This is a genomic window from Pseudomonas sp. MDT1-16 (genome assembly GCF_054898115.1).
Map to the genome: position 1 here is coordinate 4,944,925 of NZ_CM142717.1, position 56,709 is coordinate 5,001,633.

Annotated in this window: 50 protein-coding genes and 4 pseudogenes; 29 read left to right on the top strand and 25 right to left on the bottom strand. The window is 59.3% G+C overall.

What is annotated here, in order from left to right; genetic code table 11:
* Positions 1-162: 162 nt before the first annotated feature.
* The 3 genes from ACYZT3_RS22730 to ACYZT3_RS22740 all read right to left on the bottom strand — a co-directional run bounded on the left by ACYZT3_RS22730 (position 163) and on the right by ACYZT3_RS22740 (position 2,553).
* Positions 163-492, bottom strand: a complete 330-nt coding sequence (locus ACYZT3_RS22730; protein WP_462030818.1) for an amidase — start codon at positions 490-492, stop codon at positions 163-165.
* Positions 489-1,583: a serine hydrolase domain-containing protein gene (locus ACYZT3_RS22735; protein ID WP_282381670.1), complete on the bottom strand. Its 1,095-nt coding sequence runs from the start codon at positions 1,581-1,583 to the stop codon at positions 489-491. The genes ACYZT3_RS22730 and ACYZT3_RS22735 overlap by 4 nt, the downstream gene beginning before the upstream one ends.
* An 82-nt stretch (positions 1,584-1,665) precedes the next feature.
* Entirely contained in the window at positions 1,666-2,553 is an 888-nt protein-coding gene (locus ACYZT3_RS22740) for an acyl-CoA dehydrogenase middle domain-containing protein (RefSeq protein WP_282381672.1), read from the bottom strand.
* Between the two features lie 154 nt (positions 2,554-2,707).
* On the opposite strand from ACYZT3_RS22740, the gene olsB reads away from it, so the two are divergent.
* Both olsB and ACYZT3_RS22750 read left to right on the top strand, forming a co-directional pair.
* Complete coding sequence (gene olsB, locus ACYZT3_RS22745; protein WP_282381674.1) at positions 2,708-3,463, top strand: L-ornithine N(alpha)-acyltransferase; 756 nt, start codon at positions 2,708-2,710, stop codon at positions 3,461-3,463.
* Positions 3,463-4,257: a lysophospholipid acyltransferase family protein gene (locus ACYZT3_RS22750; protein WP_282381677.1), complete on the top strand. Its 795-nt coding sequence runs from the start codon at positions 3,463-3,465 to the stop codon at positions 4,255-4,257. Before olsB ends, ACYZT3_RS22750 begins: the two co-directional genes overlap by 1 nt.
* Positions 4,258-4,362: 105 nt before the next feature.
* Here the strand turns inward: ACYZT3_RS22750 and ACYZT3_RS22755 are convergent, their stop codons facing one another.
* A complete protein-coding gene (locus tag ACYZT3_RS22755) occupies positions 4,363-4,932 on the bottom strand; it encodes an acyl carrier protein phosphodiesterase (protein WP_282381679.1) in 570 nt (189 codons plus the stop codon).
* 170 nt (positions 4,933-5,102) lie between these two features.
* On the opposite strand from ACYZT3_RS22755, the gene ACYZT3_RS22760 reads away from it, so the two are divergent.
* From ACYZT3_RS22760 to ACYZT3_RS22770, 3 genes are read left to right on the top strand one after another with little or no spacing between them, the layout of a single operon-like run.
* Complete coding sequence (locus ACYZT3_RS22760; RefSeq protein WP_282381682.1) at positions 5,103-5,405, top strand: ArsR/SmtB family transcription factor; 303 nt, start codon at positions 5,103-5,105, stop codon at positions 5,403-5,405.
* A 34-nt stretch (positions 5,406-5,439) separates the two neighbouring features.
* Positions 5,440-6,606 (top strand): MFS transporter, encoded by a 1,167-nt coding sequence (locus ACYZT3_RS22765; RefSeq protein WP_462030819.1) that lies wholly within the window; start codon positions 5,440-5,442, stop codon positions 6,604-6,606.
* A 21-nt stretch (positions 6,607-6,627) separates the two neighbouring features.
* A complete protein-coding gene (locus ACYZT3_RS22770) occupies positions 6,628-7,677 on the top strand; it encodes an alkene reductase (protein WP_282381687.1) in 1,050 nt (349 codons plus the stop codon).
* 217 nt (positions 7,678-7,894) lie between these two features.
* Here ACYZT3_RS22770 and emhR read toward each other — a convergent pair whose 3' ends face one another.
* Positions 7,895-8,527 carry an efflux system transcriptional repressor EmhR gene (gene emhR, locus ACYZT3_RS22775; RefSeq protein WP_282381689.1) on the bottom strand — a complete coding sequence of 211 codons (633 nt, stop codon included), beginning with the start codon at positions 8,525-8,527 and terminating at the stop codon, positions 7,895-7,897.
* A 265-nt stretch (positions 8,528-8,792) separates the two neighbouring features.
* Here emhR and ACYZT3_RS22780 point away from each other — a divergent pair, with 265 nt between their 5' ends.
* The 7 genes and pseudogenes from ACYZT3_RS22780 (at position 8,793) to ACYZT3_RS22810 (ending at position 17,741) form a co-directional block, all read left to right on the top strand.
* A complete protein-coding gene (locus ACYZT3_RS22780; RefSeq protein ID WP_282381691.1) occupies positions 8,793-9,950 on the top strand; it encodes an efflux RND transporter periplasmic adaptor subunit in 1,158 nt (385 codons plus the stop codon).
* Between the two features lie 3 nt (positions 9,951-9,953).
* Entirely contained in the window at positions 9,954-13,115 is a 3,162-nt protein-coding gene (emhB, locus tag ACYZT3_RS22785; protein WP_462030820.1) for an efflux RND transporter permease subunit EmhB, read from the top strand.
* The gene (emhC, locus tag ACYZT3_RS22790; RefSeq protein WP_282381696.1) at positions 13,115-14,575 is read left to right on the top strand and encodes an efflux RND transporter outer membrane subunit EmhC; all 1,461 of its coding nucleotides are present in this window, start codon (positions 13,115-13,117) and stop codon (positions 14,573-14,575) included. The genes emhB and emhC overlap by 1 nt, the downstream gene beginning before the upstream one ends.
* A gap of 178 nt (positions 14,576-14,753) precedes the next feature.
* A pseudogene (locus tag ACYZT3_RS22795) lies at positions 14,754-15,217 on the top strand (OprD family outer membrane porin); the annotation flags it as partial.
* Between the two features lie 205 nt (positions 15,218-15,422).
* Positions 15,423-16,070, top strand: coding sequence for a hypothetical protein (locus tag ACYZT3_RS22800; RefSeq protein WP_282381698.1), 648 nt, complete (start codon positions 15,423-15,425; stop codon positions 16,068-16,070).
* 42 nt (positions 16,071-16,112) lie between these two features.
* The gene (locus ACYZT3_RS22805) at positions 16,113-16,874 is read left to right on the top strand and encodes a DUF3050 domain-containing protein (protein WP_282381700.1); all 762 of its coding nucleotides are present in this window, start codon (positions 16,113-16,115) and stop codon (positions 16,872-16,874) included.
* A 48-nt stretch (positions 16,875-16,922) separates the two neighbouring features.
* Positions 16,923-17,741: a methyltransferase domain-containing protein gene (locus ACYZT3_RS22810; protein WP_282381702.1), complete on the top strand. Its 819-nt coding sequence runs from the start codon at positions 16,923-16,925 to the stop codon at positions 17,739-17,741.
* Positions 17,742-17,873: 132 nt separating this feature from the next.
* Here ACYZT3_RS22810 and ACYZT3_RS22815 read toward each other — a convergent pair.
* From ACYZT3_RS22815 to pcaR, 9 genes and pseudogenes are all read right to left on the bottom strand, one after another.
* Positions 17,874-18,029 (bottom strand): annotated as a pseudogene (locus tag ACYZT3_RS22815) (carboxymuconolactone decarboxylase family protein); the annotation flags it as partial.
* Positions 18,030-18,039: 10 nt separating this feature from the next.
* Positions 18,040-18,831: a 3-oxoadipate enol-lactonase gene (pcaD, locus tag ACYZT3_RS22820; protein ID WP_462030821.1), complete on the bottom strand. Its 792-nt coding sequence runs from the start codon at positions 18,829-18,831 to the stop codon at positions 18,040-18,042.
* A gap of 149 nt (positions 18,832-18,980) precedes the next feature.
* Positions 18,981-19,563, bottom strand: a pseudogene (locus ACYZT3_RS22825) (lyase family protein); the annotation flags it as partial.
* 147 nt (positions 19,564-19,710) lie between these two features.
* Positions 19,711-20,295, bottom strand: a complete 585-nt coding sequence (locus ACYZT3_RS22830) for a dioxygenase family protein (protein WP_462030822.1) — start codon at positions 20,293-20,295, stop codon at positions 19,711-19,713.
* 54 nt (positions 20,296-20,349) lie between these two features.
* Positions 20,350-21,555, bottom strand: a complete 1,206-nt coding sequence (gene pcaF, locus ACYZT3_RS22835) for a 3-oxoadipyl-CoA thiolase (protein ID WP_462032414.1) — start codon at positions 21,553-21,555, stop codon at positions 20,350-20,352.
* Positions 21,552-22,331 carry a CoA-transferase subunit beta gene (locus ACYZT3_RS22840; RefSeq protein WP_282381708.1) on the bottom strand — a complete coding sequence of 260 codons (780 nt, stop codon included), beginning with the start codon at positions 22,329-22,331 and terminating at the stop codon, positions 21,552-21,554. The genes pcaF and ACYZT3_RS22840 overlap by 4 nt, the downstream gene beginning before the upstream one ends.
* On the bottom strand, positions 22,331-23,188 hold the full coding sequence (locus tag ACYZT3_RS22845) for a CoA transferase subunit A (RefSeq protein ID WP_462030823.1): 858 nt from the start codon (positions 23,186-23,188) through the stop codon (positions 22,331-22,333). Before ACYZT3_RS22845 ends, ACYZT3_RS22840 begins: the two co-directional genes overlap by 1 nt.
* 173 nt (positions 23,189-23,361) lie before the next feature.
* Positions 23,362-24,652, bottom strand: a pseudogene (locus ACYZT3_RS22850) (aromatic acid/H+ symport family MFS transporter).
* Between the two features lie 67 nt (positions 24,653-24,719).
* On the bottom strand, positions 24,720-25,562 hold the full coding sequence (gene pcaR, locus ACYZT3_RS22855) for a pca regulon transcriptional regulator PcaR (RefSeq protein WP_282381711.1): 843 nt from the start codon (positions 25,560-25,562) through the stop codon (positions 24,720-24,722).
* A 685-nt stretch (positions 25,563-26,247) separates the two neighbouring features.
* Between pcaR and ACYZT3_RS22860 the strand changes: the two genes are divergently transcribed.
* Together ACYZT3_RS22860 and ACYZT3_RS22865 are read left to right on the top strand one after the other, a co-directional pair.
* Entirely contained in the window at positions 26,248-26,448 is a 201-nt protein-coding gene (locus ACYZT3_RS22860; RefSeq protein WP_007935837.1) for a hypothetical protein, read from the top strand.
* A 376-nt stretch (positions 26,449-26,824) separates the two neighbouring features.
* Complete coding sequence (locus ACYZT3_RS22865) at positions 26,825-28,300, top strand: inorganic phosphate transporter (RefSeq protein ID WP_282381712.1); 1,476 nt, start codon at positions 26,825-26,827, stop codon at positions 28,298-28,300.
* A 170-nt stretch (positions 28,301-28,470) separates the two neighbouring features.
* Here ACYZT3_RS22865 and ccoM read toward each other — a convergent pair whose 3' ends face one another.
* From ccoM to ACYZT3_RS22880, 3 genes are all read right to left on the bottom strand, one after another.
* Positions 28,471-28,584 (bottom strand): cytochrome c oxidase subunit CcoM, encoded by a 114-nt coding sequence (ccoM, locus tag ACYZT3_RS22870; RefSeq protein ID WP_282381713.1) that lies wholly within the window; start codon positions 28,582-28,584, stop codon positions 28,471-28,473.
* Positions 28,585-28,728: 144 nt separating this feature from the next.
* Positions 28,729-28,890 carry a hypothetical protein gene (locus tag ACYZT3_RS22875; protein WP_262162692.1) on the bottom strand — a complete coding sequence of 54 codons (162 nt, stop codon included), beginning with the start codon at positions 28,888-28,890 and terminating at the stop codon, positions 28,729-28,731.
* Between the two features lie 100 nt (positions 28,891-28,990).
* Positions 28,991-29,332 (bottom strand): aspartate-semialdehyde dehydrogenase, encoded by a 342-nt coding sequence (locus tag ACYZT3_RS22880; protein WP_462030824.1) that lies wholly within the window; start codon positions 29,330-29,332, stop codon positions 28,991-28,993.
* Positions 29,333-29,585: 253 nt separating this feature from the next.
* Here ACYZT3_RS22880 and rapA point away from each other — a divergent pair, with 253 nt between their 5' ends.
* Complete coding sequence (gene rapA, locus ACYZT3_RS22885; protein WP_462030825.1) at positions 29,586-32,432, top strand: RNA polymerase-associated protein RapA; 2,847 nt, start codon at positions 29,586-29,588, stop codon at positions 32,430-32,432.
* A 92-nt stretch (positions 32,433-32,524) separates the two neighbouring features.
* Here the strand turns inward: rapA and ACYZT3_RS22890 are convergent, their stop codons facing one another.
* Complete coding sequence (locus ACYZT3_RS22890) at positions 32,525-33,874, bottom strand: spinster family MFS transporter (RefSeq protein WP_282381720.1); 1,350 nt, start codon at positions 33,872-33,874, stop codon at positions 32,525-32,527.
* A 291-nt stretch (positions 33,875-34,165) separates the two neighbouring features.
* Between ACYZT3_RS22890 and ACYZT3_RS22895 the strand changes: the two genes are divergently transcribed.
* Positions 34,166-36,448: a putative bifunctional diguanylate cyclase/phosphodiesterase gene (locus ACYZT3_RS22895; protein WP_282381722.1), complete on the top strand. Its 2,283-nt coding sequence runs from the start codon at positions 34,166-34,168 to the stop codon at positions 36,446-36,448.
* Here the strand turns inward: ACYZT3_RS22895 and ACYZT3_RS22900 are convergent.
* A complete protein-coding gene (locus ACYZT3_RS22900; protein ID WP_462030826.1) occupies positions 36,339-37,235 on the bottom strand; it encodes an NAD(P)-dependent oxidoreductase in 897 nt (298 codons plus the stop codon). The genes ACYZT3_RS22895 and ACYZT3_RS22900 overlap by 110 nt on opposite strands.
* A gap of 197 nt (positions 37,236-37,432) precedes the next feature.
* On the opposite strand from ACYZT3_RS22900, the gene ACYZT3_RS22905 reads away from it, so the two are divergent.
* Entirely contained in the window at positions 37,433-39,628 is a 2,196-nt protein-coding gene (locus ACYZT3_RS22905) for a hypothetical protein (protein WP_282381727.1), read from the top strand.
* A 214-nt stretch (positions 39,629-39,842) separates the two neighbouring features.
* On the opposite strand, the gene ACYZT3_RS22910 is transcribed toward ACYZT3_RS22905, so the two are convergent.
* A complete protein-coding gene (locus ACYZT3_RS22910) occupies positions 39,843-40,148 on the bottom strand; it encodes a DUF2288 domain-containing protein (protein WP_462030827.1) in 306 nt (101 codons plus the stop codon).
* A 338-nt stretch (positions 40,149-40,486) separates the two neighbouring features.
* Here ACYZT3_RS22910 and ACYZT3_RS22915 point away from each other — a divergent pair, with 338 nt between their 5' ends.
* From ACYZT3_RS22915 to ACYZT3_RS22935, 5 genes are all read left to right on the top strand, one after another.
* The gene (locus ACYZT3_RS22915) at positions 40,487-41,614 is read left to right on the top strand and encodes a branched-chain amino acid ABC transporter substrate-binding protein (protein ID WP_282381732.1); all 1,128 of its coding nucleotides are present in this window, start codon (positions 40,487-40,489) and stop codon (positions 41,612-41,614) included.
* A gap of 232 nt (positions 41,615-41,846) precedes the next feature.
* Positions 41,847-42,770: a high-affinity branched-chain amino acid ABC transporter permease LivH gene (gene livH / locus ACYZT3_RS22920; RefSeq protein WP_282381734.1), complete on the top strand. Its 924-nt coding sequence runs from the start codon at positions 41,847-41,849 to the stop codon at positions 42,768-42,770.
* Positions 42,767-44,023: a high-affinity branched-chain amino acid ABC transporter permease LivM gene (locus tag ACYZT3_RS22925; protein WP_282381736.1), complete on the top strand. Its 1,257-nt coding sequence runs from the start codon at positions 42,767-42,769 to the stop codon at positions 44,021-44,023. The genes livH and ACYZT3_RS22925 overlap by 4 nt, the downstream gene beginning before the upstream one ends.
* Positions 44,020-44,787, top strand: a complete 768-nt coding sequence (livG, locus tag ACYZT3_RS22930) for a high-affinity branched-chain amino acid ABC transporter ATP-binding protein LivG (RefSeq protein ID WP_282381738.1) — start codon at positions 44,020-44,022, stop codon at positions 44,785-44,787. Before ACYZT3_RS22925 ends, livG begins: the two co-directional genes overlap by 4 nt.
* A complete protein-coding gene (locus tag ACYZT3_RS22935; protein ID WP_201114164.1) occupies positions 44,788-45,489 on the top strand; it encodes an ABC transporter ATP-binding protein in 702 nt (233 codons plus the stop codon).
* A 69-nt stretch (positions 45,490-45,558) separates the two neighbouring features.
* On the opposite strand, the gene ACYZT3_RS22940 is transcribed toward ACYZT3_RS22935, so the two are convergent.
* Positions 45,559-46,470, bottom strand: a complete 912-nt coding sequence (locus ACYZT3_RS22940; protein WP_282381746.1) for a LysR family transcriptional regulator — start codon at positions 46,468-46,470, stop codon at positions 45,559-45,561.
* 105 nt (positions 46,471-46,575) lie between these two features.
* Here ACYZT3_RS22940 and ACYZT3_RS22945 point away from each other — a divergent pair, with 105 nt between their 5' ends.
* The 3 genes from ACYZT3_RS22945 (at position 46,576) to ACYZT3_RS22955 (ending at position 49,609) form a co-directional block, all read left to right on the top strand.
* A complete protein-coding gene (locus tag ACYZT3_RS22945; protein ID WP_462032415.1) occupies positions 46,576-47,175 on the top strand; it encodes a short chain dehydrogenase in 600 nt (199 codons plus the stop codon).
* A gap of 59 nt (positions 47,176-47,234) precedes the next feature.
* Positions 47,235-47,900: a COG3650 family protein gene (locus ACYZT3_RS22950; protein WP_462030828.1), complete on the top strand. Its 666-nt coding sequence runs from the start codon at positions 47,235-47,237 to the stop codon at positions 47,898-47,900.
* Positions 47,901-47,995: 95 nt separating this feature from the next.
* The gene (locus tag ACYZT3_RS22955; protein ID WP_282381753.1) at positions 47,996-49,609 is read left to right on the top strand and encodes an NAD(P)/FAD-dependent oxidoreductase; all 1,614 of its coding nucleotides are present in this window, start codon (positions 47,996-47,998) and stop codon (positions 49,607-49,609) included.
* Positions 49,610-49,738: 129 nt separating this feature from the next.
* On the opposite strand, the gene ACYZT3_RS22960 is transcribed toward ACYZT3_RS22955, so the two are convergent.
* A complete protein-coding gene (locus ACYZT3_RS22960; protein WP_462030829.1) occupies positions 49,739-50,833 on the bottom strand; it encodes a PLP-dependent cysteine synthase family protein in 1,095 nt (364 codons plus the stop codon).
* 249 nt (positions 50,834-51,082) lie between these two features.
* Between ACYZT3_RS22960 and nhaA the strand changes: the two genes are divergently transcribed.
* From nhaA to ACYZT3_RS22975, 3 genes are all read left to right on the top strand, one after another.
* Positions 51,083-52,270, top strand: coding sequence for a Na+/H+ antiporter NhaA (gene nhaA / locus ACYZT3_RS22965; protein ID WP_282376863.1), 1,188 nt, complete (start codon positions 51,083-51,085; stop codon positions 52,268-52,270).
* A 121-nt stretch (positions 52,271-52,391) separates the two neighbouring features.
* Positions 52,392-53,615 (top strand): colicin E3/pyocin S6 family cytotoxin, encoded by a 1,224-nt coding sequence (locus tag ACYZT3_RS22970; RefSeq protein ID WP_462030830.1) that lies wholly within the window; start codon positions 52,392-52,394, stop codon positions 53,613-53,615.
* A 7-nt stretch (positions 53,616-53,622) separates the two neighbouring features.
* Positions 53,623-53,877: a colicin E3-like toxin immunity protein gene (locus ACYZT3_RS22975; protein WP_282376866.1), complete on the top strand. Its 255-nt coding sequence runs from the start codon at positions 53,623-53,625 to the stop codon at positions 53,875-53,877.
* Positions 53,878-53,950: 73 nt separating this feature from the next.
* Here ACYZT3_RS22975 and ACYZT3_RS22980 read toward each other — a convergent pair whose 3' ends face one another.
* On the bottom strand, positions 53,951-54,415 hold the full coding sequence (locus ACYZT3_RS22980) for an outer membrane lipoprotein (RefSeq protein ID WP_017336812.1): 465 nt from the start codon (positions 54,413-54,415) through the stop codon (positions 53,951-53,953).
* Positions 54,416-54,584: 169 nt separating this feature from the next.
* Between ACYZT3_RS22980 and ACYZT3_RS22985 the strand changes: the two genes are divergently transcribed.
* Positions 54,585-54,821 carry a hypothetical protein gene (locus ACYZT3_RS22985; RefSeq protein ID WP_282376867.1) on the top strand — a complete coding sequence of 79 codons (237 nt, stop codon included), beginning with the start codon at positions 54,585-54,587 and terminating at the stop codon, positions 54,819-54,821.
* Positions 54,822-54,826: 5 nt separating this feature from the next.
* On the opposite strand, the gene pdxH is transcribed toward ACYZT3_RS22985, so the two are convergent.
* A complete protein-coding gene (pdxH, locus tag ACYZT3_RS22990; protein ID WP_462030831.1) occupies positions 54,827-55,474 on the bottom strand; it encodes a pyridoxamine 5'-phosphate oxidase in 648 nt (215 codons plus the stop codon).
* A gap of 24 nt (positions 55,475-55,498) precedes the next feature.
* Positions 55,499-56,626, bottom strand: a complete 1,128-nt coding sequence (locus tag ACYZT3_RS22995) for an OmpA family protein (protein WP_462030832.1) — start codon at positions 56,624-56,626, stop codon at positions 55,499-55,501.
* Positions 56,627-56,709: the final 83 nt, after the last annotated feature.

The following is a 56,709-nucleotide window of genomic DNA, read 5'->3' on the forward strand; positions in this document are numbered from 1 at the left end:
GAGCAAGATGCAAACCTGTAGCAGCTGGCGAAGCCTGCGTTCGGCGGCGAAGCCGACGTGAAATCAGGCACCACGGTGTGTCTGGAGAATCTTGCATGCAGGATTTACGACTGCTGCGCAGCCGAACGCAGGCTTCGCCAGCTGCTACAAGGACAGTGGTGCTCAGGGTTGCAGGCGACAGCCTTGACGCTCGTTGATCCATTGCGCGCTGTTGCTGCGACCCAAGCCGCTGACTGTCACGCGCCTACTGGCGGCGTCATCGGTAAAGCCACTGGTCGGCAACCACTGTTTCACATAGCTGTGGCAGTACTCGGCCGGGTTGTTCATCACGTAACGGCACGAACAATATTCCTTGGCGGTGTAGGCGCTGATGATGTCCGGGAACGCCCACAGCGCGACGCGTTCCTGCCAGACCCAGCCGAGCAAGGCGATCAGCAGGATCAACAACAGCGTGCTGAACGGGCGGCGACGAACAAGGCTGCGGCGGTTCATGGCTGCACCTTCGCGGCAAATGCCTTGAGCGCGAGTTTGAGCAACTCGTTGTGCTGGTAGCTGGCGTCGCGGTCATCGCCATAGCGCACGATTACCAGGTTTTCGCCGGGAATCACGTACATCGCCTGACCCCAATGCCCCAGCGCGGCGAAGGTGTCGTCGGGTGCATCGGGCCAGGGTTTTGCCGCGCCCTCCACCGCGCGGTTAAGCCACCAATGGCCGCCGGGCACGGCGTCGTCCTGACTGGCTTGATAGTGGGCGAACGGTTCGCGGTTGAAAGTGGTCCAGTCCCTGGGCAGCAATTGGCGCTCGCCCCAACGGCCGTCGCGCGCCATCAGCAGACCGACTCGGGCCAGATCCCTGGCGGTGAGATAGGCATAGGATGACGCGACGAACGTCCCCGTGGCATCGGTTTCCCAGACAGCGTGACGAATCCCCAAGGGTTCGAACAGAGCGGTCCATGGAGAGTCCGGATAGCGGGTCGGGCCGACGATGTTTTTCAGCGCGGCGGACAACAGATTGCTGTCGCCACTGGAGTAACGGAATGCCTGACCGGGTTTGGCGTATTCAGCGTGATCAGCGGTGAACGCGGCCATGTCCTGGTGACCACGGGTGTAGAGCATCGCGACCACCGAGGATTTCAACGGCGCGTATTCATAGTCTTCCTGCCAGTCCAGGCCCGAGGCCCAGTGCAGCAGATCGGCCATGGTCATCGTCGGGTGCTTTTCCAGCGGTGGATAAAACTTCAGCACCGGGTCCGTGAGTTTGAACAGGCCCTCGCCATAGGCCACGCCGAGGACCGTGGCCATCAGGCTTTTGCTGATGGACCAGGTCAAGTGCGGGGTGTCGGCGGTGGTGGGGTCGGCGTAGCGCTCGTAGATCAACTGACCGTCGCGGATCACCAGCAAGGCGTCGGTGCGGATGCCTTTTCGGGTGGCCTCATCACGGGGTGAGAAGGCGTAAGTCTCCAGGGCTTGAAGCGCCGGCCCGGTGACTGTCGGGGCGGTCGACCATTGCTCGGCAGGCCAGTTTTCGGCGTGGGCCGTGAGGTTGAGCAACAGCCCGAAAATCAGCGACAAGCCTTTGATCATGGTGGCTGCTCGGAGGGATGGACCTGCTGAGCCTAGTCGCGGTTGATGACAGTTCCGGGATTTGTGTTCCCCATGAGGCCCGTCAATTCAACGAAGATCCAGCGAGTGCCTTGGCCAATCGCTTCCCCCGCGCACCCGCCGCCAAATCCATCACCCCCTGATCGCGCTGCCACATCGCGGCCCAATGCTGCGGGCCATCGGCCAGTGCTTGAGTCACCTCAGCCTTGAGCCCATCGAACTGCGCGAACAAGCCACCGAGCAACACATGCCCGAACGGATTATTCGGCGCCTGCCGGCTGACTTCCGCACACCCGGCCAGCAGCGCCAGCAAACGCAGTTGCAAGGCTTGCGGCCAGTCGCTGTCCTGACCGATGCCGTACAGCCAAGCGGTCATGGCGCTCAACACATAGATGTCCTCAAGGGTGCGGAACGGCTTGATGTAAGCCTCCCAGCCATCCCCCGCCAACAGTTCGCACTGAGCGTTATCGAGAAACAGCCGACCGTGGCTGATGTCCGGCATCAACGCGATTGCCGGGAGTTTTTCCACGCGCACGCCCGGTTCATCGGGATAGACCACCGCCAGGCTCAGGCGCGGTTTTTCGTCAGGTGCTTCACTGCGAGCAGCGATCAGCAGCCAATCGGCGGCATCGCCTGCGGTGACAAAATCCTTGCGCCCGCTCAGACGCAAATCGCTGAGACGGGTCTGCATGTCCGCCACCCTCAGGCTGCGTTGTTCGGTCGCGCATAACGCGCCGAGGCTCAGCGGCGCGCTCGGCCAAAGCATGCGCAACGCCGCCTGATACCCCACCAGAAACGCCAGCCCCGGCGTCGACATCAAACGCCCGCCGGCCACCGCCAACTCGAACGGCGTGACGTTGCCCAACGGGTGCAATAAGGTCGCGAACCCCTCGCCCAGGTCCGGGTTGGCGGGCAGACGATCGCGGCGGCGCAACAGGTTTTGCCAGGGCATAGGGGGCTCCTCGTGGGCTGTCATACAAGCATCACCAAAGCTTCATGGCGATGACACCGGGGCTACATAGCCTGACTTTGCACAACACGGCTGCATAAAGAAAGTCGATCGGCTGCAACCCAAGACGGGTGACCGGCCCGTACGGAGATTCGCAATGACTCAGATCGCCCGCATCAGCGACACCGGCAATGAACGCCGCCTGCAAGCCGAACGCCTGGTGGGCGCCGAGGCCTTGCAGGAAGCCCAGGCCCTGCGCTTCAACGTGTTCAGCGGCGAATTCAACGCCAAGCTGAAAGGCGCGGAGCTGGGTCTGGACATGGATGACTATGATGTTCACTGCGCCCACATCGGCGTGCGTGACTTGAACACCGGACGTCTGGTGGCGACCACCCGTTTGCTCGACCACACGGCCGCCAGCAGCCTGGGCAAGTTCTACAGCGAAGAAGAATTCAGGCTGCACGGCCTGGTCCACTTGAAAGGCCCAATCCTGGAAATCGGTCGCACCTGCGTCGACCCCGCCTACCGCAACGGTGGCACCATCGCCGTACTGTGGGGCGAACTGGCCGAAGTGCTGAACCAGGGTGGCTACAGCTATTTGATGGGTTGCGCGAGCATCCCGATGCGGGATGGCGGCATTCAGGCCCACGCGATCATGCAGCGCCTGCGCGAACGCTACCTGTGCACAGAACACCTGCGGGCCGAACCGAAAAAACCGCTGCCGAGTCTCGACATCCCGTCCAACGTCATCGCCGAAATGCCACCGCTGCTCAAGGCCTACATGCGCCTTGGCGCGAAGATCTGCGGCGAACCGTGCTGGGACGAAGACTTCCAGGTTGCCGACGTGTTCATCCTGCTCAAGCGCGACGAACTCTGCCCGCGCTATGCCAAGCACTTCAAGGCGGCCGTGTGATGAGCCGGTTACGGGTTTACGCGCGGATTGCGCGAGTGCTTGTGGTCGTGGCGCTGGGGTTGAGCATGGCCGGAGTGTTCGGGATGTTCGAACGTTTGGGGATCGCTCATTCGATGGTCCGCCGCCAACGCTGGTCGCGGTTCTTCATGGCGCGGTTGAGCAATGCCCTGCCCTTTCGCATGACCGTGCACGGTGAATTGCCGAAAGCGCCGATGCTGTGGGTCAGCAACCACGTGTCCTGGACCGACATTCCACTGCTGGGCATGCTCACGCCGCTGTCGTTCCTGTCCAAGGCCGAAGTGCGCACCTGGCCGGTGGCAGGCTGGTTGGCGGCCAAGGCCGGTAGCCTGTTCATCCGGCGCGGTTCAGGTGACAGTCAGTTGATCCGCAAACAGATGACCCGTCATCTGGAGCAGGAACATCCGCTGCTGATGTTCCCGGAAGGCACCACCACCGATGGCCGTTCGCTGCGTACTTTTCATGGTCGCTTGCTGTCTGCGGCGATCGATTCCGAAGTGAAGTTGCAGCCGGTGGCGATTCGTTATCTGCGCGACGGTGAGCTCGATTCGCTGGCGCCGTTCATTGGCGATGATGATTTGCTCTCGCACTTGATGCGCTTGTTTGCCAATGATCGGGGTGAGGTGGAGATTCATCTGCTCAAGCCGATCGCTTGCGAAGGTCGCGAGCGTGCGGCGCTGGCGTTCGAGGCACAGCAGGCGGTGCAGAAGGCGTTGTTTGGGGAAGTGGCGAAACCTGCAGAACCGCGACGTGCCGGCGAACTTATCGCCGCGTAACCCTTTTGTAGAAGCGAGGCTTGCCCGCGAAGGGAACGCCGCGGTGTACCTGAGACACCGCGTTATCGTTCTTCGCGGGCAAGCCTCGCTCCTACAAGGATCGTGTCAGCGGTTCTGGGCAAAGTCCTGAAGCTGCGGATAGAACAACCGAAAGTCATCACTCAACGGCTCATACAACACCCGCAACTCCTGCATCGCTGCGGCCAGTTCCTCCGGCCGCGTCAACCGCCGCGAAATCCCCCGCAGCACCTGCTCCAGCACCGCGAACTCCCGGTAAGAACCCAACCAGTCATTGGCCATCATGTGCGGCGCGATCTGCGCCAGACGTTCCGGCAGTTGCGGCTCGGCGGACAAAACCCGGTACACGTCCGAAGTGAATTGCTCCAGCGGCCTGTCGGCGTACAGCGTCCAGTCACGCGCCAGGCAATGGTCGAAAAACACGTCGAGCACGATCCCGGCGTAACGCCTGCGGGTCAGGGAAAAACGCGATAACGAAACGTCCACCAACGGATGGCGGTCGGTAAAGACATCGATGCTTCGATGCAGCTGGATGGCCGCTTCGATCTCCAGATCGAACTGCCCTTGCAGCCGCCCTTTGACGAAATCGCCATACAGACTGCCGAGCAATTGACCGGGGCGCTGGCCACCGAGGTGCAGATGTGCGAGATAGTTCATGCGCGCAGCTTAGCACTGCGCCGTTGTATCGTTACACCCAGCATATCGTTATAACTCGATATACCGAATTAAGCGGTCATCAGACCAAAATCATATTGGTATATCGCGAACCAACGATTTAAAGTTCGCCTCATCGCGATATAGCGTTTTAATCATCACGAGCCCACACCATGACTATCAATCTCGACGAAATAATAAAAGCCCTGGCACACCCAGTACGGCGAGACATCCTGCACTGGCTCAAAGACCCGACCGTCGAATTCCCCGACCAGTCCCACAGCAACGAGCACGGCGTCTGCGCCGGTCAGATCGATCAACGTTGCGGTTTGTCGCAGTCCACGGTGTCCGCACACCTGGCGACCCTGCAACGCGCCGGCCTGATCAGCAGCCGCAAAGTCGGCCAGTGGCATTTTTTCAAACGCAATGAGGAAACCATTCAGGAATTCCTCAGCACCTTCAGCAAAGAGCTCTGACCCTTTACGTCAGTACGCCGATAAGGAATCAACAATGCCCCTCTCGCTACTCATTCTGGCCTTGAGCGCCTTCGCCATCGGCACCACCGAGTTCGTCATCATGGGCTTGTTGCCCGACGTGGCAGCTGACCTCGGCGTGTCGATCCCTGGCGCTGGCTGGCTGGTGACTGGTTACGCGCTGGGCGTGGCCATCGGTGCGCCGTTCATGGCACTGGCCACTGCCAAGTTACCGCGCAAGGCTGCACTGGTAGTGTTGATGGGCATCTTCATCATTGGCAACCTGCTCTGTGCAATGGCGACCGACTACAACGTGCTGATGTTTGCCCGTGTGGTCACCGCCCTCTGCCACGGTGCGTTCTTCGGTATCGGTTCGGTGGTGGCGGCAGGTCTCGTTCCGGCGAACAAACGCGCTTCGGCGGTAGCTTTGATGTTCACCGGCCTGACCCTGACCAACGTGCTCGGCGTTCCGCTGGGCACCGCGCTCGGTCAGCAAGCCGGCTGGCGGTCGACCTTCTGGGCTGTGACCGTGATGGGTGTGATCGCATTGATCGGCCTGATCCGCTTCCTGCCGGCCAAGCGCGATGAAGAGAAACTCGACATGCGCGCCGAATTGCGCGCCCTCAAAGGCGCCGGGATTTGGCTGTCCCTGAGCATGACCGCACTGTTCGCCGCGTCGGTCTTCACGCTGTTCACCTACGTCGCACCTCTGTTGGGCGAAATCACCGGTATCTCGCCCCGCGGCGTGACCTGGACCCTGATGCTCATCGGCCTGGGCCTGACGGTCGGCAACATCATTGGCGGCAAGCTGGCAGACAAAAGCCTGGCTGCAACGCTGATCGGTGTGTTCATCGCCATGGCGGTGGTTTCCACCGTGCTGACCTGGACCAGCGTTGCAGTGATTCCGACCGAAATCACCCTGTTCCTCTGGGCCACCGCGTGCTTCGCCGCCGTACCCGCCCTGCAAGTGAATGTCGTGACCTACGGCAAGGCCGCACCGAACCTGGTGTCGACCCTGAACATTGGCGCTTTCAATATCGGCAATGCACTGGGTGCCTGGGTCGGTGGCAGCGTCATCGCCCATGGTTTCGGCTTGACCAGCGTGCCGCTCGCGGCCGCTGTACTGGCGGTACTCGCCCTGCTGGTGACCCTGATTACTTTCCGTCAGAACGGTGATCCCGAGCTGGCTCCTGCTACCCACTGATCTCTACAAGAGCGCTATTTCATGACGACTATTTTCGATCCGATCACACTGGGCGACCTCGAATTGTCCAACCGCATCATCATGGCGCCGCTGACTCGCTGCCGCGCCGACGAAGGCCGCGTGCCAAACGCGCTGATGGCCGAGTACTACGTCCAACGCGCCTCGGCCGGCCTGATCCTCAGCGAGGCCACTTCGGTCACGCCGATGGGCGTCGGCTACCCGGACACCCCGGGCATCTGGTCCAACGATCAGGTGCGTGGCTGGGCCAATGTGACCAAAGCAATCCACGGCGCGGGCGGCAAGATTTTCCTGCAACTGTGGCACGTTGGCCGTATTTCCCACGGGTCGTACCTGGGCGGTGAAGCGCCGGTCGCACCAAGCGCCATTCAGCCAAAAGGCCATGTCAGCCTGGTTCGCCCACTGGCCGACTTCCCAACCCCACGCGCCCTGGAAATCGCTGAAATCGCCGACATTGTCGAGGCCTACCGCGTCGGTGCCGAGAACGCCAAGGCGGCCGGTTTCGACGGCGTGGAAATCCACGGCGCCAACGGTTACCTGCTCGACCAGTTCCTGCAAAGCAGCACCAACCAGCGCACCGACAACTACGGCGGCTCCCTGGAAAACCGGGCGCGCCTGTTGCTGGAAGTGACCGATGCCGCGATCGAAGTCTGGGGCGCGGGCCGCGTCGGTGTGCACCTGTCACCACGTGCCGATCTCCATGACATGGGCGACGACAACCTGTCTGAGACCTTCATCTACGTCGCTCGCGAACTGGGCAACCGTGGCATCGCGTTCATCTGCTCCCGCGAGAAAGATGCCGGCGACAGCCTCGGCCCACAATTGAAAGAAGCGTTTGGCGGCCCGTACATCGTCAACGAACGCTTCACCAAAGACAGCGCCAACGCCTGGCTCGCCAGCGGCAAGGCTGATGCCGTGGCCTTCGGCGTGCCGTTCATTGCCAACCCGGATCTGCCGGCACGCCTGAAGGCCGACGCACCGCTGAACGAGGCGCGTCCTGAGTTATTTTATGCCAAGGGTCCGGTCGGTTATATCGACTACCCGGTGATGTAAGCGTCAGCAGTTTGAAACAAAAAAGCCCCAACTCGAAAGAGCCGGGGCTTTTTTGCGCCGGGTCACTCACAAAATCCCTACAAATCAGGTAGCTCACTACCTATCAACCTGGCGAGCGTCCGTATATAAAAGCATCGCATTGCAATAAGGCGAGCATTGAAGGGATCAACGCCCGCCTTAATTGTTGACACAACCGGATCCAATTACGCATTTTGTTTCATTTGCGCAGGCTGGGGCTCAAGCCCAGCATGTCCAACCCTGTATCGACCCAGCGCTCGGCATCGATGTGCAGTTCAAAGCTGTCGGGCGCCAACAGCCACTGATACAGGATGCCGTCGATGTAAGCATGCAGGCTGATGGCCGCGCGGGCCGTATCGAGGCTTTCCGGTAACTGTCCCCGATTGACCGCATTACTCAGGGCCAGGGCGATTCGCACATTGCAATCAAGACTGACCGCTCGGCGCTGCTGTCGCAGGTCGCACATTTCATCGGTGAATTCGCACTTATGAAACAGAATCTCATTGATGCGTCGGGTTTTCGGGTCCAGGGCAACTTGATGAAACAAATGAATCAGCAGCTTGCGCATGCAGCCCAAGGGGTCGAGTTCATCTTCGCTTTCACTGGCCTTGGCCATTTCATCCAGCGGCTCTTGCAAGGTATCAAGCATGGCCTGCACCAGATCCGCCTTGTTGCTGAAATGCCAGTAGATGGCCCCGCGAGTGACGCCAGCCAGTGTCGCGATGTCCGCCAGTGTCGTGCGCGCCACGCCCCGCTCAAAAAAGGCTTTTTCTGCCGCTTCGAGTATCTGGCTACGGGTTTCTTGAGCTTCCTCTTTGGTACGACGAACCATGGCAGTACAACCTCAATCAGGATGCTTCAGCGATTTCTGACTATTCGCTGAACAAAAGTGGGGCAAGCGCTCTTAGGCGTAGTCCCCGGCCTACAATTCGGATCTTTGAACAGCTTTCGTAACGGTGTGGATACACAGTCAAGGTGTTTACAAACAACCATGAACGTAAGTATATTGCTTAGCAAGCTACTTATCCACTCAGCGCACATTTTTTACCTTTCCACATTTCTAGTGCGCAATTTGCGCGCCTGACCCGAGGATTTTCATGCAATTCAAGCCAGCTGTTACCGCTCTGGTCGCTACCCTCGCCTTGGCATCGCTGCTCAGCGGATGCAAAAAGGAAGAGGCGGCACCTGCCCCACCACCCCCTCAGGTCGGCGTCGTTACTCTGCAACCTCAAGCCTTCACCCTGACCTCCGAGCTTCCGGGCCGTACCAGCGCGTACCGCATCGCCGAAGTTCGCCCTCAGGTGAACGGCATCATTCTCAAGCGCCTGTTCAAGGAAGGCGGCGACGTCAAGGCTGGCCAGCAGCTGTATCAGATTGATCCGGCTGTTTATGAAGCCACTTTGAAAAGCGCTCAAGCCAACCTGCAACAGACCAAGTCGATTTCGGATCGCTACCAGCAACTGGTCAAAGAGCAGGCCGTCAGCCGCCAGGAATACGACACGGCCCTGGCCAACCGGTTGCAATCGGAAGCTACCCTGCAAACCGCGCAGATCAATGTGCGTTACACCAAGGTCTACGCACCGATCTCCGGTCGCATCGGCCGCTCGAACGTGACCGAGGGCGCGCTGGTCAGCAACGGCCAGGCCGATGCCATGGCGGTGATCCAGCAACTCGACCCCATCTACGTCGACGTGACCCAGTCTTCCGTGGAGCTGCTTGAATTGCGCCGCGAACTGGAAAGCGGTCGTCTGCAAAAGGCCGGCGACACGGCGGCAGCGGTCAAACTGACCCTCGAAGACGGCAGCCAGTACAAGCAGGAAGGCAAACTCGAGTTCTCCGAAGTCTCGGTGGACCAGACCACCGGTTCCGTGACCTTGCGTGCGGTATTCCCCAACCCTGATCACACCCTGCTGCCAGGCATGTTTGTACACGCCCAATTGCAGGCCGGGGTAAACAGCGCGGCGATCCTCGCTCCTCAACAAGGCGTGACCCGCGACCTCAAAGGCACCCCGACTGCGCTGGTCGTCGGTGCGGACAACAAGGTCGAACTGCGTCAGCTCAAGGCCAGCCGTACTGTCGGCAGCCAATGGCTGATTGAAGACGGTCTGAAGGCAGGCGATCGCCTGATCACCGAAGGCTTGCAATTCGTCAAACCTGGCGTCGAAGTCAAGGCAACCGAGGCGACTAACATTGGCGCGAAGAACCCGGCTTCCGCACAGGCAGCTAGCAAGGCTTCCAGCGGCAAAGGGGAGTAAACCATGTCGAAATTTTTTATCGACCGTCCGATTTTCGCCTGGGTAATTGCCCTGGTGATCATGCTGGTCGGGGCACTATCGATCCTCAAACTCCCGATCAACCAATACCCGAGCATTGCGCCTCCGGCCATTGCGATCCAGGTGACCTACCCGGGCGCGTCCGCACAAACCGTGCAGGACACCGTGGTGCAGGTGATCGAGCAACAGCTCAACGGTATCGATAACCTGCGTTATGTTTCCTCGGAAAGTAACTCCGACGGCAGCATGACCATTACCGCGACGTTCGAACAAGGCACCAACTCCGATACCGCGCAGGTTCAGGTCCAGAACAAGCTGAACCTGGCCACCCCGCTGCTGCCGCAAGAAGTGCAGCAACAGGGTATCCGCGTCACCAAGGCAGTGAAGAACTTCCTGATGGTGATCGGCGTGGTCTCACGCGACGGCAGCATGACCAAGGACGACTTGGCCAACTACATCGTGTCGAACATGCAGGACCCGGTCTCGCGGACCGCCGGTGTCGGTGACTTCCAGGTCTTCGGTGCCCAGTACGCGATGCGGATCTGGCTCGACCCCGCCAAGCTGAACAACTACAACCTGACCCCTGGCGACGTGAAAACCGCCATCGCTGCGCAAAACGTGCAGATTTCCTCCGGTCAGCTCGGTGGCTTGCCTGCAGTGGCCGGTCAGCAGTTGAACGCGACGATCATCGGCAAGACCCGCCTGCAAACCGCCGAGCAGTTCAAGGCGATCCTGTTGAAGGTCAACAAGGACGGCTCGCAAGTGCGTGTCGGCGATGTGGCGAATGTCGGTCTGGGCGGCGAAAACTACTCGGTCAGTGCCCAGTTCAACGGCAGTCCGGCCTCCGGTCTGGCGGTGAAACTGGCCAACGGTGCCAACGCCCTCGACACTGCAAAAGCCCTGCGCAAGACCATCGAAACCCTCAAGCCGTTCTTCCCGCAAGGGATGGAAGTGGTGTTCCCGTACGACACGACTCCGGTGGTGACCGAATCGATCAAGGGTGTGGTTGAAACCCTGGTCGAAGCGATCGTACTGGTGTTCCTGGTGATGTTCCTGTTCTTGCAAAACTTCCGCGCCACCGTCATCACCACGATGACCGTGCCAGTGGTATTGCTGGGTACCTTCGGGATCCTTGCGGCGTTCGGTTTCAGCATCAACACCCTGACCATGTTCGGTATGGTGCTGGCCATCGGCTTGCTGGTGGACGACGCCATCGTCGTGGTGGAAAACGTCGAACGGGTCATGAGCGAAGAAGGCTTGTCACCCAAGGAGGCCACCAAGAAATCCATGGGGCAGATCCAGGGTGCGCTAGTCGGTATTGCGCTCGTACTGTCGGCGGTACTGCTGCCGATGGCATTCTTCGGCGGTTCTACCGGTGTGATCTATAAGCAATTCTCGATCACCATCGTCTCGGCCATGGCCCTGTCGGTACTGGTCGCGCTGATCTTCACCCCGGCACTCTGCGCCACCATGCTCAAGCCGATTCCGAAAGGCGAGCACGGCGTTCCGAAACGCGGATTCTTCGGCTGGTTCAACCGCAACTTCGACCGTAGCGTGAAAAGCTACGAACGTGGCGTTGGCATTATTCTGCGCAACAAGCTGCCGTACCTGCTGGTCTACGTGATCATCGTCGTCGGCATGATCTGGCTGTTCATGCGCATCCCGTCCTCGTTCCTCCCGGAAGAAGACCAGGGCGTACTGTTCGCCCAGGTGCAAACCCCGGCCGGCTCCAGTGCCGAGCGCACGCAAGTGGTCGTGGACGAAATGCGTGAGTTCCTGCTGCGTCCGAGCAAGGATGGTGGTGAAGGCGACGCGGTGGCCTCGGTGTTTACCGTGACCGGCTTCAACTTCGCCGGCCGTGGCCAGAGCTCGGGTATGGCGTTCATCATGCTCAAACCGTGGGGCGAACGTAACGCCGACAACAGCGTGTTCAAACTCGCGGCCCGTGCCCAGCAGCACTTCTTCACCTTCCGGGACGCCATGGTGTTTGCCTTCGCCCCACCGGCGGTACTGGAGCTGGGTAACGCCACCGGTTTCGACGTGTTCCTGCAGGACCGCGCCGGTATCGGTCACGACAAGCTGATGGAAGCGCGCAACCAGTTCCTCGGCATGGCGGCGCAGAGCAAGGTGCTGTCGCAAGTCCGTCCGAACGGTCTGAACGACGAACCGCAATACCAACTGGAAATCGACGACGAGAAGGCCAGCGCCCTCGGCGTGACGCTCACCGACATCAACAGCACCCTGTCGATTGCGCTGGGCAGTAGCTACGTCAACGACTTCATCGACCGCGGTCGGGTGAAAAAGGTGTACGTGCAAGGCCAGCCGGGTTCGCGCATGAGTCCTGAAGACGTCAAGAAATGGTACGTGCGCAACAGCGCCGGCACCATGGTCCCGTTCTCGGCGTTCGCCAAGGGTGAGTGGATTTACGGTGCACCGAAACTGTCGCGTTACAACGGCGTAGAAGCGATGGAAATCCTTGGCACCCCGGCACCGGGTTATTCCAGCGGTGAAGCCATGGCCGAAGTCGAAGCCCTGGCGAAGAAACTGCCGGCCGGTGTCGGTATTTCCTGGACCGGTCTGTCGTATGAAGAACGACTGGCAGGCTCTCAGGCACCGGCGCTGTTCGCGTTGTCGATCCTGATGGTGTTCCTGTGTCTGGCGGCGTTGTATGAAAGCTGGTCGATTCCGATTGCGGTGGTGCTCGTGGTACCGCTGGGGATTATCGGTGCGCTGATGGCGACCAGCCTGCGCGGTCTGTCCAACGACGTGTACTTCCTGGTGGGTCTGTTGACCACCATCGGTCTGGCGGCGAAAAACGCCATTCTGATCGTCGAGTTCGCCAAAGACCTGCACGAACAGGGCAAGAGCTTGCAGGAGGCAGCCATCGAGGCTTGCCGCATGCGGTTGCGCCCGATCATCATGACGTCCCTGGCGTTCGTCCTCGGCGTGGTGCCCCTGGCCATTTCCAGCGGTGCTGGCTCGGGCAGCCAACACGCCATCGGTACCGTGGTCATTGGCGGTATGATCACCGCCACGGTACTGGCAATCTTCTGGGTCCCCTTGTTTTTCGTCACCGTATCGGCCATTGGGCAGCGCAAAACCGCTGACCAGGACGACGTTATTGAACCTTCTAAAGAGGCTGGCTAATGAGCAAGTCGCTACTCTCCCTGGCTGTTGCCGCCTTCGTGCTCGGCGGCTGCTCGCTGATACCCGATTATCAGCAGCCTGAAGCACCGGTGGCGGGCCAGTATCCGCAAGGTCCGGCGTATTCGTCGGCCCAGGCGCCGGCCCAAGCTGCCGCCGAACAGGGCTGGAAGCAGTTTTTCCACGACCCGGCGCTGCAACAGCTGATCCAGGTCGCCCTGGAAAACAACCGTGATCTGCGTGTCGCGGCGCTGAACATCGACGCCTTCGCGGCTCAATACCGCATCCAGCGCGCCGATCTGTTTCCGGCGGTGTCGGCCAACGGCACCGGTAGCCGTCAGCGCGTCCCGGCACGCGCCTCGCAGACCGGCGAAGCGGGTATCACCAGTTCCTACTCGGCCACGGTCGGCATCAGCGCCTATGAACTCGACCTGTTCGGTCGGGTTCGCAGCCTGAGCGAAGAAGCGTTGCAGAAATACTTCGCCACTGAAGAAGCGCGCCGCAGCACCCAAATCAGCCTGGTGGCCAGCGTGGCCAATGCCTACCTGACCTGGCAAGCCGACAAGGAGCTGCTGAAGCTGACGCAGGACACCCTTGGTGCATTCGACGAGAGCTACAAGCTCACCGCCCGCAGCAACGAAGTGGGTGTAGCCTCGGCCCTGGACCTGGCCCAGTCGCGTACCTCGGTGGAAAACGCCCGCGCGCAACAGGCCAAGTACACACGTCAAGTCGCCCAGGATGAAAACAGCCTGGTGCTGCTGCTCGGCACCGGTATCCCGGCCAACCTGCAAACGCCCAAGCCATTGGCTGACGACCTGCTGAGCGACGTGCCCCCTGGCCTGCCATCGGACTTGCTGCAACGTCGCCCAGACATCCTCCAGGCCGAATACAACCTGAAAGCCGCCAACGCCAACATCGGCGCGGCACGGGCTGCCTTCTTCCCGAGCATCAGCCTGACCGCCAATGCCGGGAGCCTGAGCCCGGACCTGTCCGGTCTGTTCAAGGGCGGTTCGGGCACCTGGTTGTTCCAGCCGCAGATCAACCTGCCAATCTTCAATGCCGGCAGCCTGCGCGCCAGCCTGGATTATTCAAAAATCCAGAAAAACATCGGCGTGGCGAACTATGAGAAGTCCATTCAAACGGCCTTCCAGGAAGTCGCCGACGGCCTGGCCGCCCGCCAGACCTACACCGATCAGTTGCAGGCCCAGCGTGATTTCGTCACCGCGAACCAGGACTACTACCGTCTGGCCGAGCGTCGCTACCGCATTGGTGTCGACAGCAACCTGACCTTCCTCGATGCCCAGCGTCAGCTGTTCAGTGCCCAACAAGTACTGATCACCGACCGTCTGGCGCAACTGGTCAGTGCCGTCAATCTGTACAAGGCACTGGGCGGTGGCTGGAACGAGCAGACGGCGAAGAACGAGCCGTTGAAAGAAGAAGCGCCGAAGCTGAAGTTGTTCTGATAGCGCTGTAAAACAAGAAGCCCACCGATTGGTGGGCTTCTTGTTGCGTCGGATAAGATATTTTGCCGTTCGATAATCGCCCAAAACCCACATTACCCGATTGAACCATCGAGTACATCCCCCGCACCATTCGTGGCACAAGACCAATAACACAGGTTCGACACCATGCCACCGCGTCGCCCGGGCCGGCGAGCTGGAAAACCAGACCTGGTCTGGCATGTTCTCGGCCAAATACGGCGGCAACACCTTCTATGTCGGCCTGCAAAAACTCACCGGCGACAGCGCCTGGATGCGGGTCAACGGCACCAGCGGCGGCACCTTGGCCAACGACAGCTATAACTCAAGCTATGACAATGCCAAAGAAAAATCCTGGCAATTGCGCCACGACTACAACTTCGTCGCCGCGGGCGTACCGGGCTTGACCCTGATGAACCGCTACATTAGCGGCGGCAACGTCCACACTGGTGCCCTCACCGACGGCAAGGAATGGGCCGCGAAAGCGAACTGGGCTACACCGTGCAGAGCGGCACGCTCAAAGACCTGAACGTCAAATGGCGCAACTCGACCCGCCGCCGCGACTTCAGCAACAACGAGTTCGATGAGAACCGATTGATCGTCAACTATCCGATCAGCTTGTTGTGAGCCTTTGGTTAGACGACCGTTGAACCCAACCGAATAAGCCACACGGAAGCGGCTGTGTTTACGCAGTTATAACAAAATGAAAGTAGTTCTATTATCAAACCAACTTATCACCTGTTAGTTCTACCAGTAGACGCCTGCCCATCCGGCTTCTAGAGTCTGACCTTCGAAACATCCAACGGCTTTTTAACCAAGGAAGGTAGACACTATGAATTGGTGGCAGATCGATACGCTGATTATGGTTTCTTATGGACTTGTCCACTCTTGCCTGACAACCCGACCCGCAATGAGTCTTTATGAAGCATTCTTTCCAGCCTGGAGCTGGAATGTCGGCATGTGTGTATTTTCTGCGGGCACGCTGATCCTGGGCATTCTTTATTGGCAACCGTCCGGGCAATACATCTATGTGTTGATACCGGGCAGCCCACTGTTTCATTTCGCTGCATTGTCGATGGTGACGTTGTTGGGCCTGACCATTTACTGCTTCCGTTACACCTCGACGTTTTGGCAATGGCTCGGTGCTCACCAACTAATTGCGCGCCTAAGAGGGGAAAAAATCCCCCTTCCCTATCGCCTACACGTACAAGGCATCAAACGTTACATACGCTTTCCCCATCATACGTTCTTAATGTTGTTTTTCTGGGCTCACCCCATCATGACGTACGACACCCTGCTCTTTTCGGTCGGGGCGACGGTTTATATGTACTTGGGCACATGGCACATGGATAAACGCCTTGAAGCGATATTTGGCGATGAATGGCGGATCTATAAGAAAGATACCGGGCTCATGCTGCCGTCGCCAAAAGCATGGTCACGGCTCTTCACAGAACTTCGCCAGCTGCGCAATGCCATCTAATAGCCCGCCCTCCCAAACCCCTTTATTGCAAGGATGCAAACCATGTTTGAAACAGAACTCGAACCCTATCAATGCCGGCTGGCCCAACATCCACTCTATGCTGCCATTCGTTCGATCGAACACGTCAGACTGTTCATGAGTCGCCATGTGTTTGCGGTATGGGACTTCATGAGCCTGGCTAAACGACTGCAACGTGATCTCACTTGCACACAAATCCCGTGGATGCCGGTGCAGCATGAGGACTGCGCCCGTCTCATCAATGAAATCATTACCGGTGAGGAGTCTGATATTGGCCTGAACGGCCAGCCTGTCAGTCATTTCCGTTTGTACCTGGATGCAATGGCTGAAGTCAGCGCGCCCACTGAGAGAATCGAGACATTCATACGTCAATTCACACACTCTTTTTCTCTACCGCAAGCCCTTAAGCAGGCCCATGTTCCGGCGTACGTTCAGACATTTGTCAAACACACCCTTAAAACGGCCCGCAAGGCCTCCACCGCCGAAGTCGCCAGCAGTTTTCTTTTTGGCCGCGAAGATCCGATACCCGACATGTTTCAGACACTACTGCGAAATTGGGGTGTCACGAATAGCCAGGCCCCCACGTTCATTCATTACCTTAATCGGCACATTGAAGTGGACAGTGGCGACCATGGGCCCGGCGCGCAAAAAATGTTGTCTCGATTAATCACCACGCCAGACATGAGGGAAAAAGCGTTGAGCGCAGCCATTGACGCTATCGAACACCGGATCAGGCTTTGGGACGGCATCTATCGCGAGATAAAAAAGTCGGACATGGGTCGATAAAAATCTCCGCGATAGTTTGTCAGTCTCATGGACAGAGAGGACCACCTCATGATCACGCGACGAAAGCCAATGGCTCCCGAGAGCACCCACTGGGACGCCAAGGCCTACCAGCAATTCTTCCGCCTTCGACAACGCCCGGTTAACGAGTTACTCGACCGCGTCGAACTCAAAAAGCCCAAGCGCATCTATGACCTGGGTTGCGGCACCGGCATCGCCACGCAATTGCTGGCCAAGCGCTGGCCCCGGGCACATTTGCAGGGCATCGACAGTTCCGAACAAATGCTGCAGGAAGCCCGGTGCCTGCCGATCAAGGCACTGTGGAAGCACTGTGATCTGCTGGACTGGCAGCCAGAACAATCGGCCGATCTGCTGTTCGCCGCCGCCGTGTTGCACTTCATCAGCGACCATGAACAACTCCTGCCGCGCCTGCTCCGTCAGCTCAACCCCGGCGGTTGTTTGGCGGCGCACATGCCCGACTGGCGAGACGCGCCGTGGTACCAATTGATGCTCGACACCCTCGGAGACGCCGGCCCCGGCGGCGCCCCCTTGGGCACCGCGCAACTGCGCCAGGGCATGGCGGCGAGACCGTTGTTGTCGCTGGAGGACTATTACCGCTTGCTGGCGCCACTCACCCATAAACTGGAGATCTGGGAGACCGAGCAATTGCAGGTCGTCGAGGGGCGTTCGCCGATCTACGACTGGGTCAAGGTTTCGGCCCTGCGGCCGGTATTGATGGCATTGAAGGATGATGAGAAAGCACGGTTTATTTACCACTACCTGATGCGCGTGCATGCGCATTACCCGCCGGAGAGTGACGGGCTTACGTTATTTCCGTTCAAGCGGATCTTTATCGTCGCGACAGTTTGACGCTGCGAATACAAACTTTGTGGGAGCGGGCTTGCTGTGCAACATAGAATCTCCCACAGGGGTGTGATGGACAGTTACTCCCGGGATTCAACCCCCAACTCATCCCACACCGACTCGGCCTGGTGGAACGTCGCGGGTCCAGATGTCGCCCCAAGCGTGGCGGGTGATCATCTCCTGGAGCTCCGAGTTGAACTCGGTCAGTACGTTCAGGCTGCGGTCGACATGGGCATCGCCGAGTATTGCACGTCGGACTTTCAGGCCTTCGTCGTAACGTTGTTTCTCGTCCACAAAAAAACCCTCAATGGCCTGACAAAAATGCCAGAACCCGTTCGCTGAACGCAGCACCGGCCTGGACGTTGGACAAGTGCGCCGCATAGAACTCGGTGTACTCGGCGCCCTGCACGTGTTCCTGAATGAAGTGCCCGCCGGACGGCGGCGTGACCGCGTCTTCGGTGCCCGTGACGACCAGCAGTGACACCTTGATCGAGGACAGTTGACCGCGAAAGTCTGCATCGCGCACGGCGGCACAGTTCGCGGCATACCCTTCAGGCGAGGTGGCGGCCAGCATGTCAGTAATCTTCTTCGCGGCAGCAGGATTCGCTTCAGCAAAGTCCGGGGTGAACCAACGTGCAATCGACGCATCACGCAATGCAACCATGGCTGGCGGACCGTCACGCAGCACGGTTTCGATCCGCGGATTCCATACCGATGGGTCGCCGATTTTCGCCGCGGTGTTGCACACCACTAATTTATGCAGACGCTGGCCGGCGTTGATCCCCAGCCATTGACCGATCAAGCCGCCCATGGACAGACCGCAGAAATGCGCGCGCTCGATGTGCAACGCATCCAGCAGCGCCAGCACGTCATGGCCCAGTTGCTCGATGCTGTACGGACCCGGCGTCACCAACGACTTGCCGTGACCACGGGTGTCGAAACGCAGCACGCGAAAATGCTCGGTGAACGCCGCAACCTGCGCGTCCCACATGTGCAGGTCGGTCCCCAGCGAGTTGGACAGCACCAGCACCGGTGCACCTTCGGGTCCATCGAGCTGGTAATGCAGTTCGCCCTCGGCGAGTTGTACGAATGCCACGGCAGTCTCCTTCAGACAGTCAACGCAAAATGTTCAGCCACCGCTCGCTCGACCCAGGTATGGGCCCGACCGAGATAGTGAGCGGGGTCCAACAGATGATCGAGTTCAGCGTCCGACAGCTCGGCGGTCACTTGCGGCTCGTCGCCGAGTACCGCGCTGAACAAGGTCGAAAGCAGACCCGGTACTCGCGTCGCTGCACCAATCAGCACCGCCGCGCCCACCGGGTTGCGCTTGTGCGGCATGGTCGAGGAACCGCCCGTCCCCGGCGCCGCCGGTTCGAACACTTCGCCGGCTTCGGTCTGCATCAACAGACTGATGTCGCGACCGAGTTTGCCGAGGCTGCCGGCGATCAATCCAAGCACGGCGCAGTTGCAACACCAGGCCGGTGTCCATCACGTCCTGGCTGGTCGCGCCCAGATGCACATAGCGCTCGGCTTCGGCATTGTTGGCCGCGATCTGTTTACCCAGCGCCTTGACCAACGGAATAGCCGAATTGCCGGCCGTGGCAATCGCCTCGCCGAGGGCGGCGAAGTCGTAGTACCCGGCCTGACATGCCGCCTCAATAGGCGCGACAGCTGTTTGCGGAATCAACCCGACCCGCGCCTCGGCCCGGGCCAATGCCGCTTCAAAATCGAGCATGGCCTGAACCCGGCCCCGATCGCAGAACACCTCACGCATGTCCCGTGCCGTGAAGTAGGCATCGAATAATTGATTGCCCGGTCGCTCGTTCATAAACAGTCCTTGCAGGCGTGGGCCAGTCAGGCCTACGCGTAGAAATCAAAGGTCGTTGTGCAATACTTCGCCTGGCAATGCAATCTCTGTGGCGAGGGGCAAGCCCCCTCGCCACAAAAGCTCCCTGACCAGCAGAGCCTTCATCACTCAATAATCAAAGAACACCGTCTCCGCGTCGGTCCCCTGCAGAATCACATTCCACTGATAAACACCCGAAGCATCCTGCTTCGCCAGCAAGGTGCCGCGGCGTTCGGCAGGCACGCATTCCAACAGCGGGTCTGCCGCGTTGGCCGGCTCGCCATCAAAGTAAATCCGCGTCAGCAAGTGCTTCACCAACCCGCTAGCAAACACCAGCACCCGGCCAAAGCCTTCGAAGTTCGGGTTCAGGGGTTTGTCCTGATCATTTTCGGGGTGGTCGTACTTGCCGGCGGCGTTGGCTTGCCAGATCTCCACCAGAATGCCCGGCACCGGCAAACCCTCTTCATCCAGCACGCGGCCGTGGATGATGATGCGCTCACCCAGTGGCTCGCCCTTGTGTTGGGCAGTCAGGTCGTTGTCCTTCTCCTGCACACGCTCGGCGCCGATGGTCGGACCGGTAATTTCCGACAGCGAATGGGGCAAAAACACCAACGGCCTGGACGGCGAGCGACGGTTGGCGGATTGATAGGCCGGGTGCAGGTATTCCGGCTGGGTGCCCTCTTGCGGACGGCGGTAACCAGGCTTGTCAGTCATGAAACATTCCTCAGTTCTTATTAGTCGACGCTTCTTTTTTCACAACTAAACGCGTCAGACCCGTTCGATCGCCAAGGCCAGACCCTGGCCCACGCCGACGCACATGGTCGCCAGACCTTTCTTGCCACCGGTCTTTTCCAGTTGATGCAGCGCGGTCAGTACCAGGCGGGCGCCGCTCATGCCCAACGGATGGCCCAAGGCAATGGCGCCACCGTTCGGGTTGACCTGGGCAGCGTCGTCCGCCAGTCCCAGTTCACGCAGCACCGCCAAACCCTGGCTGGCGAACGCTTCGTTGAGTTCGATCACGTCGAAATCGCTGACGGCCAGACCAAGGCGCTCGGTCAATTTGCGCACCGCCGGCACCGGGCCGATGCCCATGATTCGTGGTGCGACACCGGCGCTGGACATGCCCAGCACTTTCGCGCGGGCGGTCAGACCGTGTTTCTTCACCGCATCGCCAGAGGCCAGAATCAATGCCGCCGCACCGTCGTTCACACCGGAAGCATTGCCGGCGGTGACTGTTTTGTCGGGACCGTTGACCGGTTTGAGTTTGGCCAGGGTTTCCAGCGTGGTGTCGGCGCGAGGATGTTCATCCTGACTGACGACACTTTCACCCTTCTTGTGGGCAATGCGCACTTCAACGATTTCTTCCGCAAAAAATCCTGCAGCTTGCGCGGCTGCCGTCCGTTGCTGACTGCGCAGTGCGAAAGCGTCCTGATCGGCGCGGGAAACCTCGTAATCGTCGGCCACGTTATCGGCGGTCTGCGGCATCGCATCCACGCCGTATTGGGCTTTCATCAACGGGTTGATAAAACGCCAGCCGATGGTGGTGTCTTCCAGCGTCATGTTGCGCGAGAACGCCGCATCAGCCTTGCCCATCACGAACGGTGCGCGGGACATCGACTCGACGCCGCCAGCAATCGCCAGCTCCATCTCGCCACTGGCGATGGCCCGGAAAGCGGTGCCGATGGCATCCATACCCGAGGCGCAGAGGCGATTGAGGGTCACGCCCGGAATGGTGTCCGGCAGGCCCGCCAGCAACAACGCCATGCGCGCTACGTTGCGGTTGTCTTCGCCGGCCTGGTTGGCGCAACCTAGGAACACCTCGTCCACCGCGTTCCAGTCTACCGACGGGTTGCGCGCCATCAGCGCCTTGATCGGCACGGCGGCCAGGTCGTCGGCGCGAACCGCCGACAGGCCACCGCCGAAACGCCCGATGGGGGTGCGAATCGCGTCGCAGATATAAACGTCACGCATCAGGCTTCTCCGGGTGCTTGGCCGTGGGCCGCGGCAGTGCGGGCTTCCAGATCTCTGAGTGCGGTCAGTTCGACGACCGTCGGCTCTGCGGTGTTTTCAACCGTCTCGGCAAAACGAATCGCCCAACCGGTGGCAGCGACCACTTGCTCACGGGTCACGCCTGGGTGCAGCGCGGTGACCACGAATTCATGGGTGTCGGCTTCCGGTTCCATGATGCACAGGTCGGTGATGATGCCGACTGGACCGGCGCCCGGCAGCCCGAGACGCTTGCGCGAATCACCGCCCTCGCCATGGCCAACCGAGGTAATGAAGTCGAGTTTGTCGACAAAGGAACGCGCCGACTGCTTGAGAATGATCAAAACGCTTTTGGCCGAACCGGCGATCTCCGGCGCACCACCGGCACCCGGCAGGCGGACTTTCGGCTGATGGTAGCCGCCCACCACGGTGGTGTTGATGTTGCCGAAGCGGTCGACTTGCGCGGCGCCAAGGAAACCGACGTCGATGCGCCCGCCCTGCAACCAATAGCGAAAAATCTCACCGGTCGGGACCACGGTATCGGCGGTTTCCGCCAGCTCGCCGTCACCGATAGACAGCGGCAGTACGCTGGGCTTGGCACCCATCGGACCCGATTCGTAGATCAGGACCACATCCGGTGAGGACGTCAGACGCGCCAGGTTGGCGGCTTTCGACGGCAGGCCGATACCCACGAAGCACACCGAACCGTTCTTCAAACGGCGGGCAGCGGCGACGGTCATCATTTCATTGGTCGTGTAAGTCATTACTTGGCCTCCGAAGCAGCGGCCAGCTTGGCCTGGAACTCGCTGAAGTCAGCGCAGCCGTGGATGTGCTCGTTGATCCACGCGGTGAAGGTTTCACGGTCGCGGGCAATCGGGCCCCAGGCCTGGTAGAAACGGTTATCACGCTCGTTGTAGCCGTGAGCGTAGGACGGATGCGCACCGCCAGGGACGTGGCAGACCGCGCTCAACGCCCACGTCGGCAGAACGCAGGAGTTCATCGGTGCATTGAGGTCGTCGACGATTTCTTCGACGGTAACGATGCAGCGCTTGGCGGCCAACGCCGCTTCTTTCTGCACGCCGAGAATGCCCCAGAGCAGCACGTTGCCTTTGCGGTCGGCTTTCTGCGCGTGAATCACGGTGATGTCCGGGCGCACCGAAGGCACGGCCGCCAATACTTCGCCGGTGAATGGGCAGGTAACGGTTTTGATCAGCGGATTGACCTTCGGCAGGTCGGAACCGGCGTAAGCACGCAGCACCGCGAACGGCAGGCCGGATGCGCCAGCGACGTAGGCATTGGCCAGGTCGGCGTGACTGTGTTCTTCGATTTCCAGCGCGTGCGGCCACTGCTTCTCGACGGCGTCACGCAGGCGGTGCAGCGAACCGACGCCCGGGTTGCCGCCCCAGGAGAAAATCAGCTTGCGAGCACAACCGGCGCCGATCAACTGGTCGTAGACCAGGTCAGGCGTCATCCGCACCAGGGTCAGGTCTTTCTTGCCCTGGCGAATGATTTCGTGACCCGCCGCCGTAGGGATCAGGTGAGTGAAGCCTTCGAGCGCGACCGTATCGCCGTCGTTAACGAATTGCTTCACCGCGTCGTGCAGCGAAAGGATTTCAGCCATGGGGCAGGCTCCTGTTTTGTTATGAACCGACAGTCGAAGAAAAAGGCGCGATGCGCAGCGCCGGAATGACTGAAGAGTAAGCCCCTGAAAAACGGCAAACAATCCGATAATCGACTGAGTGTTCGTTTATCGAACAGATTGTTGTCCGACTATCGATCTGCTGACCCTCGGACTCAGGTCGCATCCGCATGACTGACCATGCCCTTGATCACCACCGCCGTGGTCGCCAATGCCGCTGGAATCACCCGCGCTGTCAGCACCTGCTCGAAGTTCCAGCCAAGGCCCAGTCGTGTCGCGCCCATCCAGGCACCGAGAATCGCGCCGAAGCGACCAATCCCGAGCATCCACGACACCCCGGTCGCCCACCCCTGGGTCGGATAAAACCGCGCCGCCAGTGAAGGCATCGCCGATTGCGCGCCGTTGACACACATCCCGGCCACCAGCACCAACGTCGCCAGCCACGTGATGTTGCCCAGGCTTTGCCCTACCGCGTAGGCAAACACCCCGGCGAGTAGATAGAAAATGCCAATAACCTTGTGCGGATTGAACCGATCCATCGCCCAGCCCACACCAAACTGGAACAACGCGCCAATAAACGCCGCGTTCTCCATACTCGCGCCACTGTCACGCATCAGCGTCGGCAGCCAACTGGTCAGCAGATAAACGATCACCAGCCCCATGAAGTAAGTCAGCCACAGCAACAAGGTGCCGGTGCTGTAGGTGCCGGAGAAGATCACTGCGAAAACGTTGCGGGCCTTCACGGTTTTCTGGTCCGGCACGCTGAAGCTGGAAGCCTGGGCAACGACCGTCGGGTCGATGGGCGCCAGAGTCTTGCGCACCTTGTCAGTGCCGCGATTGCGGACCACGAGGTAGCGCGCCGATTCCGGCAGCCAGAAGAACAAAACGACTGCGAGGATCAACGGCAGAATCCCGCCGATCAGCAGCAGGCTCTGCCAGCCAAAGGCCGGGATCAGCGTGGCGGAAATGAAACCGCCGCCCGCCATGCCAAGATTGAAGCCGCAGAACATGCTGGTCACCAACAGGGATTTCTTACGCTCCGGGGTGTACTCGGACAGGAGCGTCGTGGCGTTCGGCATGCCGGCGCCAAGGCCCAGACCCGTGAGAAAACGCAGTACCAGCAGCTGATCAACGTTGGTGCTGTAAGCCGAAGCCCAGGCTGAAAGCGCCGAACAACACCGCGCCCACCAGTACGACTTTTCGCCCGAAGCGGTCAGCCAACGGGCCAGAACCCAGTGCGCCGAAGACCATGCCGATCAGCGCAGCGCTCATCACCGGCCCAACGCTGGCGCGGTCGATACCCCAATCCTGAGACAGGGTGGGCGCGATGGAGCCCATGGCCGCGGTGTCGAGGCCATCGAGGAAAACAATCAGGAAACACAGGATGACCACTCGCCACTGGTAGCGCGAAATGGGTTGAGCAGGCGCTGCCGCGACATTAGTGATCTTGGGGAAAGAGCGTCAATTCGATAAACGCGACTCTGGGCGTTTATCGAACAACTTAGTGGACGGTTCAGGCGAAGAGTTGTGCGCTAAGGTCGCGGCTGGCGCTCAGAAGGCCCGGAAGAAAGCGCTGCTCCAGCTCGTTGCGGCTGACCCGGCCAGCGTGGGTACTGACGTTCAGCGCTGCGACCACTTGACCGGAAGCGTCGTACACGGGAACGGCAATCGAGCGCAGGCCCTGTTCCAGTTCCTGATCGACGATGCACCAGCCTTGTTGCCGCACCTCTTGCAGGCATTCGAGCAACGCCTCGGGGGTGTGCAGGGTTCGGCTGGTCTTGGCTTGCAGCTCTGCATGATCGAGGTACTCGCGCAGTGACGTATCGTCCAGCGCCGCGAGAAGAATCCGACCCATCGAAGTGCAATAGGCGGGCAGACGTCCTCCCACCGACAGGTCGACGGAAATCAATCGCTGAGTGGTGGCCGAACGAGCGATGTACAAGATGTCATCGCCTTCCAGAGTGGCCATGTTGCAGGCTTCATGGAGTTGCTCGCTCATGCGGTCCAGGTAGGGCTGGGCAGAAACCGCCAGCGGAGTCGAGGACACATAGGCATGGCCGAGCGTCAGCACTTTGGGTAACAGCGAATAGGTGCGGCCGTCGGTGGTGGCGTAGCCGAGTTTGATCAGCGTGTGCAGGCAACGTCGCACAGCGGCGCGGGGAATTTCGGTACGGTGGCTGATCTGGGCAATGGTGAGGTGACGTTTGCGTTCCTGGAATGCTTGCACCACGGCCAGGCCTCGGGCGAGGGACGTCATGAAATCGGGGTCGCCGGTCAGTGCCTGGATCCGCTTGGCGGGCGAGGCAACGATCGGCGGCGCCACTGAAGCGAAGGCATTGCGCATTTGATCGTTCATATAAGGTCCTTTTCCCGCACTGATCAGCGGCTATTACAAGCGGCAGCCGGCCTCTCACACAAGCCCTAGCAACCAAGACTGTTCGATTATCGAACCATCGACCGATAATCGCAATCGACTATCATCTGGGCCAACCGACTATTGAACGGGTGTGCACCCCCTATTACCTATCTTTACACTGGCTCGGCCGCAGACTAAAAAGGGGTCGATGTAATTACCGTAACTTATTCGACTGAATGGCGTCAGAAAAACATCACTGTAAAGTCGGCGACGCGGAACGACCTAGTTAGCCGTAAAAGTTGCGAGTACCCAAACAATCACACATCAAGACCTACTTTTAACTCTTTGGCGATAGTGTTCTTCGAATCGACCGCTATAATGCAAATCAGTGGCGACCGGTTTTTAATTGCCGATTCGCCTCCTGGTAGCGCGATGTTCCATTGCCGCTGCCCGCAGCAAGCGCCTGACGCTCATTTATAGTTCGCCAAAGCGTTCGCTGAAACAGGAAACTGATGCTACGTCAGCTGTTTATCTCTGGTGCCGTGGCCGCCTGCAACATGGAAGTACTGATCACAATGCCGTAAAAACGATGCCTTCACCGGCCTTGTCCTTTCGGCGAGCGTGGTCAATACGTTTGATGTAGCGCGTTTCACCAGAATTAATCTCAACTCAATCAGGTAGCACTGTGACGAAAGACGAACTGCGCGCGGAACTTGAGCGCCAGGAACAACGTTACAAGGAAGTTTACGGCGGGGAAGTCACCACCTACGCCGCTCAGCCCGAACCAGAGCGCAAACCCTGGCGTAAACGCGCCACCGTTCAGGATCAGGCTTTCACTCAGGAATTGCAGAAAATGGAAAAGGAACTCAAAGCCGAAGAGCCATAACGGCCTTGGCCTGAATTCTTTCAAGGGTCTGCGTCTGCACCCGTTAAAAGCGGGATGTATCGATGATGCCTTTCGCGCCCGCTATGAGCGGGCAGCGGCCACCTCACCTGTCGGATGAGGCAAATGGCTCGTGTCTGGCCCTCTTTTCAGATATTTCGCACAAGCGTACAAGCCTCTTCTCCCTACGAGAGGAATCCTTGTGGGTGCGGCCTTTTCAAAGATTTCAATGACTTGCAAAACCCCGTAAAAACCTGGGGCTTAGGCTGTCGTCACAAACTAATTCATTGAAGAATGTTACCGATGAGCACCTTGTGCATCGATTAGCAGTCTTTTCTGGCATAATCGCGCCCCCTTACGACCGGGTCAGAAAACCTTCATGATCGATTTATTCAGCGGACTGGATGCTTGGGTGCTTGTGAGCCTCTTGCTCGCCCTGGCCTTTGTCCTTGCCTTCGAGTTCATCAACGGCTTTCATGACACCGCTAACGCGGTGGCCACTGTTATCTACACCAAAGCCATGCCGCCCCATCTGGCGGTGTTCTTTTCCGGTGTGTTCAACTTTCTCGGCGTGCTGCTGGGCGGTGTCGGCGTGGCCTATGCCATCGTCCACTTGCTGCCGGTAGAGCTGCTGATCAATGTGAACACCGGTCACGGGCTGGCCATGGTGTTCTCGCTGCTCGCCGCCGCTATCACCTGGAACCTGGGCACCTGGTACTTCGGTATCCCGGCTTCCAGCTCCCATACGCTGATCGGGTCGATCCTCGGTGTCGGACTGGCCAACGCCTTGATCAACGATATTCCGTTGGCTGATGGCGTGAACTGGCAGAAAGCGATCGATATCGGTGCGTCCCTGGTGTTCTCGCCAATGGCCGGTTTCCTGGTCGCTGCCCTGATATTGATCGGCCTTAAATGGTGGCGTCCACTGTCGAAGATGCACAAGACACCGGAACAGCGCCGCAAGATCGACGACAAGAAACACCCGCCGTTCTGGAACCGCCTGGTGCTGGTCATTTCGGCAATGGCCGTAAGCTTTGTGCACGGCTCCAACGATGGTCAGAAAGGTATCGGCCTGATCATGCTGGTGCTGATCGGTATCGTTCCGGCGCAGTTCGTACTCGACCTGGGCAGCACCACCTACCAGATCGAACGGACCCGCGATGCGACCTTGCACCTGAGTCAGTTCTACAAGCGCAATGCCGCAACGCTGGGTGACTACCTGGCCCTGGGCAAAAGCGTGGAAGGCGATCTGCCGGAGAAATTCCGTTGCAACCCGCAACAGACCGAACCGACCATCACCGCCCTGCTCGGCACCCTTAAAGGTGTAGCCGACTACCACTCGCTACCGTCGGAAAGCCGCATCGAAGTGCGTCGTTATCTGCTCTGCCTGGACGACACGGCGAAGAAAGTCGGCAAGCTGCCAGGCCTCGATGCCCGTGAAAAGGCTGACCTGAACAAGCTGCGCAAAGACCTGACCACCACCACCGAATACGCCCCGTTCTGGGTGATTCTGGCGGTCGCACTGGCCCTCGGCCTGGGTACCATGGTCGGCTGGAAACGCGTGGTACTGACCATCGGCGAGAAGATCGGCAAGCAGGGCATGACTTACTCCCAAGGCATGTCGGCACAGATTACGACCGCGACCCTGATCGGCATGGCCAACATCTTCAGCCTGCCGGTATCCACCACCCACGTTCTGTCATCAGGCGTGGCTGGCACCATGGTTGCCAACAAAAGCGGCCTGCAAGGCGGCACCGTCAGAACCATCCTGCTGGCCTGGGTCCTGACCCTGCCAGCCACAGTGGCCTTGTCAGCCGGCCTGTTCTGGCTGGCATCGAAGGCACTGGGCAGCTGATACATAGCCGCACAAAAAAGGCGCGTTCCGTAAGGTTCGCGCCTTTTTTATGGCTGCTGGAAAGTTGATCGTTCCCACTGCGTGGGTACGATCAGGCAAATCGCACGCAAAAAAAAAGGGCAACCGAAGTTGCCCAAAATGCCTTGCGTGCTCATTGCTTCCAGAAAGACCTACGGCTTGCGCTTATGCGAATCCTTCCAGATAAAAAATCCAAACCCTGCAAAAAACATAACCATGAGGCCGACAGTCAGCACTCCGGCGATCACCACGTTGTCGAAAAACATGACTGGCCTCCTGCGGTTGCCTTGTTGCGATAGGGCTAAGTTAACCAATCAGGCAGGAGAAAAAATTGACCGGGATCAATGTCGCCCGAGACTGGGCGTAAAGGAGGGGGAATAACTGACCTGCATCAACCAATGCAGGGTGTTTCAACGCTTTTTCGGTTTGTTCTTCGGCTTCTTCTTCGCTTTACCCAACGGCAGGGCTTGCTCGAACGCCTGGCGGACTTCGTTCAGGCGCTTTTCATTAAGGTCATGAACCCGCTTGGCGCGTTCGGAGTTGAGGTCGATCAGCTTGTCGTCTTGGCTCATGGTGCTCAGTGCATCGCGTGTAGTGAAATTCAGCTGCCGTATCGTCAGGCAAGGATATGCCAATAATGCGGTCTGATGGCAGCGCTGACCAGCCACCACCTCAAATCTGGATATCGACCCACAAACCCTGCCGAGGCTGATCTTCCATCAATGGCGCCACCGGCACGGTATTGTCGGCGTTGAGCTCGTCCCCGGGAATCGCCAGGTGTTCTTCGGGATCTTCATCGGCTTCACGGCGACGTCGGTCACGTTCCTGCTGCCGGCGCTGCTCCTCGCGTAGCTGCAAGCCCGCTTCTTCGGGGTCGCGCTTTTGCAGGTCGATAGTGCTTTCGTTGGAGCTTTCCTGCACCGGCACCACGGGTGGAATATCCGGCCGCTGGCGAATCGGATCCTGCTGTGAGGTGATCGGCACGGCACTCAAGGGGAGCATCGGTGGCAGCATAATTATTAGTCTCCTGTCAGCAAGCTGTCGGCTGCGGGGATGGTGACTTGAGCCATCGGTCGCAAATTGTGACCCGGCTCGCACTGTAGGTGCTGCCGCCAGCCGCGATCTTTCATCGGACAACGCAGAACTCAAGTGTTCCCGAAGATCAAAAGATCGTCCGGCGTCGGCAGCGCCTACGCACGTAAACCTTTGGTCTGCAGGCCCGATTCCGTTAAGATAGCCCGCTTTTTCAAGGTGGGAGTCAGGCAGCATGGCGCAGCAGTATCAACCGGGGCAACGCTGGATCAGTGACAGCGAAGCCGAGCTGGGTTTAGGCACCGTTCTGGCACAGGACGGCCGCTTGTTGACCGTGCTCTATCCGGCCACTGGCGAAACTCGCCAGTACGCGCTACGGAATGCGCCCCTCACCCGCGTGCGATTTTCGCCGGGTGACTCCATCACTCACTTCGAAGGCTGGAAACTAACCGTCCAGGAAGTCGACGATGTCGATGGCCTGTTGGTCTACCACGGCCTCAACGCTCAAAACGAAGTGGTCACCCTGCCGGAAACCCAGCTGTCGAACTTCATTCAGTTCCGTCTGGCCAGCGACCGTTTGTTCGCCGGGCAGATCGATCCGCTGGCCTGGTTCTCCCTGCGTTACAACACCCTGGAACACACCAGCCGCCAATTGCAATCCTCCCTTTGGGGCCTGGGTGGCGTGCGTGCGCAACCGATCGCGCACCAATTGCACATCGCCCGTGAAGTCGCCGACCGCATCGCGCCGCGGGTTCTGCTGGCGGACGAAGTGGGCCTGGGTAAAACCATCGAAGCCGGCCTGATCATCCATCGCCAACTGCTCTCGGGCCTCGCCAACCGAGTGCTGATCCTGGTTCCGGAGAACCTTCAGCACCAGTGGCTGGTCGAGATGCGCCGCCGCTTCAACCTGCAAGTCGCGCTGTTCGACGAAGAACGCTTCATCGAAAGCGATGCCGCCAACCCATTCGAAGACACCCAGCTCGCGCTGGTTGCACTCGAGTGGCTGGTGGACGACGAGAAGGCTCAGGACGCGCTGTTCGCGGCAGGTTGGGACATGATGGTCGTCGACGAAGCGCACCACTTGGTGTGGCACGAAGAAAAGGCCAGTCCGGAATACTCGCTGGTCGAGCAACTCGCCGAAGTCATTCCCGGCGTGCTGCTGCTGACCGCGACCCCGGAACAACTGGGCCAGGACAGCCACTTCGCGCGTCTGCGCCTGCTTGACCCTAACCGTTTCCATGACCTGCACGCCTTCCGTGCCGAGAGTGAAAACTATCGCCCGGTGGCCGAAGCCGTCCAGGAGCTGCTGGACAAGGGGCGCCTGTCGCCTGAAGCGCACAAAACCATTCACGGTTTCCTCGGCAACGAAGGCGAAGCCCTGCTAGCGGCGGTTAACGATGGCGATATCGAAGCCAGCGCCCGCCTGGTCCGCGAACTGCTGGACCGCCACGGCACCGGCCGCGTGCTGTTCCGTAACACCCGCGCCGCCGTGCAGGGTTTTCCGGAGCGCAAACTGCACCCGTACCCGCTACCGTGCCCCGACGAATACCTCGAACTGCCATTGGGCGATCACGCCGAGCTGTACCCGGAAGTCAGCTTCCAGGCCCAGCCAGACGCCAACGAAGAAGAGCGCTGGTGGAAATTCGACCCCCGCGTCGAGTGGCTGATCGACACACTGAAGATGCTCAAGCGCACCAAAGTGCTGGTGATCTGCGCCCACGCCGAAACCGCCATGGACCTGGAAGACGCCCTGCGCGTGCGTTCCGGCATCCCGGCCACGGTCTTCCACGAAGGCATGAACATCCTCGAGCGTGACCGCGCCGCTGCCTACTTCGCCGACGAAGAGTTTGGCGCACAAGTGCTGATCTGCTCGGAAATCGGCAGTGAAGGTCGCAACTTCCAGTTCTCGCACCACTTGGTGCTGTTCGATCTGCCGTCGCACCCGGACCTGCTGGAGCAGCGTATCGGTCGTCTGGACCGGATCGGCCAGAAGCACATCATTGAAGTGCACGTGCCGTACCTGGAAACCAGCCCGCAAGAGCGCCTGTTCCAGTGGTACCACGAAGCATTGAATGCATTCCTCAATACCTGCCCGACCGGCAACGCCTTGCAGCACCAGTTCGGCCCGCGCCTGCTGCCGTTGCTGGAAAACGCCGACGACGGCGAGTGGCAAGCGCTGATCGACGAAGCCCGCGCCGAGCGCGAGCGCCTGGAAGGCGAGTTGCACAGCGGCCGAGACCGCTTGCTGGAACTCAACTCCGGCGGCGCGGGTGAAGGTGATGCGCTGGTCGAGGACATCCTCGAGCAAGACGACCAGTTCGCCCTGCCGATCTACATGGAAACCCTGTTCGACGCGTTCGGCATCGACAGCGAAGACCACTCGGAAAACGCACTGATCCTCAAGCCGAGCGAAAAAATGCTCGATGCCAGCTTCCCGCTGGGCGACGACGAAGGCGTGACCATCACTTACGACCGCAACCAGGCGCTGTCTCGCGAAGACATGCAGTTCATCACCTGGGAGCACCCGATGGTTCAAGGCGGCATGGACCTGGTCTTGTCCGGTTCCATGGGCAACACCGCCGTGGCGCTGATCAAGAACAAGGCGCTGAAACCTGGCACCGTGTTGCTGGAACTGCTCTACGTCAGCGAAGTGGTTGCCCCGCGCTCGCTGCAACTGGGCCGTTACTTGCCGCCGGCGGCCCTGCGCTGCCTGCTCGATGCCAATGGCAACGACCTGTCGACCCGGGTCTCGTTCGAAACCCTCAACGATCAGCTGGAAAGCGTACCCCGCGCCAGCGCCAACAAGTTCATCCAGGCTCAGCGCGATCAGCTGACGCCACGGATCAACGCCGGCGAAGAGAAGATCTTCCCGCGTCACGCCGAGCGCGTGGCTGAGGCGCAACGTCGTCTGGCCGCCGACACCGACGAAGAACTGGCGCGCCTGACCGCTTTGCAAGCGGTCAACCCGACGGTGCGCGACAGCGAACTGGTTGCCCTGCGCAAACAGCGCGAGCAAGGGCTGGCCATGCTTGATAAGGCTGCGTTGCGACTGGAAGCGATTCGGGTGTTGGTGGCGGGATAACCCCTCCTCTACACCGCTAAAATAAAGAAGGCCCGCAGCGATGCGGGCCTTTTTTTATCCACTCGTTCCCACGCTCCACGTTCTGGCGATCATTACGCGGTGACCGCCGGGATTTGCGGCTCGACCACCGCCACCAGCCCGTCCTTCATCCGCTTGGCATCGCGCACAAAACACCGTGAAGCCAGGAACAGAAACACCATGGTGAAAAACAGCGCCACCGGGATCAAATACATCGCGTCATGCAAGCCGACAGCCTTGAACGCCTCGGTCATCTGTTCGGCACCGGCCGAGAGCATCGCCGTGTGCGCAAAATGGTCGGACAAGCCGCCCACCACCACCGGCCCCAAACCGCCACCCAGCAAATACAACCCGGCAAAGAACAGCGCCATGGCCGTAGCCCGCAAGCGCGGCTCGACTACGTCCTGAATGGCGGTGTAAACGCAGGTATAGAAGTTGTAGGCAAACAGCCAGCCCACACTGAACACCGCCACAAACACCCCGATCTCGATCCGCCCGGAATACAGCGCCCAAGCGGTACACACCGTCGAGATGATCAAGCTGAATGCTGCAAACAGCAGACGACCACTGGCCACCCGCTGGTGAATCTTGTCAGCGACCCAACCGCCCAGTGTCAGGCCGAACAACCCGGTCACGCCGACGATCACCCCGGTCGCCACCGCCGCTTCCTGCAACGGCATCAGGAAGTAACGCTGCAACATCGGCACCAGAAACGAGTTGCAGGCATACGTGGCGAAGTTGAAGCACAGCCCCGCCATCACCAGCCACAAGAAAGTCGGCACCGCCAGCACCCGACGGATCGGCCGGTCTACGCGTTCCTGCGAAACTTGCACGCTTTCCGCAGCGCCGCGTTTCGGTTCCTTGATGAAGAACATGAAGATCGCCAGGATCAGCCCCGGCACCGCCGCGATGAAGAATGGTGCGCGCCAGCTGTCGAAGGCCTTGACCATCCAGCCGATGGTGAAGAACGCCAGCAGCAACCCCAGCGGCAGACCAAGCATGAAAATGCCCATCGCTCGCGCCCGGCGGTGGGCCGGGAACAGGTCGCCGATCAGCGAGTTGGCGGCCGGTGCGTAACTGGCCTCACCGATGCCGATGCCCATGCGCACGATCAGGAAACTCCAGAAACTCCCCACCAATCCGTTGACCGCTGTCAACCCGCTCCAGGCCGCCAGGCCCCAGCCCATCAATTTGCTGCGCGAACCGGTATCGGCCATCCGCCCCAAGGGCAGGCCGGCAATGGCATAGACGATCGTGAAGGCGGTACCGATGATCCCCAACTGAAAGTCGCTGAGGTGCCATTCCATGCGAATCGGCTCGATGATGATGGCGGGGATGGTGCGGTCGAAGAAGTTGAACAGGTTGGCGAGGAACAGCAGGAACAGAATGCGCCAGGCATTCGCCGCTTGGGTCGAGTTCTGCATGGGTCCGTCTCTTTTATTGTTATTGGGGCTTCACTGCCAGCGCATCCGAGCCCGGAACCTGCAATTTAGTCAGGCCCGCCAGAGCTGTCTGTCATTATTTGTAAAGCTGATATCCGCCCATGGAAGATGTCGCAGCCTGTGCAACAGTTTATTTCCAAACACTCTAACGCTCATTCGAAAATGGTTGCGGCCAATGTGCCACTATCGCTTGCACTCTTTACACGCCCTCTATACTCCAAAGCATTCGCCAGCGTTCATGGCGCAGCCAGGATGACAAAGACGGGGCATGCTATGGAATGGCTTGGTTTGCTTTTCATTACCGAGCCTCCGAGAAGCGGGCAGGTAATACTCAATGGCGCACATGACCCTTTTCTGGTGTTCCTGGCTTATTTGGTCGCCTGTGTCGGCAGCTTTGCCACACTGGACATGGCCGAACGGGTGGGTCACGCCGAAAAAATCGCTTCGAAACGGCTCTGGCGCTGGGTCGGCGCCGGTTGCCTGGCGGGCGGGATCTGGGCCATGCATTTCATCAGCATGCTGGCATTCCAGGCGCCGGTCGAAATTCATTACCAACTGCCCATCACTCTGCTCTCGCTGTTATTCGCCCTGACCGCTTCGTGGTTGGCGATGCACACGCTCAGTCATCCTGACCTCAATTTCTGGCAGTACCTGCGGGCCGCGGTCTGGATCGGTCTGGGCATCGCGACCATGCACTATGTGGGCATGGCGGCGATGCGTTCGGTTGCAACGGCCTATTACAACCCCGCCTGGTTCGTCCTCTCCATCGTGATCGCGATTGGCGCCAGCCTTGCCGCCCTGTTGATTTCCAGCCACCTGCGCGATGGCACCGGTTTGTATCACCCACTGATCAAATTCACCGCCAGCCTGGTGCTCGGGGCCGGTATCGTCAGCATGCATTTTACTGGCATGGCGGCGCTGACCCTGGTACTGCCCACCGGCAGCCTGCCGATGCTGCCCGCTGAAAACAACCACCTGCAACTGGGGCTGACGGTGGCGATCATGGCCCTGTTGATCATCGGTAGCTGCATCAGCGCGGCACTGGCCGACAAGAAACTGCAAAACAAGGAACACGACCTGCGACGGGTCAATGCACTGCTTAGTCAACTGGATCAGGCGCGCATGTCGCTGCAGCAGGTGGCGCACTATGACGCCCTGACCAACCTGATCAACCGCCGCGGCTTCAATCAGATCTTTGCCGAGAAACTGATCGAGAAAACCAACGAGGGAGGCATGCTGGCGGTGCTGTTCCTCGACATCGACCATTTCAAGCGCATCAACGACAGCCTCGGCCATGACGCCGGCGACGAATTGCTCAAGGTCCTGGCCAACCATATCAAAAGCTCGGTACGCAGCCACGACGACGTGGTGGCGCGCTTCGGTGGCGACGAGTTCTGCATTCTCATCGGCCTGCACGACCGTGAAGAAGCCCGGCACATGGCCCAGCGCATCATGCTGAAAATGAAAGACCCCATCGAGCTGTCCGGCCGGCGCATGGTCATGACCACCAGCATCGGCATCAGCCTGTTCCCCGAAGACGGCAAGACGTGCGAAGAACTGCTGAAAAACGCCGACCTGGCGCTGTATCAGTCCAAAGGCAGCGGCCGCAACAGCCTGCATTTCTTCAGTTCGAACCTCAGGACCCGGGCTACGATGGAGCTGCAGCTGGAAGAAGAACTGCGCCATGCCCTGCGCGAAGACACGGGGCTGATGATCCATTACCAACCGATCTACGACCTGAAAAGCGGCCAGGTCACCAAACTGGAAGCGCTGATTCGCTGGCAACACCCGATTCACGGCTTACTCACGCCGGAGCGCTTTATCGGCATCGCTGAGGCCAACGGGTTGATCGCTGAACTGGACAACTGGGTGCTGCGCAAGGCCTGTGAAGACCTGGGCGAGTTGTCCCGCCACGGCTGTGAAGCGCTGAAGATTGCGGTGAACTGCTCACCGCTGAACCTGGCGCGCGAGGAACTGGCTGACGAAATCGAATACGCCCTGCGCGTGGCCGGGGTTGCGCCCGAGCGCCTGGAACTGGAGGTCACGGAGAACGCGCTGATGGGCAACATCGCCAACACCCTGATGCTGCTGCGGCAGATCCGTGCCCTCGGGGTTTCATTGTCGATCGACGACTTTGGCACCGGCTACTCATCCTTGGCCTACCTCAAGCGCCTGCCGCTGAACACACTGAAGATCGATCGCTCATTCATTCAGGACATTCCCAAGGCAACGCAGGACATGGAGATCGTCCAGGCGATCATCGTCATGGCGCACACCCTGCATTTGCAGGTGGTCACCGAGGGCGTCGAGACCTTCGAGCAATATGACTTTCTCGAACGTCAGGGCAGCGATTTCGTCCAGGGTTACCTGCTCAGCCGCCCGGTGCCACTGGAAGAATTACGCCCGGTACTGAACGAAATCAACCAGCGCAAGCACCCGCACACGGTCAGTCCTTTGAGCCTGGCTCGCGGTACAACTGCACTAACGTCGACGGATCTTTTTCCAAAAAGCCCTGGCCCCCATGCAGGCGCATCAATTGTGCGGCCAATCCACTGATCGGCGTGGCTGAACCCTGTTCGCGGGAAAATTTCACCGCCGTGTCCAGATCCTTGAGCAGCGTGCGCACGTGCCATTTCACCGGTTCGAACCGGCTCTCGGCCATTTGCGGGACGAGGATCTGTAACGGTTTTGAGTCGGCGAAACCGCCGGCCAGCGCATCGGCGATCAGACTAGCCTCGACGCCTGAACGCTCGGCCAACGCCACCACTTCGGCGATCACCAACGCATTGCAGGCGACAATCATCTGATTGCACACCTTGGTCACCTGCCCTGCCCCGACTGCCCCCATGTGAGTCACGCGCTGGCCGACGGTCAACAACACCGGGCGCACGCGCTCAAGATCTGCCGTTCTGCCGCCCACCATGATCGCCAGGCTGCCAGCCTCGGCACCGGACACACCGCCAGACACGGGCGTATCCATCCAACTCATGCCGGTGGTGTTGATCAGCGCCTCGGCCATTTCCCGGGTCGCCGTGGGTTCCAGACTGGAAAAGTCCACCAGCACTTGACCCCTTTTCGCCCCCTCAGCAATGCCAGCCGAGCCAAAAATCACCTCTCGAACCACCGAAGTATCCGCCAGGCACAACATCACCACGTCGGCGTGCTGACACAGTTGCGCAGGCGTGGCGACTTGCCGGGCGCCGGCCTCGACCAGCGGCGCGCACTTTGCCGGATTGCGGTTCCACACGGTCAGCGGATAGCCCGCGGCCAGCAGGCGCAGACACATCGGCAAACCCATCAGGCCGATCCCGGCAAACCCGAGCGAAGGTAACGTTGCCATCATTTGGCCTCCTTTTGATTAAAGATCGTCGAATATTGGCCGATTCATCATGACTTAGGAAAGGATTCCCCCGAGCGATGCGCAGGCCAAGGCCCTGACGCTTGGGCCAAATACGCGCTGAAAAAAGACGCGAGATCCCATCCGTGATGGTTCGACGACCGCTTGTCGCCCAACCAACCAGCCCAGGTATATGGCGCACAATGAATTCTAAAAACAATCCGGCCGCTGCGATATCCGATCTGACGCTGAGCCCGGCGGCGAACAGCCCCGCACCGTCGAAGTCATTGACGCCATCGCGCCCGTTGGCGACTCAGCAATACCTGTACTTCACCGAAACCAATACCGACCGCATCCTCGATAATCTCGACGGCCTACGCGACATGGTGTTCCCGCGCCCACCGCATCTGGAAGGCGACAGTGAACAGCACAGCGATCAGGAATTCCCGTCGGTCTGCCTGATCGGCCTGGGCCGCTGCGGTTCGAACATCGCGTTGGACGTGGCGGAGTTGGTATACAACGCCCGCAAGTTCTACCTCAACGAATTCAATAACGAAGACCGTCTTTCGCCGGACAAACGCTACGCCGAAAAGGGCTACAGCCCGGCACAGTGGATTCGCAACAATCTGCGTCTGGGTCCGAACAAGGCCCCAAAACCGGTGTTCCTGGTTGAACCGCTGGTGATGCTTGGCGACCTGGACAAAGACATCGCCGGTCGTATCCGCTTCTCGCGCAAGGGCGAAAAAAGCGGCTTTTTGCGTGACTACAGCAAAATGAAAATCATGGACTTGTCGGAAGTCCACGCCGGTGGCGCCGGTAACGCGCCGATCCTCGGTCAGTACTTGGCCAAGATCATCCTGAACAAGGACACCCAGCGTTTCTCCAGCCCTGACTGGAAGATGATTCACTCGTACCTGATCGACAGCTGCGGGATCAAGGCCAACCAGTCGCGCCTGTACTTCTCGATTTTCAGTGCCGGCGGCGGTACCGGTTCGGGCATGGCCTCGGAATTCGGCCTGGCCCAGCAGCACTCGTACATGAACAAGACGTTCGATACCAAACCGATGGACGAACACGACAGCAAAAGCGGCCATGCTTTCGTCTTCGAGCCGATCTTCACCAGCGGTATCTGCGTGCTGCCGAACATTTCCGATCACCGCAGCGAAATGTCCGAGGCGCTGCACATCAACGCCGGTCGCCTGCTGTGCAAGTACCTGTCGGAAGAGTGGGACTTCTCCTACAACTTCGACAATGAAGACAGCAGCGAAGCCAGTGTCATGGGCCGGATCCGTCCATGGAACGCGATGATGCTGATCTCCAACGACATCATGCGTTATGCCGAAGAAAGCGATGACGGCAACATTCAGAACATCGACGTCAACGCGATGGAAAAGCACGCCAACCAATACATCTCACAGCAGATCTTCAACATTCTGACGGCTCAAGCGGTCACCACCGACTATGACCAGAACTATTTCCGTCGGGCCGGCATCGACATTGGCGAAACCATTCGCCTCGACGCCAACGACCTGTTCATGAGTCTGGCCGGCCCCGTAGCGATTGCCTACGCCGAGTCTGTTGTGCCGGAAACCCCGCCGCCGAGCAGCGACAAATTCAAGGTGTTCGAGAAAGAGCCGCAACGCCTGAACATCGATGACTTGTTCTTCCGCTCCATTGACTTGCCGCACTTCAACAAAGTGACCCAGGCGATCGAAGGCATCAGCCTGTTGCCGATCGAGTCCAAGCGCTATCGCGCCTCGCTGGAGCAGTACAAGAATTCGGGCTATGACGCGGCCGCATTGCACGACCTGCACTTCTTCAAGAATTGCTCGTCGGTGGTCTCGATTGTTTCGTTGCCCAAAGACTACAAGTTGTCCTACATGGACCTGAACCGGTTGAAGACCCACCTCAACAGCCTGTTCCCGAACACCACGCTCAAGCGTTATGCGCTGGTGATCGGCGCCTCGGCCAACCTGTCACTGACCACCCTGATCGCCAAGAGCCCGTGCCTGTCGGACGACTTCCTGACGCTGATCGTGGCCTTCATCAAGCGTTGCTTTGCGAAAAACCCGTACCGCTTTGACGAGACCCTGGATAACTCGATCCTGGACTTCATCATTAACGAAGATTTCGACGAAGACCGGATCGACGAGCTGCTTAATGAATTTGAGAACCCGGCGAAGATCCTCGACACCAATTGGTACGCGATCAAACCGATGTACGAGAAGAAGTACCGTGAGCTGATCAATGACAAGGACAAGTTCGTCTCGATCAACGACATTCGTTTGTCCCGGGATTGCGTGAAGAAGGCGATCAAGTACCTGCGTGAGATCTACCGTCACCGGATTGGCAAGACCAAGGTTATTTCCCTCAATAACCACACCGGCAAGACCTTCTAAGACTTGGTCACGATCGTTCCCATGCTCCGCGTGGGAACGATCACATTCAGAAACAATTAAGCAGCCATCAGGCTGCTAACAAAACTGTTCCCGTTACGTTTACGTCACCCTCGCCAAGACCCTGCTGTGGCCTTTCTCTACGGCAACATGCCATCACGCTACTCGGCTACACACTTTTGTCCGATAAAGCCGCGCACCAATCAAGTGCACGGCTTCAGCTCGTCGTCCTTTCCTGGATCAGAATCCACGGCGAAACGACCACTCCCCACAGCTCCGGATCGCGTTCAAAAAGATCCAGCGCCCGTGTTTCAGACAGCTTGGCGACTTTGTCGGCGGCCAGCCAGGCAGCCACTTTCTCGCCTTCATCAGTCGCCACTGCCTGCGCTGCAGCGATCAAATCCAGACCGGGGTCGACCCACAATAGGGCACCCTTGGCGAAGAACGGCTCCAGCTCTTTCCAGGTAATAGATGCGGTTTCACCAAGCAGCTTGGCATAGAGGGTGCTAGGTTCTTGAGTCATGGGTCCTGTCCGGAAAATAAACTGACGCAATCATAACGTCGGTGGTCTGGCAGAAAAACCCGGATGCAATTGAGTCACTGATTGAAAAGTGCAGGAAAGCCAAGGATTGCTGTTAATTCAGCCTGAACCCCCGCCGCAATTCTGTCTTTTTCTTTCAATAAAGCGACACCTTCAGGTTTTGCCCCCTGGCGCCAGCTTCCCAGGCTAACAATTGGCGCTCTACACTGTACCGGTACAGTTGCCGGGGGCATTTTCCGGAGGATATCGACGATATCTGACCCGGTTCTGCTGCTACGGCGCCAGGACTATAAAAACTACAACAGTAAGAGTGGAGCACTATGACTAAGGCTACTAAGCAGATTTCCAAACTGTTTGCCGCTATGGTTCTGGCCGGGGTTGCCAGCCATTCGTTCGCAGCTGACACCATCAAGATCGGCATCGCCGGCCCTAAAACCGGCCCTGTAGCCCAATACGGCGACATGCAGTTCAGTGGCGCCAAAATGGCCATCGAACAGATCAACGCCAAAGGCGGCGTAGACGGCAAGAAACTCGAAGCCGTTGAATACGATGACGCCTGTGATCCAAAACAAGCGGTAGCGGTCGCGAACAAAGTCGTCAACGACGGCGTCAAGTTCGTGGTCGGTCACCTGTGCTCCAGCTCCACCCAACCGGCTTCGGACATTTACGAAGACGAAGGCGTGATCATGATCACCCCGGCTGCCACCAGCCCGGACATCACTGCCCGTGGTTACAAAATGATCTTCCGTACTATCGGTCTGGACAGCGCCCAAGGCCCTGCCGCCGGTAACTACATCGCCGACTTCGTAAAACCGAAGATCGTTGCTGTTTTGCACGACAAACAGCAATACGGTGAAGGCATCGCCAGCGCCGTCAAGAAAACCCTCGAAGGCAAAAACGTCAAGGTTGCCGTGTTCGAAGGCATCAACGCCGGCGACAAAGACTTCTCTTCGATGATCGCCAAGCTCAAGCAAGCCAACGTCGACTTCGTCTACTACGGCGGCTACCACCCGGAGCTGGGTCTGATCCTGCGTCAAGCCCAGGAAAAAGGCCTGAAAGCCAAGTTCATGGGCCCGGAAGGCGTGGGTAACGACTCCATTTCGCAGATCGCCAAGGACGCTTCCGAAGGCCTGCTGGTGACCCTGCCGAAATCCTTCGACCAGGATCCGGCCAACGTCGCCCTGGCTGATGCGTTCAAAGCCAAGAAAGAAGACCCAAGCGGTCCGTTCGTGTTCCCGTCCTACTCGGCTGTGACCGTCATCGCTGACGGTATCAAGGCTGCCAAGAGCGAAGACACTGCCAAAGTGGCTGCTGCCATCCACGCTGGCACTTTCAAAACGCCCACTGGCGACTTGAGCTTCGATGACAAGGGCGACCTGAAAGACTTCAAATTTGTGGTTTACGAGTGGCACTTCGGCAAACCTAAAACTGAAGCAAAACCTCAGTAAGGCGTTGCCTGACTGACTGCCAATAAAGCCCACGGCGTGCCGTGGGCTTTGTTTTACGAATGTATTGGGCCGCGCTGGCGTGATCCGCCAGTCTCCCCACCTGAAAATCTCAAAACCGTCATCAGCGGTTCGCTGGCAAACCTCGCGTTCGAAGTGGATGCAGATCCACGGGGCTCGAGCGGGAAAATGACTCCACCAGTGAAATGCGTATCAGGTTTTTAGGAGCGCTGTAATGCCTGACATCTATCACTTTTTCCAACAGCTGGTTAATGGTCTGACCATTGGCAGCACATATGCCCTGATCGCCATCGGCTATACGATGGTTTACGGCATCATTGGAATGATCAACTTCGCCCACGGCGAGGTGTACATGATCGGTTCGTACGTGGCGTTCATCGCCATCGCCGGGCTGGCCATGATGGGACTCGACAGTGTCCCGCTATTGATGACCGCTGCTTTCATCGCGACCATCGTTGTTACCAGTGCCTACGGTTACAGCATCGAACGGATCGCCTACCGCCCCTTGCGCGGCAGCAACCGTCTGATTCCGCTGATTTCCGCCATCGGCATGTCGATCTTCCTGCAGAACACGGTTCTGCTGGCGCAAGACTCCAAGGACAAATCCATCCCCAACCTGATCCCCGGCAACTTCTCCATCGGGCCAGGTGGCGCACATGAAGTGCTGATTTCCTACATGCAAATCGTGGTGTTCGTGGTGACCCTGGTCGCCATGCTCGGCCTGACGCTGTTCATCTCCCGCTCTCGTCTGGGTCGCGCCTGCCGCGCCTGTGCCGAAGACATCAAGATGGCCAACCTCTTGGGTATCAACACCAACAACATCATCGCCCTGACCTTCGTCGTCGGTGCCGCACTGGCGGCCATCGCGGCCGTGCTGCTGAGCATGCAATACGGCGTGATTAACCCGAACGCCGGTTTCCTGGTCGGCCTCAAGGCCTTCACCGCAGCGGTACTGGGCGGTATCGGCAGCATCCCCGGAGCCATGCTCGGCGGGATCGTGCTGGGGGTGGCGGAAGCCTTTGGTGCCGATATCTTCGGCGACCAGTACAAGGACGTCGTGGCATTCGGCTTATTGGTTCTGGTGTTGTTGTTCCGGCCAACCGGCCTGCTGGGCCGTCCGGAGGTTGAAAAAGTATGACTAGGAATCTTAAACAGGCGTTGTTCAGCGCCTTGCTGGTGTGGGCCGTTGCCTACCCGGTACTCGGTCTGAAACTGACCATTGTCGGCATCAACCTCGAAGTCCATGGCACCAGCACTGCAACACTGATCACTATCGCCGTGTGCTCGGTGCTGATGTTCCTGCGGGTGCTGTTCGATCAGCAGATCAGCGCAGCCTGGAAATCCTCGCCCAACATGCCGGTGATGCCGGCCAAGGCCAGTACTTTCCTGACCCTGCCGACCACCCAGCGCTGGCTCATCATTGCGTTGATCGTCGGTGCGCTGGTCTGGCCGTTCTTTGGCTCTCGCGGCGCGGTGGATATCGCCACCTTGGTGCTGATCTACGTGATGCTTGGCCTGGGCCTGAACATCGTGGTCGGTTTGGCCGGTCTGCTCGACCTCGGTTACGTCGGTTTCTATGCCGTCGGTGCCTACAGCTATGCGCTGCTCTCGCACTACTACGGTTTGAGCTTCTGGATCTGCCTGCCGATCGCTGGCCTGATGGCAGCCACTTTCGGCTTCCTGCTCGGCTTCCCGGTACTGCGTCTGCGCGGTGACTACCTGGCGATCGTGACCCTGGGCTTCGGTGAAATCATCCGTCTGTTCCTGCGGAACCTGACCGACATCACCGGCGGCCCCAACGGCATCAGCAACATCGAGAAACCGACGTTCTTCGGCTTGACCTTCGAACGTAAAGCCGCTGAAGGCCTGCAGACTTTCCACGAGTACTTCGGCCTGCAATACAACTCGATCAACAAGGTGATCTTCCTTTACCTGATTGCGCTGTTGCTGGCACTGTTCGCCCTGTTCGTCATCAACCGCTTGCTGCGCATGCCCTTGGGCCGTGCCTGGGAAGCACTGCGTGAAGACGAAATCGCCTGCCGTGCGTTGGGCCTTAACCCGACAGCAATCAAGCTCTCGGCCTTTACCCTGGGTGCGTGCTTCGCCGGTTTCGCCGGCAGCTTCTTCGCCGCGCGTCAGGGCCTGGTGACACCGGAGTCCTTCACCTTCATCGAGTCAGCGACCATCCTCGCCATCGTGGTGTTGGGTGGCATGGGCTCGCAATTGGGCGTCGTACTCGCCGCCACGGTGATGATCCTGTTGCCGGAAATGATGCGTGAGTTCAGTGAGTACCGCATGTTGATGTTCGGCGCCTTGATGGTGCTGATGATGATCTGGCGTCCTCAAGGTCTGCTGCCCATGCAACGCCCTCACATGGAGCTGCGCAAATGAGCCGCGAGATCCTCAAAGTCGACAATTTGAGCATGCGCTTCGGCGGCTTGCTGGCGGTCAACGGCGTAGCCCTGACCGTAAAAGAAAAACAGGTGGTGGCACTGATCGGCCCCAACGGCGCGGGCAAGACCACCGTGTTCAACTGCCTGACCGGATTCTACAAGCCGAGCGGTGGCAGCATCCTGCTTGACGGTCAACCGATCGAGGGCCTGCCTGGCCATAAGATTGCCCTCAAAGGCGTGGTGCGCACCTTCCAGAACGTGCGGCTGTTCAAGGACATGACGGCGGTCGAGAACCTCTTGATCGCCCAGCACCGCCACCTGAACACCAACTTTCTGGCTGGCCTGTTCAAGACCCCGGGGTTTCGCAAGAGCGAGCGCGAGGCCATGGAATTCGCCGAGTACTGGCTGGATAAGGTCAACCTCAAAGAGTTCGCCAACCGCACCGCCGGGACCCTGGCCTACGGTCAGCAACGTCGTCTGGAAATCGCGCGCTGCATGATGACCCGTCCGCGGATCCTCATGCTCGACGAACCGGCCGCCGGTCTGAACCCCAAGGAAACCGAAGACCTCAAGGCGCTGATCAGCATGCTGCGTGAAGAGCACAACGTCACCGTGCTGCTGATCGAACACGACATGAAACTGGTCATGAGCATTTCCGACCACATCGTCGTGATCAACCAGGGCACGCCTCTGGCCGACGGCACGCCGGAACAGATCCGCGACAATCCTGAAGTGATCAAAGCCTACCTGGGGGAAGCGTAAATGCTGCAATTCGAAAACGTTTCCACCTTCTACGGCAAGATCCAGGCGCTGCACAGCGTCAACGTGGAAATCCGTCAGGGCGAAATTGTCACCCTGATCGGCGCCAACGGCGCGGGCAAATCCACCCTGCTGATGACCCTCTGCGGTTCGCCGCAGGCCCACAGCGGCAGCATCCGCTACATGGGTGAAGAGCTCGTGGGGCAGACCTCGGCGCAGATCATGCGCAAGAGCATTGCCGTGGTTCCGGAAGGTCGTCGGGTGTTTGCCCGTCTGACCGTGGAAGAAAACCTCGCCATGGGCGGATTCTTCACCGACAAGGGCGATTATCAGGAGCAGATGGACAAAGTCCTCGGACTTTTCCCACGCCTGAAAGAGCGCTTCGCTCAGCGCGGCGGCACCATGTCCGGCGGCGAACAGCAAATGCTCGCCATCGGCCGTGCGCTGATGAGCAAACCCAAGCTGCTGTTGCTCGACGAACCTTCCTTGGGCCTGGCACCGATCATCATCCAGCAGATCTTCGACATCATCGAACAGCTGCGCAAGGATGGCGTGACGGTGTTTTTGGTTGAGCAAAACGCCAACCAGGCGCTGAAAATTGCTGACCGTGCGTACGTTCTGGAGAACGGCCGGGTGGTGATGACAGGCACCGGTGAAGCGCTGCTGACTGATCCGAAAGTGCGTGAAGCGTATCTGGGTGGTTGAGCCTTTGCGGTAAACAAAAAACGGCCTTCGGGCCGTTTTTTTGTTTTTACATTCAACGACGATCATTTTCTAGCGCAGCCGATCCAGTGCCTCGCCACTGCGCTTGAACCAGCCAATCAGATAATCTGCCAGCACTTGCGTACGTTTCGGCAATCCACCCTGATACGGATGCACCAGGTACATCGGCATTCTGCGCGTCTGATAGTCACGCAGGAGCCAGCGCAAACGGCCGTCAGCCAAATCCGCTTGCAGTAAGTACGACGGCAACCGCGCAATGCCGGCGCCGGCCAGTGCCGCTTTCTTCAGCAGGCTGTAATGATTGCTGGCGAACGGCCCCGAAACCCGTACCCGCAACAACTCGTGTTGCTGGTGATAAAGCCACTCTTCGCGACCGCTGTAATGGCTATTGAGCAGGCAGCGATGTTCAGCGAGTGCCTGCGGCGTCAGCGGTTCACCGTATTGCTCAAGGTAGGCCGGGCTGGCGCAGGTCATTTCATGCCAGGCCAGCAGCGGTCGGGCGACCAGGCGCTCGTCATTGCCCACCTCGGAGCGAACCGCCAGGTCAAAGCCGTCGCGGGACAAATCACGATAGCTGTTGCTCAGGTCCAGCTCGATCTGCACCTCAGGGTACTTGCCGGAAAACTCCAGCAATAGCCCATCGAAGAATGTTTCCCCCAGCGACACCGGAACCGTCATACGCACCGGCCCAGCCATATCATCCTTCAACCGCGCCAATGCCTGACGCGCCCTCTCGACCTGGACTACAAGCGCCTGGGCTTGCGGCAACAGCGCCGCGCCCGCTGCCGTCAAACTCAAGCGGCGGGTGGTGCGTTGCAGCAAGACCACGGAAAAGCGCGTCTCCAGCAAACTGATACGCTTGGAGAGCTGGCCCTTGCTGCAACCCAATTGCTGGGCCGCCAAGGTAAAACTCCCGGCTTCGATCAACACGGCGAACGCCGCCAGATCATCCATTTCACTCATGGATTGTTTCCATTTGAAAACCAAAGGTTGCCTATTAGCGCGCTTATCAATGGAAAAAACCACTCTAGACTGAGACCTCATTCAAACCACTCAAGGATCAGCATGATGAAAATTCTTTTGATAGGGGCAGGCGGCACCATCGGTTCGGCGGTCGACAAGGAGCTGTCCGAGCGTCACGAGATCGTCCGCATCGGCCGCAACAGCGGTGATTTCCATGTGGATATCAGCGACAGCGCCTCGATTCGCAAGCTGTTCGAACAGACCGGCAAGTTCGATGCTCTGGTCTGCGCCGCCGGCAACGTGACCTTCGCGCCCTTGGGCGAAATGACCGAAGAAAGTTTCGCGCTGGGCCTGAAAGACAAACTGATGGGCCAGGTCAATCTGCTGCTGGTCGGCCGCGAGTACGCCAACGACGGCGCCTCGTTCACCTTCACCACTGGCGTCCTCAGCCACGATCCGATTCGCAGCGGCGCCTCGGCAGCGCTGGTCAATGGTGCCCTGGACAGCTTCGTCCGCGCCGCCGCCATCGAACTGCCTCGTGGTCTGCGCATCAATTCGGTGAGCCCGAACGTGCTGGTTGAAGCCATGGGCAAATACGCGCCGTACTTCCGCGGCTACAAGCCAGTTCCGGCAGCCGATGTGGCATTGGCCTACGCCAAAAGCGTAGAAGGCTTGCAAACAGGTCAGACCTTTCACGTGGGCTAAGCCCTTGTGATGAACGGTCAGGCTGCGTAACGTGGCGGCACTTGTCAGGAGACTCAAAGATGCGTGTTGCCCGTTACTTAGTCCTCGTTGCCCTGCTTCCGCTGTTCACTGCTTGCCAGTTGCTCGATGGCCCGCGTGAAAGTGCGTCCCACGTGGGCCAGACCCGCATGCAGGGCCAGTTGACGGCGGCCGATGGCAAGCTGTTGTTCCAGCCGTGCAATGAGCAACGTGGTTACGTGGTCAACGACACCGGCGGCACCAGTGTCCTGCAAGAGGCCGCGACCCTGGCCGATGCCCAGGGCAAGCTGTTTGCCGACGTGCGTGGCCGGATTGTTGCCAGTGGTGTCGACAGCCGCCTCGATCTGGAGCAGCTGTACCGCGTCGAGCGCTCGGGCACCGCGTGCAACGATCCGAATTTCAAACTGCTGATTCTGCGCGCCGCCGGCCATGGGCCGGAATGGAACGTGAAAGTCAGCGGCAAAGGCATGGTCATCGACCGCGCCGGTCAGCCGCCATTGGCCGTACCTTACGTTGAAGAGCAACTGGGCGATGGCCGCTTCAATCTCAGCACTCAAGCCAATAACCAGCACATCGAATTGTGGGTTGCGCCACAACGTTGCGTCGACAGCACCACCGGCAGCGTCCAGCACATGAGTGCTGAACTGCGCGTCGACGGCCAGGTTCAGCGCGGCTGCGGGTATTTCGGCGGATCGCGTAACGACTGATCGTTTTAGCCTCACGGGAATCATTCTTTGAGGCTTATAATCGCGGGCTTCAAACGCCTTGGCGCAGTTGTGCGCCCCGCGAAACGGATCCTGTCATGTTACGAATCACCGAACTCAAGCTGCCGATCGACCATCCCGATGAAGACCTGCGCCCTGCCATCGTGCAGCGCCTGGGCATCACCAGTGATGACCTGCTCGATTTCACCTTGTTCAAGCGCAGCTACGATGCGCGCAAAAAGTCCTCCGAACTGTGCTTCATCTACACCATCGACCTGAACGTTCGCGATGAGGCGGCGGTGCTGCACACGTTCGCCGATGACCGTAACGTCAACGTGGCGCCGGATGTCAGCTACAAAGTGGTCGGCCAGGCGCCGGCTGATCTCGAGCAACGTCCTGTCGTCGTGGGTTTTGGTCCGTGCGGGATTTTCGCCGGGCTGCTGCTGGCGCAAATGGGCTTCAAGCCAATCATCCTCGAGCGCGGCACCGAAGTGCGTCAGCGCACCAAGGACACCTGGGGCCTGTGGCGTAAAAGCGTGCTTAACCCGGAATCCAACGTGCAATTTGGCGAGGGCGGCGCGGGGACATTCTCCGACGGCAAGCTGTACAGCCAGATCAAGGATCCGAAGTTCATCGGACGCAAAGTCCTGCATGAGTTCGTCAAGGCCGGTGCGCCGGAAGAAATTCTCTACGTCAGCAAACCGCACATCGGTACGTTCCGTCTGACCGGCGTTGTGGAGAACATGCGTGAGCAGATTCGCGCGTTGGGTGGCGAAGTGCGCTTCCAGCAGCGGGTCACCGACGTGTTGATCGAGGACGGCCAAATGGTCGGCGTAGAACTCAATGGCGGCGAGCAGATTCATTCGAAACACGTAATTCTGGCCCTCGGTCACAGCGCCCGGGACACCTTCCGCATGCTGCATGGCCGTGGCGTTTTCATGGAAGCCAAGCCGTTTTCGGTGGGTTTCCGCATCGAACACCCGCAGTCGCTGATCGACCGCGCGCGTCTGGGCAAGTACGCCGGCCACCCTAAACTCGGGGCTGCCGACTACAAACTGGTGCACCACGCCAGCAACGGACGTTCGGTCTACAGCTTCTGCATGTGCCCGGGCGGCACGGTAGTGGCGGCGACGTCCGAGCCGGGCCGTGTGGTCACCAACGGCATGAGCCAGTACTCGCGTAACGAGCGCAACGCCAACTCTGGGATCGTCGTCGGGATTACCCCGGAAGTCGATTATCCGGGCGGCCCGCTGGCGGGTATCGAGTTGCAGGAACGCCTGGAATCCCACGCCTTTGTGCTGGGCGGCAGCAACTATGAAGCGCCGGCGCAACTGGTCGGCGACTTCATTGCCGGCAAGCCGTCCACCGCGTTGGGCAGCGTAGAACCTTCCTACAAACCGGGCGTTGCCTTGGGTGATTTGGCGTTGGCCTTGCCGCCGTTCGCCATCGAAGCCATTCGTGAAGCGTTGTCCGCGTTCGAGAAGCAGATTCGCGGTTACTCACTGCACGACGCCGTGTTGACCGGGATCGAGACGCGTACATCGTCGCCGCTGCGGATTACCCGTAACGAGTCGATGCAAAGTTTGAACGTGAAGGGCCTGTTCCCGGCGGGTGAAGGCGCGGGTTATGCGGGCGGGATTCTGTCGGCGGGTGTCGATGGGATTCGGATTGCCGAAGCCGTGGCCCGCGACATCCTCGGCCTCGAGGCCTGACACAAATCCCACAGACAACACAAAACCTGTAGGAGCGAGGCTTGCCCGCGAAGAAGTTGACGCCGTCTCTCCTGAAAGACCGCATTATCGTTCTTCGCGGGCAAGCCTCGCTCCTACAAGGTCAGCAACTTAAATGTTTGCACGGAGCACGGTGGCCGGCAGCGGCTCACCGCGCTCGACACTCGCCGCCACCGCATCCATCAAACCACTCAACTCATACCCCTGAGCCTTGAGCCAATCCTGATCGTAATAGGTGGTGGCATAACGTTCGCCGCCATCACACAGAATCGCCACGATCGATCCCGACTCTCCCGCCGCCGCCATCTGCCGGGCCGCCATCAAGGCGCCGATCAGGTTGGTCCCGCTCGACCCGCCAACATGGCGCCCCAAACGCTGCGCCAGGTAATGCATGGCCGCCAGTGACAGGGCATCCGGCACTTTGATCATCGCATCGATCACCTTGGGCAGGAACGACGCTTCCACCCGCGGCCGGCCAATGCCTTCAATCCGCGAGCCATGGTCCAGGCACAGGCTAGCGTCGCCGGTCTGGTAGTAATCGAAGAACACCGAACGCTCGGCGTCGGCACACAGTACGCGGGTGCAATGCTGGCGATAACGCACGTATCGGCCCAGCGTCGCGGTAGTGCCGCCGGTGCCGGGGCTGGAAATCAGCCAGCTCGGCTCGGGGTGCAGCTCGAAGCGCATTTGCTGGAAGATCGACTCGGCGATGTTGTTGTTCGCCCGCCAGTCGGTAGCGCGCTCGGCGTAGGTGAACTGGTCGATGAAATGCCCATCGTGTTCACGAGCCAGACGTTCGGATTCAGCGTAAATCTGTGTCGGATCGTCGACCAGATGGCTTTTGCCACCGTAGAAGGCGATCTGCGCGATCTTCTCTTTGGAGGTACTCGCCGGCATCACCGCAATGAACGGCAAACCCAGCATACGGGCGAAGTACGCCTCGGAAATGGCCGTCGAACCACTGGACGCTTCAATCACCGGCGCACCGGGTTTGAGCCAGCCGTTACACAGCGCATACAAAAACAGCGAGCGCGCCAACCGATGCTTCAGGCTGCCGGTGGGATGGCTGGACTCATCCTTGAAATACAACTCGATGCCCGGAAAACCCGGCAGCGGCAAGGGGATCAGGTGGGTGTCGGCACTGCGCTGGAAGTCGGCTTCGATGATTCGGATGGCTTCGCGGGCCCACTGTCGGTTGTCGCTCATGGTGTTTTTCTCGTCGAATCGGGCAAGAGTCGGCCTTTTCGCAAGGCTCAGTCTTCAAGCTTAGGAAAAAACCTACATCACGCACAGGTACAGCTGAGGTCCAATACGTTCGGCAACTGCTAGGCTCAGGTCCTTCCCGCTGTTCCCGCTGTCACGGCTTATAACAAAAAAGAATATAAATTTTGTTTTAACAACTAACGGTACGGGTTAGGGTGTGCCACCTTTTGAATTCATCGATGGAGAGCGACCTTGCCTCTGCGTAACACGTTCACGCGTTTCTTTCAGTTGGAAGCTGCCAGCGGTCTGTTATTGATCGCTGCCGCAGCCCTGGCGTTGATCATCAACAACTCCCCGTTGTCGTGGCTTTATAACGGCCTGCTGGACACCCCCGTGGTCGCCCAGATCGGCGCGCTGAATATCGCCAAGCCTTTGTTGCTGTGGATCAACGACGGTCTGATGGCCATGTTCTTCCTCCTGATCGGCCTGGAAGTGAAGCGCGAAGTCCTTGATGGTCAACTGTCGAAACCGTCACAAATCGTCCTGCCCGGCGCGGCGGCGATTGGCGGCATGGTGGTACCGGCGCTGTTCTACTGGTTTTTGAACAGGGACAACCCGGCAGCCCTGGGCGGCTGGGCCATCCCGATGGCCACCGACATAGCCTTCGCCCTTGGCGTACTCGCCTTGCTCGGTAAACGCGTGCCGGTTTCACTGAAGCTATTCCTGATGACCCTGGCGATCATCGACGACCTCGGCGCCATCATCGTCATCGCGATCTTCTATTCCGGCGCGCTGTCGACCCTGTCACTGGCGCTGGCCGCGGCGTGTATTGTGGCGCTTATCGCGATGAACCGGCTCGGCGTAGTCAAGCTCGGACCGTACATGATCATCGGTTTGATCCTCTGGGTCTGCGTCCTCAAGAGCGGTGTCCACGCGACACTGGCCGGTGTGACCCTGGCCTTCTGCATTCCATTGCGCACGAAAAACGCCGAACCTTCGCCACTGCTGACCCTCGAACACGCCCTGCATCCATGGGTGGCCTACGGCATCCTGCCACTGTTCGCCTTCGCCAATGCCGGCCTGTCCCTGAGTGGCGTGACCATGGAAAGCTTCACCCACCACGTGCCCATGGGCATTGCGGTTGGCCTGCTGCTGGGCAAAACCCTCGGCGTCTTCGGCCTGACCTGGCTGGCGGTGAAAATCGGCATCGCCGCCCTGCCCCAAGGCGCCAATTGGGGCCAGGTATTGGGCGTTGCGATCCTCTGTGGCATTGGTTTCACCATGAGCCTGTTTGTCGGCTCCCTGGCCTTCGTGCCCGGCGCCAGTGAATTCGCCGGGATGGATCGGATGGGGATTTTGACCGGCTCGATTCTGGCGGCATTGATTGGTTATGCGGTGACGGCGGCAGCGAGTCGCAAGCGCACTGCGCTGCAATCCTGAGTGATAGAGAACACTCTTAGCGACATTCAGGATTCGTCCTACAGCCACGATTAGCCACGTTCGTTAACGTCACGCAGCCCCTTTTTTGAGGGCTGTCGACGTACGAACGCAAGGAAGATCAGTGGCTGGCAATAAGGACATTCCCCGGGTTCAGAATCCACCGTCAGGCGACGGGCACCACGTCACTCACCGCTTCATGACGGCCACCGAACTGGCCGAGCGCGAGGCCCGACAAAACGCTTACGACGCCATGCTCGCGAGGCAAGACGCCTTCGAGCGGAGTCGTGAGGTCGTGGCCAAAAAGCACGAAGGCGTTCGCGCGGGATGCGTCTTTGCCAAGTCCTGCAAGCTGCCGGACGCTATCATCGACTACTCAAACCCTTCGGGAATGGTGCCCACCGACAGCCTCAAAGACTACGGAGAAGTCGCCTGGCTCGGCGCTCGCGAGGTAGACGATGCCGGGCTGCTGAATCTTGAAACCATCAGCGGCAGTACCGTCTCGCTCGGCCTTGGCCGCCTTGCACTGAGTGCTCCGGCTCTCGCTGCTCCGGTCGCCGCAATCGGCGCTGCTGGAACCGCCGCATTGGCCACGGTAGTCGCACTGTTCTGGACGCCAAGCCTGGGCGACAGCGCGCTCTATACCGAAGACCAGTTGCGCGCCCTGAAACAGGCTCGAACCCGCGTTCGTCTTAGGGTCGAGCAACAGGCTGATGGCAGTCTCAAGGGATATGGTTTCTACACCGGCAAGAACCGCGATTGGGAAATGGTTGATGTCGTGCAGTTCAGTGTGCGCGGCAGTCAGCAGGTGGCGGATCTCGGGGATGGTGTTGAGCTGATCTGGACACCGGCCGTGGATGGTTCCGACATACTCGGGATTCCCGCGCTGGAGGCTGCGCCGCAAGCACCGCATATTTGGATTTATCCGCCGACGAAAGCGGCTGACAGCATTATCGTGAACCCGGTTTACCCGCCGGAGTACAAGGATTTCATTCTGGTATTCCCTGCGGGTTCGGGGGTGTCGCCGGTTTATATTGTGGTCGGTGTTTCTGAAAGAAAACTTCCTAACCCCGATCACGACTATCACTCCGCGCCCGAAACAGAAGAAATTACCGGATTTTCGGGCTTGAGCGCGGCGAAGAAGAAAACCCCACGACAAGGGGGCGGTGGCCTTCGAGAGCGTTGGATTGATGCCAAAGGCAGAACCATTTATGAATGGGACTCGTTGCATGGGGAGCTAGAAGCCTATCGTGCAAGCGATGGAAGTCATCTTGGCTCGTTCGATCACAAAACGGGTGAGCAAATAGATCCACCCAAGAAAAACCGCAACATTAAAAAGTATTTGTGAGGACCACATGGGGCTGAAAGTCAGATTGGACTGGTATGACAAGGAAACGGAAATAGCGGACGGAAAGGAATACTCCGCCGACCTTGGCGATGACGGCTCAATAATCGCAGCATTAGGTTTGATGGCGGAAAGCGAGATATACGACGGAGGATTTGATGTTTTAGCGGCTTGGATTCCTGAGATTCAGCCTCTGTTCAACCATCAAATTGATAATGCCGCTTTTGACTACCAGATTGCGTTTCGATATCGGAAAGCATGGTGAGAGAGCCAAATCCCCAAAAACAAAAAAAACCCGACCAGTCACCTGATCGGGGTTTTCTTTTACCCGTTCCCGCTTAATGCGAAACGCGGCTAGTCCCATCAACCGTAGCAATCCGCACCCGCTCACCCACACGGAACACTTCATTCTCCTGAACCTGTTGCACGTAGGCGCGCATGCTGCCGTCGTCTTCGCGAACAGTGATTTCCACGCCTTGGGCACGGGTCAGGCCTTCTTCGGTGGCCGAGCCGATCAGGCCGCCAGCGACGGCACCGATAACGGCAGCAACGATGCTGCCGCGACCGCCACCGATAGCGCTGCCGCCAACACCGCCAACCGCCGCACCGGCAAGGCCGCCGATCGGGGTTTTGGTGCCTTCGATTTTCACCGGACGCAGCGATTCGATGGTACCCATACGAACCGTCTGCACCCGACGCGCTTCGTCACGGGAGTAGGAGTCACCGGTCAGGCTCGATTGGCAGCCAGTGAGCAACATCGCCATCGTGGAAAAGGAAGCAACCAGCAGAACAGACTTACGCATAGCATCAACTCCAAAGGACAGGTATTCATTAAACTCCGCAGCTTGACGCCTGTCACGGCCTTGCCCGGATAAAATTGGTTTGATTCAGGCCCGGTACAGGGCGCTACCACGAACTTGACACACAGTAGCGGCAAATTCCGCAATCTGCGCCACTCAACCAAGGATTTTCATGGATTACTTCATCATTGTCGTCGCCACCGTCGCCGGTCTGTACTTCCACGGGTGGTTATACGTGCGGATCAAACGCTGGATGGACCGCGATCTGGCGTTGGCGCTGGCGGGTAAAGACGAGCAGAAAAAGACTTTCATGCTCCAGCAACTGGCGAACGCTCAAGCGCAGCAGATCAAGCGCCGAGACCTGCCCCAGTGGCTTGAAGCCGCTGCGGCAGGCTATCCCGATCGGTAGACTGCTTAGGGTGCCAGACGTTCAAAAATCCAGTTGGCGCCCTGCAAACGGTAGTTGAGGCGATCGTGGAGGCGGCTCGGACGACCCTGCCAGAACTCGATGCGCTCCGGTAACAAGCGATAACCGCCCCAATGCTCAGGGCAATGAGGTTGCGTGTCGCTGAAACGTTGCTCGGTGTTCTTGAGCAACGCTTCCAGTTCGGCGCGATCGGCAATCACCCGGCTCTGAGGCGAAGCCCAGGCACCGAGACGGCTGCCCAGTGGACGGACCTGAAAATAGGCGTCGGACTCTTCAGGCGTGACTTTCACCACTCGCCCTTCGATGCGCACCTGGCGCTCAAGGGCCGGCCAGAAAAAGGTCATGGCCGCGAACGGGTTCGCGGCCAGATGCTGGCCCTTGGCGCTGTCGTAGTTGGTGAAAAAAGTGAAGCCCTGCTCGTCCAGCCCCTTGAGCAGCAGAATGCGGCAGTGCGGCCGACCGTCCTGATCGACGGTGGCCAGGGTCATGGCATTAGCCTCTACCGGGGGTTGCTCGGTTTTCACCGCGTCGGCAATCCACTGATGGAACAGCCCGAACGGCTCGGCCGGGGCTTGTGCCTCGGTCAGGCCATCACGGGTGTAGTCGCGACGCATATCAGCCAGGCCCTGGGTCATGGCGCATTCCTTTTAGTTAACGAATCACTTCTTTGTCGCGTCGGCGTCGGCAGCAGCGGCGGTGGCTTTTTTCGGGTCGACAGCGGCTTTGGCCGGAGCGGTCTTTTTCGCCGGAGTCGCGGTTTTAGCTGGCGCTTTCTTGGCGGCGGCTTTCTTGGCCGGGGCCTTTTTCGCGGCAGGTACAGCTGCTTTCTTGGCGGCCGGTGCAGGAGTAACAGGCTTGACCACTGGCTTGATGTCCTGGCCAGCAACCATCTTCACTGGCGCCGGGGCCGGCATGTTGTACTTGCTCAGCAACGCAACCATGGTGTTTTGCGGGGTCACCAGCAGTTCCACTCGACGGTTCAAGGCACGGCCTTCATTGCTGTCGTTGGCAGCACGCGGGGCTTCGCCACCCATACCGCGCAGCATCAGACGATCACGCTGCAGACCGCTGAGGCGGAAAATCGCCGCCACGGCCTGGGCACGCTCCTGGCTCAGTTTCACGTTGGCCGGTGCGGCGCCCGACGTATCACTGTGGCCGAGCACCAGCACGGCGGTCTTTGGATCAACTTCAAGGATTTTCGCGACGCGAGTGAATGGGCCGAGGGTCACCGGCAGCAGCATGGCCGGACGGTCAGGGTTGAACGAGCCTTCTACCGGCGCGGTCACCACCAAGACGTTTTCACGGCGCTCGAGTTGCAGATGGCTGCCCTTGATCGCTTCGCGCAGACGCGGTTCGTAGTCATCGAGCCAGGCCTGGGTGACTTTCGGATCAGGCATCGGTACGACTTTGGCAGTGCTTTGCTCTTTACCGCCGAACGGCCACCACCATTTGCCACCGGCGTCGGCCTCAGCCTTGGTCACAGCGGCAGGTTTAGCTTCAGGTTTTACCTCTGGTTTCACTTCTGGCTTGGCCGGGGTCTTGTCGGCAGCATCATCGGAGCCGAACGGCCAGTACCAGTGGCTGGAGCTTTCAGTCTTGGCTACCGGAGCCGTCGCGGCAGGCTTCAGGGGTGCGGGAGCCTTAGCCGGAGCCGGGTCTTTAGCGGCGACTTTGTCGGAGGAACCGAACGGCCACCAGCTGCTGCCATCCGAGTCATTTTGTGGAGTTTGTGCGCATCCGGTAATAGCGAAGCACAGGGCCAAAGCGAGAGTTTTATTGGAAGACATTGGATATCCACAAAATGAAATATTGAAATATCAGGCCGGATTGGCCCGGATAAACAGACGCTTGGAAACCATAAAGGCCTTGG

What these genes read in the sequence shown, in the direction of transcription:
- ACYZT3_RS22730 (WP_462030818.1), bottom strand. Translation starts at nt 492, where the DNA reads ATGAACCGCCGCAGCCTTGTTCGTCGCCGCCCGTTCAGCACGCTGTTG.
- ACYZT3_RS22735 (WP_282381670.1), bottom strand. Translation starts at nt 1,583, where the DNA reads ATGATCAAAGGCTTGTCGCTGATTTTCGGGCTGTTGCTCAACCTCACG.
- ACYZT3_RS22740 (WP_282381672.1), bottom strand. Translation starts at nt 2,553, where the DNA reads ATGCCCTGGCAAAACCTGTTGCGCCGCCGCGATCGTCTGCCCGCCAAC.
- olsB (WP_282381674.1), top strand. Translation starts at nt 2,708, where the DNA reads ATGACTCAGATCGCCCGCATCAGCGACACCGGCAATGAACGCCGCCTG.
- ACYZT3_RS22750 (WP_282381677.1), top strand. Translation starts at nt 3,463, where the DNA reads ATGAGCCGGTTACGGGTTTACGCGCGGATTGCGCGAGTGCTTGTGGTC.
- ACYZT3_RS22755 (WP_282381679.1), bottom strand. Translation starts at nt 4,932, where the DNA reads ATGAACTATCTCGCACATCTGCACCTCGGTGGCCAGCGCCCCGGTCAA.
- ACYZT3_RS22760 (WP_282381682.1), top strand. Translation starts at nt 5,103, where the DNA reads ATGACTATCAATCTCGACGAAATAATAAAAGCCCTGGCACACCCAGTA.
- ACYZT3_RS22765 (WP_462030819.1), top strand. Translation starts at nt 5,440, where the DNA reads ATGCCCCTCTCGCTACTCATTCTGGCCTTGAGCGCCTTCGCCATCGGC.
- ACYZT3_RS22770 (WP_282381687.1), top strand. Translation starts at nt 6,628, where the DNA reads ATGACGACTATTTTCGATCCGATCACACTGGGCGACCTCGAATTGTCC.
- emhR (WP_282381689.1), bottom strand. Translation starts at nt 8,527, where the DNA reads ATGGTTCGTCGTACCAAAGAGGAAGCTCAAGAAACCCGTAGCCAGATA.
- ACYZT3_RS22780 (WP_282381691.1), top strand. Translation starts at nt 8,793, where the DNA reads ATGCAATTCAAGCCAGCTGTTACCGCTCTGGTCGCTACCCTCGCCTTG.
- emhB (WP_462030820.1), top strand. Translation starts at nt 9,954, where the DNA reads ATGTCGAAATTTTTTATCGACCGTCCGATTTTCGCCTGGGTAATTGCC.
- emhC (WP_282381696.1), top strand. Translation starts at nt 13,115, where the DNA reads ATGAGCAAGTCGCTACTCTCCCTGGCTGTTGCCGCCTTCGTGCTCGGC.
- ACYZT3_RS22800 (WP_282381698.1), top strand. Translation starts at nt 15,423, where the DNA reads ATGAATTGGTGGCAGATCGATACGCTGATTATGGTTTCTTATGGACTT.
- ACYZT3_RS22805 (WP_282381700.1), top strand. Translation starts at nt 16,113, where the DNA reads ATGTTTGAAACAGAACTCGAACCCTATCAATGCCGGCTGGCCCAACAT.
- ACYZT3_RS22810 (WP_282381702.1), top strand. Translation starts at nt 16,923, where the DNA reads ATGATCACGCGACGAAAGCCAATGGCTCCCGAGAGCACCCACTGGGAC.
- ACYZT3_RS22830 (WP_462030822.1), bottom strand. Translation starts at nt 20,295, where the DNA reads ATGACTGACAAGCCTGGTTACCGCCGTCCGCAAGAGGGCACCCAGCCG.
- ACYZT3_RS22840 (WP_282381708.1), bottom strand. Translation starts at nt 22,331, where the DNA reads ATGACTTACACGACCAATGAAATGATGACCGTCGCCGCTGCCCGCCGT.
- ACYZT3_RS22845 (WP_462030823.1), bottom strand. Translation starts at nt 23,188, where the DNA reads ATGGCTGAAATCCTTTCGCTGCACGACGCGGTGAAGCAATTCGTTAAC.
- pcaR (WP_282381711.1), bottom strand. Translation starts at nt 25,562, where the DNA reads ATGAACGATCAAATGCGCAATGCCTTCGCTTCAGTGGCGCCGCCGATC.
- ACYZT3_RS22865 (WP_282381712.1), top strand. Translation starts at nt 26,825, where the DNA reads ATGATCGATTTATTCAGCGGACTGGATGCTTGGGTGCTTGTGAGCCTC.
- ccoM (WP_282381713.1), bottom strand. Translation starts at nt 28,584, where the DNA reads ATGTTTTTCGACAACGTGGTGATCGCCGGAGTGCTGACTGTCGGCCTC.
- ACYZT3_RS22875 (WP_262162692.1), bottom strand. Translation starts at nt 28,890, where the DNA reads ATGAGCCAAGACGACAAGCTGATCGACCTCAACTCCGAACGCGCCAAG.
- ACYZT3_RS22880 (WP_462030824.1), bottom strand. Translation starts at nt 29,332, where the DNA reads ATGCTGCCACCGATGCTCCCCTTGAGTGCCGTGCCGATCACCTCACAG.
- rapA (WP_462030825.1), top strand. Translation starts at nt 29,586, where the DNA reads ATGGCGCAGCAGTATCAACCGGGGCAACGCTGGATCAGTGACAGCGAA.
- ACYZT3_RS22890 (WP_282381720.1), bottom strand. Translation starts at nt 33,874, where the DNA reads ATGCAGAACTCGACCCAAGCGGCGAATGCCTGGCGCATTCTGTTCCTG.
- ACYZT3_RS22895 (WP_282381722.1), top strand. Translation starts at nt 34,166, where the DNA reads ATGGAATGGCTTGGTTTGCTTTTCATTACCGAGCCTCCGAGAAGCGGG.
- ACYZT3_RS22900 (WP_462030826.1), bottom strand. Translation starts at nt 37,235, where the DNA reads ATGATGGCAACGTTACCTTCGCTCGGGTTTGCCGGGATCGGCCTGATG.
- ACYZT3_RS22905 (WP_282381727.1), top strand. Translation starts at nt 37,433, where the DNA reads ATGAATTCTAAAAACAATCCGGCCGCTGCGATATCCGATCTGACGCTG.
- ACYZT3_RS22910 (WP_462030827.1), bottom strand. Translation starts at nt 40,148, where the DNA reads ATGACTCAAGAACCTAGCACCCTCTATGCCAAGCTGCTTGGTGAAACC.
- ACYZT3_RS22915 (WP_282381732.1), top strand. Translation starts at nt 40,487, where the DNA reads ATGACTAAGGCTACTAAGCAGATTTCCAAACTGTTTGCCGCTATGGTT.
- livH (WP_282381734.1), top strand. Translation starts at nt 41,847, where the DNA reads ATGCCTGACATCTATCACTTTTTCCAACAGCTGGTTAATGGTCTGACC.
- ACYZT3_RS22925 (WP_282381736.1), top strand. Translation starts at nt 42,767, where the DNA reads ATGACTAGGAATCTTAAACAGGCGTTGTTCAGCGCCTTGCTGGTGTGG.
- livG (WP_282381738.1), top strand. Translation starts at nt 44,020, where the DNA reads ATGAGCCGCGAGATCCTCAAAGTCGACAATTTGAGCATGCGCTTCGGC.
- ACYZT3_RS22935 (WP_201114164.1), top strand. Translation starts at nt 44,788, where the DNA reads ATGCTGCAATTCGAAAACGTTTCCACCTTCTACGGCAAGATCCAGGCG.
- ACYZT3_RS22940 (WP_282381746.1), bottom strand. Translation starts at nt 46,470, where the DNA reads ATGAGTGAAATGGATGATCTGGCGGCGTTCGCCGTGTTGATCGAAGCC.
- ACYZT3_RS22945 (WP_462032415.1), top strand. Translation starts at nt 46,576, where the DNA reads ATGAAAATTCTTTTGATAGGGGCAGGCGGCACCATCGGTTCGGCGGTC.
- ACYZT3_RS22950 (WP_462030828.1), top strand. Translation starts at nt 47,235, where the DNA reads ATGCGTGTTGCCCGTTACTTAGTCCTCGTTGCCCTGCTTCCGCTGTTC.
- ACYZT3_RS22955 (WP_282381753.1), top strand. Translation starts at nt 47,996, where the DNA reads ATGTTACGAATCACCGAACTCAAGCTGCCGATCGACCATCCCGATGAA.
- ACYZT3_RS22960 (WP_462030829.1), bottom strand. Translation starts at nt 50,833, where the DNA reads ATGAGCGACAACCGACAGTGGGCCCGCGAAGCCATCCGAATCATCGAA.
- ACYZT3_RS22975 (WP_282376866.1), top strand. Translation starts at nt 53,623, where the DNA reads ATGGGGCTGAAAGTCAGATTGGACTGGTATGACAAGGAAACGGAAATA.
- ACYZT3_RS22980 (WP_017336812.1), bottom strand. Translation starts at nt 54,415, where the DNA reads ATGCGTAAGTCTGTTCTGCTGGTTGCTTCCTTTTCCACGATGGCGATG.
- ACYZT3_RS22985 (WP_282376867.1), top strand. Translation starts at nt 54,585, where the DNA reads ATGGATTACTTCATCATTGTCGTCGCCACCGTCGCCGGTCTGTACTTC.
- pdxH (WP_462030831.1), bottom strand. Translation starts at nt 55,474, where the DNA reads ATGACCCAGGGCCTGGCTGATATGCGTCGCGACTACACCCGTGATGGC.
- ACYZT3_RS22995 (WP_462030832.1), bottom strand. Translation starts at nt 56,626, where the DNA reads ATGTCTTCCAATAAAACTCTCGCTTTGGCCCTGTGCTTCGCTATTACC.